The organism is Rhodoblastus acidophilus (assembly GCF_900187365.1).
Lineage (GTDB): Bacteria > Pseudomonadota > Alphaproteobacteria > Rhizobiales > Beijerinckiaceae > Rhodoblastus > Rhodoblastus acidophilus.
Genome location: NZ_FYDG01000001.1, coordinates 515227 through 572897, shown reverse-complemented (window position 1 = coordinate 572897; position 57671 = coordinate 515227). Strand labels below are relative to the sequence as shown.

Below are 57671 nucleotides of genomic sequence, written 5' to 3'. Positions count from 1 at the left end.
CCAGCCGCACATGGCCGTCGCGCCGCGCCATGGCGTCGAGTTCCGGCGTGGCCTTTTTGCAGAACGGGCAATTGTAATCGAGAAAGGCGACGATGGTGACATCGCCTTTGGGATCGCCGCCGACCGGCGCCTCGGGATCGTCGAGAATGGCCTTGACGTCGACCTGCGCGCGCGCCGCGCCGGCGCCGGTCAGCGCGAGCAGGCCGAGGCCGGTCAGATGAAGCATCAGACGACGGTGGATCATTCTCTTTCCTTTCGCTGGTCAGTCCTGCGTGACGGTCTTGAGCTTGCCGACGCCGAGCATGTTGAGCGCCGCCGATTCATAAAAAGGCTCGCTCTCGCCCTTGCGCATCTTGCGGATGAAATATTTCTCAAAGCCGATTTTCGCGGCGTGGACCCAGCGGCCCGAGGCTGACCAGTTGACATTGCGCGGCGGAATCTGCGGCTGGGCGATGAAGGCGACGCCGCTGTCGCCGAAATCGGCGAGGCAGACCGCGTTCCAGGTTCCCTGGAATTTGGCCTTGCCGCCGCGCAGGATCTCGCCGATGTTGCGGGCGGTGGCGCTCACCATGCTCTCGATCATGAAGCCGGTTTTCGGCACGCCGCACGGCACCGGCGTCGGGTCCATCGGCGGGATGGCGACGCAGACGCCTACCGCGAAGATTTCGGGATATTTCGCGTTCTGCTGGTGCTTGTCCACCAGCACGAAACCGCGCGGATTGACCAGCCCGTCAATGCCGCGCAGCGGCTTGATTCCGCGAAACGCCGGCAGGATCATCGCATAGCCGAACGGCAGTTCATGCGTCTTCCGCACCGCGCCGTCGTCGGCGACCTCCTCAACCGTCATCTTGCCGTCGTCCACTTTGGCGATGCGGGCGCTGGCGATCCATTTGATGTGTTTTTCGCGCAATTCGCTTTCGAGCAGCGTCTTGGTGTCGCCGACCCCGTCGAGTCCGAGATGGCCGACATAGGGTTCAGGCGTCACATAGGTCATCGGAACCTGATCGCGGATCTTGCGACGGCGCAGCTCGGTTTCGAGAATGAAGGTGAATTCGTAAGCCGGGCCGAAGCAGGAGGCGCCCGGCGCCGCCCCCACGATCACCGGCCTCGGGTTCTTGCAGAATTCCTCGAACCCGGCGCCGGCCTGCTCGGCATGGTCGATGTGGCAGACCGAATGGGTGAATCCCTCCGGCCCCAGCCCCGCCACCTCGTCGAAGGCGAGTTCCGGGCCGGTGGCGATGATCAAATAATCGTAGGCGAGCGAGGAGCCGTCCTCAAGATCGATCCGCTTGGCCTCGGGGTCAAGACCGGAGACCGGCACGGCCTTGAAATGGATGCCGCGCCGCGAGAAGGTCGGGGCGAGGTCGATCTCGACCGATTCCCGCGTGCGCCAGCCTACGGCCACCCAGGGGTTGGACGGCACAAAATGATAGATTGGGTCGCGCGTGACCACGGTCAGCCGGTCTTCCGGCCGCATCTGGTCCTTCATCTCATAAGCCATGATGACGCCGCCCAGCCCGGCGCCCATGATCACGATCTCAGCCATGTTTCCCTCCCAGCCGCGGCGGTTTCGCCGTCTTGCTGAGATCATCATATTCGAATTTATCTAGATGTACAGGAGGGCGCTGGCTTCCCGGCGACTTTGCGTTACGGCGCGGGCGAAATCAGCGCGCCGGATGTGGCGATGTAGGGATAGCGGCAGGAGCCGAAATCAACCGTCTCGCGCGAAACCGCGTAAATCTGGCGCAACAACTCCTGCAAATTGCCGCTGACCATGGTTTCCGACAGCGCGCCGCGGATCTCGCCATCCTCGATATAAAACGAGTTCTTCGCCACCCCGGCGAAATCGAGCGCGCTGTTGGGAATTCCACCGGAAAAACGCGCCAGCAGAACGCCACGCTTCACCCCCGCGACGATGTCGGACAGGGCCTTGTCGCCGCCCGGCACGACGAAATTCTGCGCGCCGGCGGTCTGGGGCCGCTCAAGTTTGCGCGCCATGAAGAAATCCACCAGGAATTCGTTCAGCACGCCGCCGCGGATCACGTCGAGATCCTGCGTCGGCGCGCCGTAGGAATCGAAATCGGCGCCGCCCGCGAAGGTCGCGCCGCGCGGGCGGTTGAGCAGCGAGAAGCAGGGAGGCGCCACCAACGCGCCGCGCTTGTCCTTGAACGGCGAGGTGCCCGCGAACAGCGCATGGCCCGAAAGCGCCCCGGCCAGCGGGCCGATCAGCGTGTCCGCCGCATCCGGGGTCAGGATCAGGTCGCCGACGAATTTTTGCGGCGCCGGTTTGGTGTCGAGCGAAAGCGCGGCCTCGTCGAGCAGCCGGCGCAGCGAACCCGACGCCAGCAGGTCGGCGCAAGGCTCGAAACGCTGCCATCCCGTGTGATTGAACGAAGTGGTCCGGCCAGCGTCGCGCGCCGCAAACATCAGCCCGAACGAATGGACGCCGCGCCGGGTGACATGGCGCAGGCCGCGCGAATTGGCGAAGCCGGTTTCGGCGTCGGTGAAGGCGTAGAGCGCGCCGTCGGTGACGATTTTTGGATGCTGCTCCGCGAGGGCCGCGCCGAATTCCGTCATGGCCGCCGACATGGCCGCCCGGTCTGGGCGCTCGGGGCCATAATCGGTCGCCAGCGAATCGAAACCTTCGGCGACGCCATTGGCCGGGTCGGGAACGCCGGCCTCGGCGGCGGCGAGGGCGGCGGCGACGGCTTCGTCGAGATCGGCGCCGCGCGCGCCGGTCAGGCTGGCCGAACCGCGCTTGCCCGCGCGAAACACGGTCAGGTCGATGCGCAGGCTGTCCACGCTGCGCGCCAAACTGGCGCGGCGGCTGGAATAATCGATCTCGAAATAGCTCGTGCGCGCGGCGGCGGCTTGCGCCTCGTCGGCCCCCGCTTTTTTCGCCCGCGCCACCGCCTCGGCGGCCAAATCCTGCGGCGCGCTCATGAGCGTCCCCCCACATGCACCCGGCATTTGATCGCGGGGCCGCCCATGCCCACGGTGATCGGCTGTTTCTTGCCGCACCAGCCCGACGGCGACCACGACAGCGTCGGGCCGACATGGGTCACGCTTTTCAGCATGTCGAAGGCGACCCCGGAAATGGTGGTGTCGCGGAGCGCGCGCCCGAGCTTGCCATTGCGGATTTCCCGGCCGCAATTGACGCCGAACATGAATTCCCCGGTCAGATCCGCCTGTCCGTTGGTGGCGCGGCGGAAATAATAGCCATGCTCGATGGCGCCGATCATGTCGTCGAGCGGATCGTCGCCCGGCAGGATGCAGGTGTTGCGCATGCGGATCAGCGGCTCGTCGGAAAAGGCGAAGGCGCGGGCGTTGCCGGCGGGTGCGGCGCCCAGCCGCTGCGCCGTGTCGCGATTGTGCATGAATGTCTTCAGCACGCCCTTCTCGATCAGCAGCGTATCGGCGCAGGGCGTGCCCTCGTCATCGACATGGATGGCGAAGCTCGACCGCCCGTCCGGCCCGCGCCCGCCGAAATCGCCCAGCGTAATCTTCTCGCTGGCGACGCGTTGGCCGAGCCGGTCGCCGGCGATCGAGCCGGCCAGCACCAGATCGGCTTCGCAGGTATGGCCGACGGCTTCATGGGCGAGAATGCCGGCGACATTGGAATCCAGCACGACGTCCTGCGGTCCCGCCTCGCAGAACGCCCCTTCGGCCTTGCGCCTGAGATCGTCATAAAGCGCGTCGATGCGCGCCAGCAAACTATCGACGTCGGCGAGATGGTCCTCGATTTCGCCGAAGCCGCCCATCGCGTCATAGAGATCGACGATGCCGTCCTTCGCCTCCAGCGCGAGGCTGACATGGAAGATCACGCGCGGGACGGCGGAAAAGGTCTCGGCTCCGCCGGAGGTCGCCAGCGCCTTTTCGCTGCAGAACAGCGTCAGGTTGAGGTCGCGGGTGACGAGATCGGGATATTTGGCGGCGATGGCGGCGTCGAGCGTGCGGAACAGCTCGACCCGCTCGGCGGCGGTGAATTTTCGGGCGTCAGTGCGGCGATAATCGAACAGGCCGCGTCCGGGCGCGGCGGGCGCCAGCGGCTGCGCCCCGGCGCGCGGCGCGAGTTCGGCGTTTTCGGCGGCGCGCCGCAAAGCCCGGTCGAGGGCGTCGGCGGAATCGTCGGGCAGGGCGGCGAAGCCAAAGGCGCCGTTGCGGAATACCCGCGCGGAAATCCCGCTGCTGCGCGCGCGCTGGTTGGCGAGCAGCACGCCCTGGCGCATGGTCATCGACACGGTTTCGTTGGCGTGCCAGCGCAGCGCAGTCTCCACGCCGGACGCCTGCGCCTTGGCCGCAAGTTGGGGAAGCATCGAGACCCTTTCAGCACGCGCCGACCGCGCGGGGCGGCGGTTCAGCGATAGGTCGATCATATGAATCTTCCGCAAACATGCCAGCCGGATTGACGCGCCCGCCTGGGACGCGCGAAAATCGGACGATCACGTTCGGGTTCGGGTTCGGGTTCAGTGCGTCGTTATCTCAAACAGGTTCAGCTTGGATTTTTCGCCTTGGCGGCGCTGGTGACGGCGGCCGCCGGCGTGGTGATTCTGTCGCCGGAACTGCCGGGACGGTCGGCAGCGCCGACACAGAAGCAGCCGGATCAGCCGCAGCCGGCGCGCGAAGCCGCGCCCGAGGCGAAACCCGCCGCCGAGGCGGCGCCGGCCTCGCCGCCGCTTGCGGTCAAGCCGGTGACCACCCAGCCGGTCGCGCTGGAGCCCTCGCCGCCGCCGGAATCGGATCTGGAAAGCGCCTGGGCCGAAAAATTGCGCGAGACGCCGGATTATCGCGGCTTTTTCGACCGCATGCGCGCGTCTTTCCCCGCCGAATGGACCCAGGCCCTGCGCGACGCCGCAGCCGACGACGGATTGCGCAAGCCCGAGGGCGTCGATCTGCTGATGAGCCTCGCGGTGCAGGCGGCGCGGGTCAAGAGCGGGCTGGTCGCCGCCCGCGCCGGCGCCCCGGCGCTCGACCGGCTGTTCGCCAGCCAGCTGGCGGTGGCGCGCCAGCTCGCCGCCGGCGATTCCGCCCTGTGCCTCGATTTTCTCAACGGCGCCGCCGCGCAAAGCTTGACCCAGTTCGCGGCGAGCCATCGGCCGCTGATGGCCAATCAGGCGCTCGCCGGGCTTGAGGCGATCGACGATGGCGGCCGCGCCGCCATTCAGCGCCAGCCCCCGACCCAGGCCGATTTCGACCTGCTGGAAAAGGCGTTGCGCGCCAAGGGCCTGTCCGCCGACGCCATCGCCCTGCTGCTCGACGGCAAGGCGCCGGCCACCCCCATTCCCGACGATCAGGCCTGCCGCAACGGCGTCGCTTATCTGGAGACGCTGGCCAACCTCGACGAGCCCGCGCGGATGCGGCTTTACGCGCTGGCCGTGCAGTTGATGGCGCGCGATTAGGTCTCCGGCGGGACCGATTCGCACACGGGTTTGCGGCGCCAATGACCGTAGCGCCAGGGGCGTAGCGGATCGGCGCCGGGCGAAACGGTTTTCGGGACCGGATCAAAGCCGGAATCGCCCCAGGGATGGCAGCGGCACAGGCGCGACAGGCCCATCCAGCCGCCCGCCCAAAGGCCATGGCGGTCGAGCGCCTCGTCCATATAGGCCGAGCAGGTCGGCAGATAGCGGCACTGCCGTCCGATCAGGCCGGACAAGGTCAGCTGATAGAAGCGAATCAGCCCGCGCGCCGCGAGGCGGGGCCAGCTTGCCGGCTTGAACACGAGATTTCCATTCCGCTGGACGTTCCGGCACTGTTGCAAGAAAACGACGCGTGCGACAATCCCTCCACGCGAGCCGGCCGGCGACTGTTCACTGCCGTGGTCCACTGTTACAACCGAAGGAATCAGGAGATTCCGTTTTGAAATTCGCTGCTCGAAATATCCTCTGCCTGTTGGCGACAGGCGCCGCATGCGCGGCCCAGGCGGCGGATTTGCCGTCCTCCAAGGCGCCGGTCACTCCCGCGCCAGCGCTTGAGGACTGGTTCGTCACCGTTTCCGGCCAGGTCAGCTTCGGTCCGTCCTATCCGGGCGCCCGCCGCTACGATTTCTCCGGCATCCCCGGAATCAGCCTGCGCCGCGTCGGCGAAAAGGCGCCGTTCAGCACGCCAGACGACGGATTCAACTTCTCTTTCTACAGCGACGACCTGTTCCGGTTTGGCGCGGTCGGCCGTCTGGTCGGCGACCGCTCCAGCCGCGACAACAATGCGCTCCGGGGCCTGCGCTACGTGCCCTACAGCCTGGAGCTCGGCGGCTTCGGCGAAATCACCCCGACGTCCTGGTCGCGGCTGCGCGTGGAATTGCGTCAGGCGGTGACCGGACATGACGGTCTGGTCGCCACGGTCGGCGGCGACGTCTGGCAGAGCTGGCGCGGCTTCACCCTGTCGGCCGGCCCGCGCTTCTATTTCGGCAACGACAAATACGCCAAGTCCTATTTCAGCGTGTCGCAGAACGACGCCGTGGCCAACAACGCGCTGGGCGGCAAGCTTTACCGTTACGACGCGACCGGCGGCCTGACGGCGCTGGGCGCCACCACGGCGCTGCGCTACGAAGTCAACAACGACTGGCGCGCCACCGCCTTCGCCAATTACCAGCGCCTGACCGGCAGCGTCGCCGACAGCCCGCTGGCGTATAGCCCCGGCAATGGCGACCGCAACCAGTGGACCTATGGTCTGGGAGTGGCTTACCGCTTCCGCACCACCGGACAGTTCATCCCCGGCTTGTTCTGAGCCGGCTGGAACGCCCGTTGAAAACCCGCCGGAAACGGCGGGTTTTTTGTTGGCTCGGCGCGAGCCGGCGACGGCGCTCGCGGGTTGCGCGCGCCGACGTCCGCGCGCGCAAGAGCGACGCGACGGGCGCGCCCGCGTTTCAACAGGATTGTCGCAAGGCTTGTGAGGGCTGGACGTCGCGCCGCTCTCAGTAGCGGCGCTTCAGATGGTCTTCCAGATAGACCAGCGCGGCCTGTCGGTCGGCGTCGTTGGCGGCATGGATCGCCTGCTCGTATTGCGCCCGGATCCAGTCCTGCGTCTTGCCGCCGGCGCCTTCGCGGGCGAGCGTCATCCACATCAGGCCGCGCGCGCGTTGCGCCGGAACGCCGTCGCCGGAAAACAGCAGCTGGCCGAGCAGCGCCTGCGATTCGACATGGTTCTTCTCGGCCGCGAGATTGAGCCAGCGCGCCGCCTGCATGTGATTCCTCGGCACGCCGGCCGCGCCGTCGAGATAGAGCCGAGCCAGTTGATACTGCGCGTTGGAATCGGAGAAATGCGTGGCGGCGTACATGAACAGGCGCTGGGCCGCCTCCGCGTCGGCTTGCAGCCGGTTGCCGGAAATGCCCTTCAGGTTGAACAGGCCGACCGCGACAAAGGCGCTGGCGACCACCGACTTCTCACGCCAGTTGGCGGTGTCCTCGTCATAATTGTCGACAATGCCCTGAAAATATTGGTAAGCTTTGTAATCGTCGCGGGGCACGCCGTCGCCGTCCGCATACATTCGGCCGAGCTTCCACTGCGCCAGCGCCTCTCCGCCGGCGGCGGCGTATTTCAGCGCCTCGACCGACGAGGCGGGGTTGCCCGAGCGATAGCTTTCAAGCGCCGATTGCAGCGCCTGATGGGGGTCCTTGAACATTTGCAAGGGCTTGGCGGCGGCGAGCGCGGATGTCTCGGGGCCGTCGAACGCCAGCCCGGCGGGCGATAGCGCGGCCGTGATAAAGGCGCCTGCAGCAGCAGCCAGAAAAACACGCCGATACGCGGCCATCGCCTGTTTCCTCTCGGGGTCGTCCGCCCCCCCTTGGGGGCCGGGCCCGTCACGTTAAAAACTAGCCTGAGCTAGCGTCCAGTTTATGGCTGAATCGCGGCGAAGCCCGCGCAATAACGAAGGGAAACGCGTTTGAACCCGTCTTGTTGCGCAGCAGACACAGATTCCTCGCGCCCGCCAAACGGGCGAAGCCGGCGCCTATTCCGCCGCCTGGGTCCACGGCGCGCCGTTCAGGGCGCAGAGCAGTGCGGGCAGGGCGTCGGCGGCGACGGGGCGGCTGAACAAAAAACCCTGCGCCTCGCTGCAGCCTTCGCGCTGCAACGCCTCGAACTGCCCCTCGGTTTCCACGCCCTCCGCCACCACGGTCATGTCGAGCCCGTCGCACATGCTGGCCACGGCCTTGATGATGGCGTTGCTCTTGCGCGACTGGTCGAGTTCGCAGGTGAAGCTGCGGTCGATCTTCACCTTGTCGAACGGAAACGCCTGCAGATAGCTCAACGACGAATAGCCCGTGCCGAAATCGTCCATGGCGATGCGCACCCCCAGCGCCTTCAAGCTCTGCAGGATGGCCAGCGTGGCCTCCTTGTCCTTGATCAACACGTTTTCCGTGATCTCGATCTCCAGCCGGCCGGGGCTCAGGCCGGTGTCGCACAGCGCGCCGGCGATCTGCGCCACCAGATGGCGCGACTGGAACTGCACCGGCGAGAAATTCACGGCGAGCCCGACGCCGGGCGGCCAGCGCGTGGCGTCGGCGCAGGCCCGCCGCAACACCCATTCGCCAAGCTCCACGATCAGTCCGATCTCCTCGGCGACCGGGATGAACAGATCGGGCGCGAGCAGCCCGCGCTCGGGATGGCGCCAGCGCAGCAGCGCCTCAAACGTCTTCACCCGGCGCGTTTCCACATCCATGATCGGCTGGTAGAACAATTCGAACTGCCCCTCGGCGAGGGCGCGGCGCATGTCCAGTTCGAGCAGGCGGCGCTCCTGCAGGCGGCGGTTCATCGCCGGCTCGAAATAGCGCCAGACGCCGCGCCCGTCCGCTTTGGCGCCATAGAGCGCCATGTCGGCGGCGCTGAGCAGGCTCTCGGCCTCGCCGCTGTCCTCCGGCGAGAGGGCGATGCCGATGCTGACGCCGACCACGATCTTCTGGCCGTCGATCTCGAACGGCGCCGACAGGATGTTGATGACGCGCCGGGCCAGCGACGAGGCCTCCTGCGGATCGAGCAGGCAGCACTGGATGATGGCGAATTCGTCGCCCCCGAGCCGGGCCAGCGTGTCGGTCTCGCGCAATTCGGCGCGCAGCCGGGCGGCGGCCGCCACCAGCAACCGGTCGCCGACCGGATGGCCCAGCGTGTCGTTGACCTCCTTGAAACGGTCGAGATCGAGGCAAAGCAGGGCGAAGCGGATTCCGCGCCGCGCCCGCGCCAGCGCCTCCTCCAGCCGCGTGCGGAACAGCGCGCGATTGGGCAGGCCGGTGAGGGCGTCGTGGTTGGCGGCGTGCGTCAGGCGTTGCTCCGCCTCGCGGCGTTCGGTCACGTCGATGCCGACCCCGATGGAGGTCGTCGCCTTGCCGTCCGGCCCGAAACTGTAGCGGGCGCGCAGTTCGATGTAGCGCAGCCGGCCGGTGCGCGGACACAGGGTGCGGTAATCCAGGCTGACGCCCGGCTCGTTGTTGTCAAAAGCCTTGCGCAGCCGCCGGGCGACGCGGTCGCGGTCTTCCGGCAGAATGGTTTCGAGCCAGTCCTCGGTCCGAATCGGCGCGTCGCCGTCGGGCAGGGCGAGAACCTTGCGGCCGGCGGCGTCGGCGTGGATCAGCCCCGAGGCGACGTCGCGGCGCAGGGTGGCGATGCGGCCGATCGCCTGGCCCATTCTCAGCAGGTCCGCCTGCTCGCGGACCTTGGCGTCGGCGCGGCGGGCCTCGGTCGTGTCGAGCAGAACGGCGACGCCGCGCAGGGGCGCGCCCGTCGCGTCGCGCGCGACCACGATGGCGTTGAGCCGCGCCCAGACGATCTCGCCGTCCGGCAGGACGTGGCGCACTTCGCCTTCCCAGCGGCCCTTTTCGGTCATGCTTCGGACGAATTCCGGCATGATATGCGCGACGTCTTCGGGGGGCTGCACATCGGCCGGCCCCAGGGTCAGAACCTCCGCCTCGCTGCGGCCGAGCATGGCGCACATGCGGGCGTTGACGCGCGTGAACTTGCCGGTGCGGAGGTCCGTCTCCGCGACGCCGGCCATTTCCGTCGCGAATAAACCCTCGATCATCACGGCGTCCGCGTGGCGCGCCGCGCGCCAATTCCTCAACCTGCGCCAGAGCTGCTTCATCGCGTCGCCACCATGCCAGACGACGTCCCGAGGAGGGCGCCGCAATCATGAGCTTCTGACATGAAGCGCGGAAGGCGCCGCAGCATTGCGGCCAGAGCGTTGAAGCGTAATTGTGAAAGGTGAATGCGGCGCCAACGGAAATAGTAAAGCTTGCGCTAAATCGCCTGATCGAAGCGCCGCTCCGGGTTCGAGGCGGGCGAGGCGCCGGCCCCGGAACAGGCCTGCTCCGCGTCCGGAATGGCGAGGCGGAACGCGGTCCCCGCGCCCGGTTGGCTCTCCAGCGTGATGCGCCACCCGTGCCGTTCGCAGATCGCGGCGCAGATGGCCAGACCGACGCCCGCGCCCTTGACCCCGTTCGTCCCGCGCAAGCGGACGAACGGCTCGAACACGCGCGCCTGGTCCTCCTCGGCGATTCCCACGCCATTGTCGGAAAAACGCAAGAGCACGCCGCCGCCCTCCGCGACGGCGGTGAGGGCGATTTCGGGCGCCGCGCCGGGGCGGCGATATTTGATCGCATTGGTGAGCAGATTGACGAACACCTGCTCGACCAGGGTCTCGTCGCCGCGCAGCGTCGGCAGCGTCCCGATCGTGATCGCGGCCCCGCTTTCCTCGATGGCGGCGGCGCAGGTCTTGACCACACGCTCCATCACCGCGTTGAGGTCGAACGGCGCCGTGGACAGCGGACGGTTGGCGGCCTCGGAGAATGTCAGCAGCTTGTTGATCAGGACGCGCAGACGCCCGGCCGACTGGCGCATCACCTCAAGGCAATAGGCCGCTTGGTCGCTGATGTCGCCCGCGCATTCCGTCGCGAGCAGATCGGAGAACTGCTGGATTTTGCGCAACGGCTCTTGCAGGTCATGGGCCGCGATATAGGCGTAGCGCTTGAGGCTGTCATTGGCGCGGGCGAGGTCGCGGTTGGCCGCCTCGGCCGCCTCCCATGCGGCATGGCGCTCCGTCACATCCAGCGAAATGCCCGACATGCGCAAGGGCGCGCCCATGGGGTCGCGCTCGACGCGGCCGAAAATCTCGATCCAGCGCAGGCCGCCGCCGGGGGCGGGCACCCGGTATTCGCTGTGGTAGTCAGCCGCGCCCGGTGCCAGCGCGGCGCGCACCGCCCGTTCCGCCTGGTCGCGATCGTCCTCCAGCAGGCTGGCCAGCCAATTGCCGAAGGAGGGCAGGTCGCGGGCGGGGTGGAGACCGTGCAGGGCGAAGAAATGCGGGTCCCAGGACGAGGTCATGGTCTGGCAGTCCCATTGCCATGTGGCGGCGCGCGCCCCCTCCAGCGCGAAACGCAGCCGCGCCTCGCTCACGCGCAGGGCGTGCTCGTTGCGCGTTTGCTCCGTGACGTCGCGCAGGATTTTCGAGGCGCCGATCACGCGGCCGTCGGCGTCGCGCAGCGGCGAAATGGTCAGCGCCACGTCGAGCGTCCGTCCGTCCTTGGTCATGCGCTGGGTGCGATAATGCGTGGCGCGCGCGCTGGCGCGCACTTGCGCCAGAATGGCGCTTTCCTCGGCGATCCGCAGCGGCGGGAACAGCAGCGTCACCGGCCGCCCGACAATGTCCTCGGCGCGATAGCCGAGGATGCGCTCCGCCGCGGGATTCCAGCTGGTGATGCGGCCGTCGAGCGTTTTGGTGATGATCGCGTCGTCGGAGGAATCCACAATGGCCGACTTCAGCTGCTCAAGCACATGCGCGCGGGTCGTTTGCGCCAGCGACACCGCCCAGACGCGCGCGAGCAGTTCCGTCAGCCCCACGGTCAGGGCCGAGTTCAAGACGAACAGGGCCAGCGCGGCCACGTCGCGGCCGCTCTGGACGGGCGCGACGGCGCTCAGCACGATCAGGGCCGAGGCCGCCGCCGCCGTCGTTCCCATCGCCGGCGGGCCGGCCAGGGCGGCAAGGCTGACGGCTGGAATGAAGGTGATGAATGGCGTTTGCCGCGAAACGCCGAAAAGCGCCAGATGCGCCGCCCAGCCGGCGCAGGCGGCGGCGAGGCCGGCGGCGATGCAGAACCAGGACGGCAGCTCGGCGCGCGAGCGGACGAGCGCGCGCGCGAGGCTCGCAGCCCAAGGCGCCAAGCCCGGCGTCGCCAAGCCGGGAGTCGCCAAGCCCGGAGTCGCAAGGTCTGGCGTCGCAAGGTCTGGCGCGTCGCTGGACGGTCCGTGGGGCGGCTGATGCGGCGTGTCGTCTCGCGGCGTCTGCGGGTCTTGCGCCGGATGAGGCTCCGTCGCCTCTGGCGTGTGGGGCGGAAGAGATTGCGCATTCATTGCCTTAACCCCTCCCGAATTCACGAGTTGGCGGCAGATGCTTGACCTAGCGTAAGTATAAGTGCGGAATTCCGTAGTCTAATTCTACATTAACCTAATTTAAAAATAATAACAATCATTGGGGATCTGCGGGTGGCTCCGCTCGATGCTTGTCGAAGCGGCGCGCTGTGGGAATTGAAGGAGATGCGCCCGCAGGCCAACGTCCTGATCGTCGATGACGACGAGGAGGACGTCTCTCTGCTGCCGGTGGGCCTGCTGCTGGGCGGTCGGGTTGTCGTTTGGCGCCGCCCGAGGCGTCGGCTGCTGAACCGGCCGTTCATTCTGCTCTTTGGACTCGACGCGCCGAACTGGCGCCGGCCGCCTGCGAGGCCAGCGCGTTCGATTATCTGTTCAAGGCCAGCCTCCGCGTCGAAGCGCTCGACGAGGCCGCGCTGCGGCTGTTGCGCGGCCCCGCCTTTGCCACCTGATGCGGCAGCGCCCTCAGCCCAGCAGTTTGAGCGCGGCCTGCATCTTCTCGACGCGCGCCACGGCGTCGGCCCGGCGCTCCTGGTTCTCCTCGACCACCTCTTCCGGCGCGCGGCGCAGGAAATCGGCGTTGCCGAGCTTGGCGTCGATCTTGCCGATCTCCTTGTGCTCGGCGGCGATGGCTTTTTGCAGCCGCGCGCGCTCGGCGGCGAAGTCGATCACGCCCGCCAGCGGCAGCGCCAGCACGGTGCCGCGCGACACCACCTGCACCGCCTGCGCCGGCGCCGCGTCGGCGAACGAAATCTCCGACAGCCGCGCCAGCCGCTTGAGCGTCTCCTCCCAGCGCCGCGCATGGGCCTGGTCGGTCTCGGAGGCGGCGACCAGAACCAGCGGAATCTGCGCGGCGGCGGGCACGTTCATTTCGGCGCGCACCGAGCGCACCTGCGACACCAGATCGACCACGCGGCCGATTTCGGCCTCGGCCTGGGCGTTCTCCAGCCCCTTGAGATCGGGCCAAAGCGTCAGCGCCAGCACGCTCTCGCGCGGGTTGCGCTCGCCGGCGATGGCCCACAGCTCCTCGGTGATGAAGGGCATGAACGGATGCAGCAGTTTCGCGCTCTGGTCGAGCACGAAGGCGATGGTCTCGCGCGTCTCCTGCTTGGCCGGGCCGTCCTCGCCCTGCAGCAGCGGCTTGGCCAGCTCAAGATGCCAGTCGCACAGAATGTTCCAGACGAAGCGATAGGCGGCCTGCGCGGCGTCGTTGAAGCGATAGGCGACGAGCGCCGCTTCGACCTCGGCCACGGCGCGCGCCGTCTCGCCGAGAATCCATTTGTTCAGCGTCTCGTTGACCCGCATCGCGTCGAAGCCCGGCCGCGCGAAGCACTGGTTCATCTCGGCGAAGCGCGCGGCGTTCCACAGCTTGGTCGCGAAATTGCGATAGCCCTCGACGCGGCTGGTGGCGAGCTTAATGTCGCGGCCCTGCGCCGCCATCGCCGCCAGCGTAAACCGCAGCGCGTCCGCGCCATAGCTGTCGATCAGTTGCAGGGGGTCGATGACGTTCCCCTTCGACTTCGACATTTTCGCGCCCTTCTCGTCGCGCACCAGCGCGTGGAGATAGACGGTCTTGAACGGGACCTTCTTCATGAAGTGCAGTCCGAACATCATCATCCGGGCGACCCAGAAGAAGATGATGTCGAAGCCGGTCACCAGCACATCGGTGGAATAGCGCTGCGCCAGATCGTTCGGCTCGTCCGGCCAACCCAGCGTGGACATCGGCCACAGGCCCGAGGAGAACCAGGTGTCGAGCACGTCCTCGTCGCGGGTGAGCAGGCCCGCCGACTTCTCGGCGTCGCTGGCGAGCGCGTCGGCCTCGGAATCGCTGTAAATCCCACGCTTGACCGCATCGGCGAGGGCGTCGGCCAGCGCTTCCTCCTCGGTCTCGGCGACATAGACCGAGCCCCAGGGCGCATACCACGCGGGGATCTGGTGCCCCCACCACAATTGCCGCGAAATGCACCAGGGCTGGATGTTCTCCAACCAGTCGAAATAGGTCTTTTCCCAGTTCTTCGGCACGAAAACCGTGTCGCCCTTGCGCACGGCGGCGAGGGCTTCCACGGCCAGGGCTTTGGCGTCGACATACCATTGGTCGGTGAGCCACGGCTCGATCACCACGCCGGAGCGGTCGCCGTGCGGCACCTGATGCTCATGCGACTCAACGGTCGCCACCAGGCCGCGCGCGTCCATGGCCGCCAGCACCGCCTTGCGCGCCTCCTCGCGGGTGAGGCCGTGCAGGCTCTCCAGCGTCTCCGCGAGATCGTCGTTCTCGATCACGCCCTGAAGGAACGCCTCGTTCTCGCGCACCAGAATCCGCGCTTCGGCGTCGAGAATGTTGATCAGCGGCAGGCCATGGCGGGCGCCGACCTCGAAATCGTTGAAATCGTGCGCCGGGGTGATCTTCACCGCGCCCGAACCCTTCTCTGGGTCGGAATATTCGTCGGCGACGATGGGAATCAGGCGCCCGACCAGCGGCAGCACCACCTTGCGGCCCTGCAGATGGGCGTAGCGCTCATCGTCGGGATGCACGGCGACGGCGGCGTCGCCCAGCAGCGTCTCCGGCCGGGTGGTCGCCACCACGATATATTCTTCGGTGGCGCGGCCGTTCTCGTCGGCCAGCGGATATTTGAAATGGTAGAGATGTCCCTTGACGGTCTGCGCCACCACCTCGATGTCGGAGACGGCGGTCAGCAGCTTCGGGTCCCAGTTGACGAGGCGCTTGTCCTTGTAGATCAGGCCGGCGCGATAAAGCTCGACAAACGCCTTGAGCACCGCCTTGGACGAGCCGGCGTCCATGGTGAAACGCTCGCGCGACCAGTCGCAGGAAGCGCCGAGGCGCTTGAGCTGGTTGACGATGGCGCCGCCGGATTCCGCCTTCCACGTCCAGACTTTCTCCAGGAATTTCTCGCGCCCGAGCGTACGGCGATCAGGCTCCTTGGCGGCGGCGAGACGGCGCTCCACCACCATTTGCGTGGCGATGCCGGCGTGATCGGTGCCAGGCTGCCACAGCACGTCGCGGCCGCGCATGCGCTCGAACCGGCACAGAATGTCCTGCAGCGTATTGTTGAGCGCATGGCCCATGTGCAGCGAGCCGGTGACGTTGGGCGGCGGAATCACGATTGTGAAGGTTTTCGCGCCGGCCCTGTCCGCGCGGCCGGCGCGGAAGGCGCCGACGCGCTCCCATTCCGCCGCGATGCGGCTTTCAACGGCGGCGGGATCGAATGTTTTTTCCATCATTTTGGCGGACCGGCTCGGATTTTGGCGTGGGCCGCACAAAAACCGACGGGGACGCGCAAGTCAACGGATTCATCGCCGCAAACGACGCGGTCACTCCGCGGGCATCACAACGCAAGCCTGCTCTTGCCGTTTTTCTTGCCGCGCGCGGTGGGCGCGCAGCAATCCGGCGACCACCCGTTCGCACCGAGCCCGGATCGCCCAGGGCGCGACGAAATCGAGAAACTCCATGCTCAGCGAGGCGCAGGCGAGATCCACCAGCAAGGCCTCGCCGGCGCTGTCCAGATAGCGGAAGGGCGCGATCGCTTCGACGATCATGGCGTCGATTCGGTCTCTTTCGCGGGCGATGTCGCACATGGGTCTGACTTTCATTTGTTGTTACTGAAGGGGTTCTTCGTCGCAAAGGCGCACGATCACGTCGACGCCGACGATGCGATAGCCGGGCGGCGCGACGACGCGCAGGTCGCGGGTCACGTCCTCGGGAATGTCTTCGAGGCGCTGGCGGCGGGTGTCAAAATAATGGGAGTGCGGCCCGGTGTCGGTGTCGTACCAGACCGTCGAGCCATAGACGGCGATTTCGCGAATCAGGCCGGCGCCGACGAATTGCCGGAGGGTGTTGTAAACCGTCGCCAGCGACAGCGGCATGTCGAGCGCCCGCGCCTCGCTGTGCAGTTGCTCGGCCGTCACATGGCGGTCGCCGGCCACGAACAGCAGGCCGGCCAGACTGATGCGCTGCCGGGTCGGGCGCAGGCCCGCCGTGTGCAAACGCTGCCGGATCATCCGCGCCAGCGGGCCGCCGCGCCAGTCATAGGCGATGCGCGCCCGGGATTTATCGCCGCCAAAAGTCTCCATCGCTTCCATCCGCGAAACAAGGTCTTGCGGAACTCAAGCTAACAGCGGCCGGGCGGGCGGCGAAATGAATAGCGAAAAATTTGAACGGTTCTAAAAACTGCCGCGAGACGCGGCGGGGCGCTTCACCCTTTGGGGCCGCGCGCCACGCGCTCGATCTCGGCCCGCACCAGACGCTCCACCACATTGGGCAGATTGTCGTCGAGCCAGGTCTTGATCATCGGGCGCAGGATTTCGCGCGTCAGGCGCTCGACCATCTCGGGGTCGCGCAGCAGCGCCGATTCGGCCAGGGCCTCAAAGGCGGCGCCGACCTTGGCTTCGCTCGGCCCCGACAGCATCGCCGGTTCGACCCAGTCGAGGCGGGCCGGCGGGGGCGCGGCGGACCGCGCCGGCGCGAGCGGGGACGGCGAAACGGGAGCCGACTTGGCGGCTTCGGCGGCGGACGCTTCCGAGATTCGCGCCACCAATCCGGGCGCCGCGACAGGAGCGCTTTCGGCCGGGACGACGCGAACCGGCGCGAGACCGATCGGCGGCGGCACGCTTGCGCGGAACGACAGCGGCGGCATGTTCATCCCGCCCGTCTCGAAGCTGACGGAGGGGGCGGCCGGTTGCGGCGCGGGATCGGGCGCGACGATGGGCGCAGCGGCCGGTTCGGGCCGCGCCTCCGCCTTCGGCGGCTCCACGGCGGGCGTGAACGACTCAAGCGGAAGGTCGCCGCCTTCGGCGAAATGGTCATCGAGCGACGGCCGCAAGTCGGGCGGCGGCGTGGCGGTCGTTGGCGCGAGGGGGCCGGGAACGTCGTCGAGCCGCAGCGCGAGTTCGCGCAGATTGGGAAGCGGCGGCGGCCGCAGCGGCGATTCGGAACGCCCCTGAAAACGAGCCGGCGCCGCCATGGCCGGGCTAGGCGCCGACCGCTCCGCGGCGACCGGAGGCGGGGAGGGCGCGGCGACCGGCTGTTGCGCCGGCTGTTCCGCCTGGGCGGGCGCAGCGGGGGGCGGTTCGGGCTGGAGGCTGGCGCGCCGGCTGAGCGGCAGGGCGTCATCGTCGGCGATGATTTTGCGGATGGAGGCGAGGATATCCTCCATCGACGGCTCATGGGCCTTTTGCTCGGCCTGCAGGCTAGTCTGACTGGCGTTCGTTGCGTTCATATGGATTCAGACGCTCGCAAGGCTTCGGACGTCAACGACTCGGAAGCGCCGGATCGCCAGCGCTTTCTGGGTTTCTCTGGCGGCGCGACGGAAACCGCGCGCCAAGCGACTCACGCGTGGAGCCGCGCGCCTAAAATGCGCCGCGCTTATTCGCGGCGCAAGTTGAAACCCGCGCTAGTCCTCAGAATTTGCAGAGCCGAAGCGTCAGCCGCCATCGGCCGTGGTCAGGCCGATGAAGCGGTTCTTGGTGCGATCGTAATGATCGGCGGGGTCATAGGCGGGCGTGTTCAGGCCAAGCGTATCGGCCGACAGACGTCCGATCTGGGCGAGCACCGTATAAGAGGCGACAACGCGGTCATGCTGCGCCGAGACCAGCTGAACGCGCGTGTTCAGCAGAGCTTGCTGGGCGTTCAACACGTCGAGCGTGGTGCGCTGGCCGACCTTGGCTTCCTCGCGCACGCCGTTCAGCGCGACCTCGGCCGCCTTGACCGCGGCTTCATAGGCGACGATCGCCGCCTTGGCCGCTTGCAGCTGGCCCCAACTGGTGGAAATGCCGCCGCGCACCGCGACCCGCTGCGAATCGACCGCCAGCCGCGCCTGACCGAGTTGCTCCTTGGCCTGCCGCACGGCGGCGTATTCCTGGCCGCCCTGGTAAAGCGGCACGTTGAGCGTGCCGACCACCGAGGCCGAATTGACATTGTAGCCGGGCTGCCCGCTGCTGTCGACGGAACGGCTCACGGCGCCTTGCACGCCGACGGTCGGCAGCAAGGCGCCCTCGGCCACCTTCACCGACGATTCAGCGGCGTCGACCTGATGCAGCGCGCCGGTGATGGCCGGGTGCTCTTCCAGTCCGACCGCGATCGCCGCCTGGACCGTTTTCGGCAGCAGGCGCTCGACCGGCTGGGCCGGGGCGAGGTTCTTCGGGTCGACGCCGATCTGCCGGCGGAACGAAGCGATGCTGCTTTCGAGACTTGATTGCGCGGCGGCGAAATCGGCGCGGCCCACGGCCAGAGCGGATTCCGCCTGCGCCACGTCGGTGCGCGTCACTTCGCCGACCTGGAAGCGGTCCTGCGTCTGCTGCAACTGGACCTGCAGAACCTTGATGTTGTTGCGGCGCAGGCCGAGCACGGCGGTGTCGCGCAGCACATCCATATACGCGGTGGAGCCGGCCTGAAGCGTGATCAATTCCTGCTGGCGCAGGGTCTCGCGCTGGGCCAGCACGGCCGATTCGGCTTGGCTGACGCCGTTGGCGGTCCGATTGCCGTCGAACAGGGTCTGTGTGACGGTGGCGCCGATCTGGGCGGGATAGGACGCCTGACTGAACTTGCCGCTGGAGCCGGGATAGCCGGACACTTCCTGCCACTGGCGGCCGGCCTGGCCCTGGACGCCCGCCTTGGGCAGCCAGCCCGACTTGGCGGCGGGCACGGTTTCGTCTCGCGCGCGCAAGGCCGCGCGCTGCTGGTTGATGTCGGGGTTGTTACGGTAGGCGCGCGCCAAGGCGCTGGACATGGTCTCCGCCGCCGCCGGACCGACATGCGTCAGCGCCACGAGGGCGACGCCCGCCAGCAAGCGCGAGAAAGAAACACGGTTCAACAGCCCACTCCCAATTCCAGGCAAACCCCGAACAAAACGGAGTCGCAGACTTGTTTTCGATTCACAATTGAGGCCGAACAACTAATTAATCGTCAACCATATGACGCACAGACGCAAGGGGCCGCGCGCGCGGCCGGCGGATTTCGACAGTCTGCGTCAAAAAAGCCACAACAGCGTAGGCGTCAGAACACAAAAGCCGGCGGCGGCGTCAGCGCCGCCACCGGCGCGGCCGAAGCCGAAAACAGAGGGCGCGGCGAGGTCGCGCCGTCGGTGCGGGTGAACAGCGTCGCCATGCCGGTGCGCGCGCCGGGGGCGTCGCCGAGGATGGTCACGAGACGGCCGCCTTCCGCCAACTGGCCGCACAGCGTTTCCAGACCGCCGGAGACCACGCCGTCGACCAGGATCAGGTCGAAGGGGGCGGCGGCGGGCGCGCCCTGTTTCGTCGGGCCGGCGACGCTTTTGGCGTTGGCGAGGCCGAGGCGCTCGAAATTGGCGTGCGCCTTGGCCGACAAAGCGGGATCTTCGTCGAGGCTCGTCACCCGGTCGACCAGCCCCGCGAGCAGGGCCGCCGCATAGCCGGAGGCGCCGCCGACGACCAGCGCGCGATCGGTTTCGCGCACATGGGCTTCCTTCAGCAGGCGGGCGAGAATCAGCGGCGCGGTGAGTTCACGCGCGCTCGTTCCGGTCGTCAGCACACGGGCGTCGGAATAGGCCAGCGAAACATAGGCGTCGTCGACGAAAATCTCGCGCGGCACCGTCCGCATCCGCTCCTGCACGGCGAGATCGCTGACGTCGAAGGTGCGAATCTGCCGTTCGACCATGGTTTCGCGCAGGGCGGCGAAAGGATCTGCGGAGAACGCGAGCGTTTCGGACATGGAGGTCCTCGGAGCGGCCGGCGGAACCCGGCGCAGGGAGTTGAACACGCGTACCTTATACGGGGGCTGCGCGCCGCTGTCCAGAATCGCCGCCCCGCGCGGCGCGCGCGATTGCGGCCGGGCCGCCCTGCCGTTAAGCTCATGCGCCCACGCGCCGGCCTTGCGCGAAAAGGCCACGGCCGGGCTTTCACCAAAACGTCGTAAAGACAGCACTATCTGGGGCTGCGCCGCGCGGGCCACGCGCGCCGGGCCGGGAGTGGACCTGATGAACGAATCTCCGACAGAACCCTTCGAACACGCCGAACATGCGCAGCATGTGGCCCATTCGGGCGACAGCTTCCTCTCGATCGTCTCCATTTCCATCGCCATTCTGGCGGTGCTGGCGGCCACCGTCGGCAGCCTGGAGACGCTGGAGACGGCCAAAGCCTTCGGCGAGAAGAACGCCGCGGTCTTGCTGCAGAGCAAGGCGTCCGACGGCTGGGCCTTTTACCAGGCCAAGAGCGTCAAGCAGAACCTCTACGCGCTGGCGGCGGAGCAGGGCGGCAAACCCGAATACGCCGACAAGGCGCGCCGCTACGACACCGAGCAGAAGGAAATCGAGAAGCAGGCGCGCGAATACGAAAGCCAGTCGCATGAGGCGCTGGAGGCCAGCGAGAAGCACGAGCACCGCCACCATATCCTCACGGTCGCCGTGACGCTGCTGCATGTCGCCATCGCCATCGCCACCATTTCCATCATCATCCGGGGGCGTCGCTGGCCCTGGCATGGCGCGCTCCTGCTCGGCGCGGCCGGAACTGTCGGGGCGATTTTCGCTTACATTTGAGCGGGTTAGATGCCGAAGCGCAAGCGGGGCCGTAAATTGAAGGTTTCGAGGCGCGTCGATTTACCCTAAGTCTCTCCCGGCAGGGCGTTCGTGCGCGCCTGCCGGGAGAGCGTAATGGATGAATTCCAGCTGCATCTGATCAAACCGTCGCATTACGACGATGACGGTTACGTGGTGCAATGGCTGCGCTCGGCGATCCCGTCGAATTCGCTGGCGGCGCTGAACGCCATCGCCCTGGACTCCGCTAGGCGCGCGGCGCTCGGCCCGGACGTCGCGATCGAGATTTTCGTTTACGACGAAACCAACCGGCGGATCGTTCCAGAGGACATCGCCGCGCAGATCGCCGCGGCGGGGCGCGGCCTGGTCTGCCTGACGGGGGTGCAGTCCAACCAGTTTCCCCGCGCGCTCGACCTCGCCCGCCGCTTCCGCGCCGCCGGCGCCGAGGTGGCGATCGGCGGTTTCCATGTGTCGGGCTGCCTCGCCATGCTGCCGGAGCTTCCCGCCGAACTGCGGGAGGCGCAGGCGCTGGGCTGCAGCCTCTACGCCGGCGAGATCGAGGGACGTTTCGACGCGCTGCTCCAGGACGCTTTTTCGGGGCAGCTCAAGCCCTTATACAATTTTCTTCAGGATTTGCCCTCAATCGAGGGCGCGCCGTTTCCGCTGCTGCCCGCGGCGGTGGTGGCTGGCACCAGCGGCGCGGTCACGTCGTTCGACGCCGGACGCGGCTGCCCGTTCCAATGCTCGTTCTGCACCATCATCAATGTGCAGGGCCGGAAATCGCGTCATCGCAGCGCCGACGACGTCGAGGCGATCATTCGCGCCAATCTCGCGCAGGGCGTGGATTCCTTCTTCATCACCGACGACAATTTCGCCCGCAACCGCAACTGGGAGGCGATTTTCGACCGGATGATCGCCCTGCGCGAGCGCGACGGGCTGCATTTCACCTTCATCATCCAGGTGGACACGCTGGCCCACCGCATCGAGAATTTCATTGAAAAGGCCGGCCGCGCCGGGGTGCGGCGCGTGTTCATTGGCCTTGAAAACATCAATCCCGACAATCTCATCGAGGTGAAGAAAAAGCAGAACCGCATCGCCGAATATCGCGACATGCTGCTCGCCTGGAAGCGGGCGGGCTGTTTCACCTACGCCGGCTATATCCTGGGCTTTCCCAACGATACGCCGGAGAGCATCCGCCGCGACATCTCCATCATCCAGCGCGAGTTGCCGCTGGACATTCTGGAATTCTTCTGTCTCACGCCGTTGCCGGGCTCGGAGGACCACCAGCGCCTCGCGGCCCAGGGCGTCTGGATGGATCCCGATCTCAACAAATACGATCTCGAACACGTGGTGACGCGGCATCCGCGCATGTCCCAGGCGCAATGGGAGGGGATCTATCAGGAGGCGTGGCGGCAGTATTATTCGTTCGCCCACATGAAGACGGTGATGCGCCGCGCCGCCGCCACCGGCGTGTCGGCGGGACATGCGATGTTCCTGCTGTTGTGGTTCTGGGGCTGCGTCAGGCTGGAAAAGCTGCATCCGTTGCAGGGCGGCTATCTGCGCCGCAAGCATCGCCGCGACCGCCGGCCGGGCCTGCCGCTGGAGAATCCGCTGCTTTTCTACGCGCGCCATGGCGCCGAACTGGCGTTCAATCACCTGCGCCTCGGGGTCATGGCGGCGCGGCTCGGGCTGTTCCGGCTGTGGCTCAAGCGCCACAAGGCCGAAGCCTCCGCTTATGTGGATCGGGCGCTGACCCCGCCGACGGACGGCGATCTCGACGAACTCGATCTGTTCCAGCACAATGAATCGTCGCGCGCGGCGGGCGAGAAGGCCAAGCGGGCGCGCAAGGCCGCCTCCGCTTAAAAGCGGGGGTCACACGGGTTCGAGCGTGGTTTCCGTCGGCGCGCGCAGCCTCCAGTTCAGGCCGTCGGCGCGATAGGCGACCTCGACCTCGCCGCGCACGGCGCGCTCGACCATTTCCACCATCACCTTTTGGCCAAAACCCCGGCGCGTCGGCGCCGTCACCTCCGGCCCGCCGCTTTCGCGCCATTGCATCTCGAAGGTCGGGGCTGTCTCGGCCGCCGCGACGCCCCATTCGATCCGCACCACGCCATCGTTATTGGACAGGGCGCCGTATTTGGCGGCGTTGGTGGCGAGTTCGTGGAGCGCCATGCCGATGGCCTGGGCGGCGGAGGCGCAAACCCGCAGCTTCGGTCCTTCGAGCCGGATGCGCCCGTCGAGCTGGTCGCGGAAGGCGGAAAGCTGGGCGCGGACGAGTTCGGCGACGTCGACGCCCATCCATTCGCTGTGGATCAGCAGATTCTGGCTGGCGGCCAACCCGGAGATGCGGTGTGACAGGTTGGAGGCGAATTTTGCGGGGTCGGCGTCGCGCGCCGACAGCACGGCGATCGACTGCACCACGCTGAGCAGGTTCTTGGAGCGATGGTTGACCTCGCCCATCAGGAAGCGGATGTGCTCCTCCGCCAGTTTGAAGGCGGTGATGTCGGTGCGGATCGCGATATATTGGCGCGGTTTGCCGGAGCCGTCGAGAAAGGGAACGATGGTGGTGTCCACCCAATAGATATCGCCGTCCTTGGTCCGGTTCTTGATCTCGCCGCGCCAGGTCCGGCCGCTGGCGATGGTCGTCCACAGGTTGTGAAAAAACGCGGGCGGATGGAACCCCGAGTTGACGATCGCGTGGGTTCGGCCGAGCAGTTCCTGGCGCTCATATTTGGAGACGGCGCAGAACCTGTCGTTGACATAGGTGATGACGCCGCGCGGATTGGTGGTGGCGACGATGGCGTGCTGGTCGAGCGCGGCCTTGAAATCGCCGAGATCCTTGAGCGCCGCGCGCTCGGCCTCCAGCGCGGCCGACAGATGCGCCGTCTTGGCCGCGACCTCCCGGTCGAGCGTGGCGTTGGTCGAAGCCAGCCGCTCCTGCACGCGGCGCAATTCGAAAAAGCGGCGCCGGGCGTCGACGAACAGGAAAATCGCCAGCGCGGCCACCACCGCGAAGGTGAGCAGGGTGGTGAACTGCAATTGCGCGCCGCGCCGGTCCGCCGCCATCCGGCTGACCTCGATCCGGGCTTCCTCCTTGTTCTGAACGGCGGCGACGGCGCCACGCAGCGCCTCCAGCGTGGCCTTGGCCGCATTGGCGCGGATGACTTCCTGCGCGCGCGCGCCCAGCCCCCCCTGCTGCAGCGCCATTTCCTCGCTCAATTCGCCGAGTTTGCGTTCCGTCAGATCCTGCACGCGGCGCACATCGCCGATCCGGCGCAGATCGTCGGCCGTCCAGGCGTCCAATCGCCGGGCCGCCGCGCGCAGATCGTCCGCCGCCTTGCGATAGCGTTCGAGATAGTCGGCGTCGCCGGTGAGCAGGTAACGGCGCGACTGCGCCGTGACATCCTGCAGCGAACTGAGCAGGCGCGCGAGATCCCCGATCATATTGGTCGCCAGCCGAATTTCCGCATGGCTGCGCTTTTGCGCCTCGACATCCGACAGCGACATGGCGACCAGCCCGGCCAGCGCGATCAGGCTGAGGATTGGTCCGCCGACCGGCAGGAAGCGGTTGATTCGCGACGCCCGCGCGCCCGCCAGCATGATTCCGAGCGCCAGCAGGAACAGCGCGGCGGCCGTATGAATCGCCATCGTGAACAAGGCTTTGCGCAGCAGCAGATCGGCCGGTCCATACAGGAAATAGCCGAGCGCCGCCGTCAGGGCCAGGATCATGACGACGATGGCCAGAGCCGAGCGCGCCGTCGCGGCGATCTTGCCGCCGGCGCCCATCAGAGGCAAAGCCAGGCCAAGGGCCGTCAGGCTCAGGCAAGTGGAGAGCGAAGGCCGGCTCGGGGAAACGGCGGAAGGGCCGAGGGAGAGCAGGGCGTCGAGGCCGAGGTCGCGGCCGGTGGCGTATTCGAACATGAAGGCGGCGCCCACCGCGCCCGCCGCCAGCCCCAATCCGACCTGGAGCGGCCGCAGCCGGGGCGATAGCGTCGCCGTCAGCAAAGACAGCCCCGCGAACACCAGGCCTATGGCCGTCCCTATCTTCATCGCCAGGCCGCCGGGCAGCACCGTCTTGAGCGGCTCCACCCCAAAAAACCAGCCGATCAGCGCGGCGACGGCGATCAGCAGCGCCAGCGCGCCATTGGCCCGCGCGATCAGGCGACGTTCGGCGCCGGCGCGCTCAGGGGCCCGGTTCGCTGGCGCGGGAGATCGACCGTCCGCCGTGGATTCATCATCCCTCTCCATCGCCAGCCACTCTTTCCGCAACGCGCGCCCGGAACGGACCCCGCGGTTCTTCTTAAGCTCAAGCAAAAAATAGCCCAGCTTTACAGATGTTTATGACGTTTTGCCCGCGACAGGATCCCCGAAATCCGCCCGACGTCAAGCGCCGCGCCGCGCCCCGGCTCCGACAAAAAACTGCATTAATCCTTGGTTACACTGATTTTCCTAAATGGAGAACGGATCAGACGCCGGCTCCGGGGTTTTTCGGGGGGATCGCGATGGAGGTTCTTTCGGGTTCGCGGCGGTGGCCGCTTGACGGGGCGCAGTTGGCGGCGCCCCTGGACTTTCCCCACGCCCTCGGCTCTCAGGCGCTCGGCGCCGGAACGTGGGCGCGGCTGGCGGCCGTCCTGCAGGCCGCCGATCTTCGCGCCGTCGCCCGCGTGGCGCGGACGGCGCGGCCGCCGCTGTTCAAGGCGCTGGCGATCGGCATCTCATGGCTGGGCAATGGCTGGTTTTATCCGCTGCTGCTGGCCGCGCTGGTGGCCGCCTGGGGCCTGTCCTGCCTGAAAATCGTCGTCTGCGCGGGGCTCAGCGCCGCCGCGCTGCATCTGATCTATCCCGTGATGAAGCGCGCGTTCCGCCGCCGCCGTCCGTTTCAGGCGGCGCCCGAACTGCCGAGCCTGCTCGCCACGCTGGACCCACATTCCTTTCCCAGCGGCCACACCATGACCATGGTCGGCGTGCTGACGCCGGTGGTCATGCTGTGGCCGGCGGCCCTGGCCTCAGCTCTGGTCGCGGCCGGAGGCATGGCCTGGTCGCGGGTAGCCACGGCGCATCACTATCCCAGCGACGTTCTCGCCGGCGCCGCGCTGGGGGCCGGCGTCGGCTATCCCATCACCCTCGCCATCCTGCGGATCTGGGGCTGAAACCCGCTCCGGCGGCGCGCGCGAAACCGGCGCCGTTCGAATCGGCCCGAAGGCGTCGCGAACGAACGGCGGCGTCTTCGGGCGCGAGGGCCGGCGTCAGCTCTTCAGCCTCTTGTTGCATTCGCTGTAATAGCCGCCGCCCTTCTGAATCCATTTCAAACCGCCGTTGCCGCCGGTCGGCTTGTTGGCGTTGTATTGGTCGAGGCAGGTCTTTTCCCGAGCCTTGCCGGGCTTTTCCTTGGCATAGGCCGGATTGACGGCGGTCGGGTAGATCGCAGGTCCGATCGCGGCAGGCGGCGCGGCCTCGGGCTTGGCCGGTTTGGCGGGCTTGGCCGTCTCAGCCGGTTTGGCTGGCGCTTCGGGTTTGGCGGGCGCCTGAGCCACGGGCGGTTCGGCGGCGGGCGCCGCAGCCGCAGGGGGCGGCGCGGGGGCAGGCTCAGGGGCGGTCGCGGCGGGCGTGGCCGGCGCCTCTGTCGCGCCGGGCGTCGCGTCCTTCTGCTTTCTGATCTCCGCCGAACATTCGGAATAATATTGCAGATAGGTTCGGCCGTTGAGTTTGTCGGCGGCCTTGTCGGCTTGGTATTTGGCGGCGCATTCCTTGGTCACGCTTTGGGCGCGCGCCGGACCCGCGCCGAGCGCGGCGAGGGCGACAGCGCCGAAAACAGCGGCGCTCGGGCGAAAACATTTCAGACGGATGGACATGGGAGCGTCTCCGAAAACCGGACCCGCGCCACGCGGCGCCGGCGCCCCTACCTTGGCGATTCCCAGGCCTCCGTCAATGCCGCGTGCGCCGAAGCATTGCCTTAACGTCAAGGCTGGGCGATATTGACCCGTATCTTGGTCGGCGCGTCGTCCCCTCGCAAAACCCGCCGACGGGGGCGGAGCGCCGGCGCGTTCGGGACTGACCAATGGCCGAAACCTCTAACGAACTTGACAATATCCGCAAGCTGATCGCCGCGCGCGTCGTTCACGACGCCGATTTCAACATTTTCCGTCACGCCAAATTCACGGCGCCGCCGGTTGTGCTCGATATCGGGGCCAATCGCGGCCAGTCGATCGTCTCATTCAACGTGACTCTAGACCAACCGATCATCCACGCCTTCGAGGTGAATCCGGCGCTGCATCCGGTGCTGGACTATGTCGCGTCGCAATTTCCCTCGACCACCATCCACAAATACGGTCTCGCCGAATATGACGGCGACGTCGTGTTCAAGATTCCGGTGGTGAATGGCGAGCTGCTGTCCGAGGGCGGCTCGGTCGAATCCATTTCGACGGACATGCCGTGGATGGTCGAGCGGTTTCGCCAGTCCGACCCGCAGTTCCACTATGAAAAACACATCGGCCAAGTGCGTCGCGCCGATCATCTGGGACTGCCGCACGCCGACATCGTCAAGCTCGACGTCGAGGGGGCGGAAATGTCCGTCCTGCGCGGCATCACCAGCGTGATCGCCGCCACCAAGCCGGTGTTCCTGGTCGAAAACAGCGACTGGGTGCGCGTCACCGAATTCCTGAAGGTTTACAGCTACATTCCCTATCGCGTCGAGGCCGAGAACGACAGGATCGTTCCGTTCCACGGCCCGGCCGTCAACACGCTCTACATGGCGCGCGGTTTCGAGCGCGGCCTGACGCCGGTCGAACGATAAAGAAAAGGCGGGGGAAAAATCCCCCGCCGTTCCGCCTCAAGAAATCTTGGCGGAAATGATCTTGTCGGGATCCTTCACCGGTTCGCCGCGCTTGATCTTGTCGACATTCTCCATGCCCTCGATCACTTCGCCCCAGACGGTGTACTGACGGTCCAGGAAACCAGCCTTGTCGAAGCAGATGAAGAACTGCGAATTGGCGGAATCGGGGTTCTGCGCCCGCGCCATCGAGGCGGTGCCGCGCACATGCGGCGCCGCGTTGAACTCCTGCTTCAGATTCGGATATTTCGATCCGCCCGTTCCCGTGCCGTGCGGGCAGCCGGTCTGGGCCATGAAGCCGTCGATCACGCGGTGAAAGACGATGCCGTCATAAAAACCTTCGTTCACCAGCTTCTTGATATGGGCGACGTGGTTGGGCGCCAGATCGGGGCGCATGCGGATCACCACCGCGCCCTTCGTGGTCTCCAGCGTCATCAGATTGCCTTCGTCGGACATATGCTTTCCTTTTCTGCCCTGGGGAGCCTCACTTAACGTCGGCCGCGACCTTCATGCTGACGATCTTGTCGGGATTGGCCGGCGGTTCACCGCGCTTGATCTTGTCCACGAATTCCATGCCGGAGATCACCTCGCCCCACACGGTATATTGCCCGTTGAGGAACGGCGCCGCCGCGAAGCAGATGAAGAATTGCGAATTTGCGGAATTGGGCGACATCGACCGGGCCATGCCCAAAGTCCCGCGCTTGAACGGCTCCTGCGAGAATTCGGCGGGAATGTTCGGCAAGTCGGAATGGCCCGTTCCGGTTCCGGTGGGATCGCCGGTTTGCGCCATAAACCCTTCGATGACGCGATGGAACACGATCCCGTCGTAAAAACCGCGCCGGGTCAATGTCTTGATCTGTTCGACATGCTTGGGCGCGAGATCGGGACGCAGCCGGATCACGATGCGGCCATCCTTGAGTTGCAGGTAGAGCAGGTTTTCCGGATCGTCCGCCGCGCGGGCCGGGCCGAGGGCGGCGAGGCCGCCGGCCAGCAGCGCGAGCCCGCCCGCAAAGCGGCGGCGGTCGAGAGGCAAATGAGTCATTGCGCTTCCTTTCGAGCGAATGCGCCGGCCTTGCGGCGCAGGGCAGCCACCACGGGCGGCGGCGCGAAGGCGGAAACATCCCCGCCCATCAGCGCCACCTGCCGCACCAGGGTGGCGGTGATGTGACGCACGTTCAATCCGGCGGGGAGAAACACGGTCTGGACCTCGGGCGCCATCACGCCGTTCATGCCGGCCATCGACATTTCATAGTCGAGGTCGGTCCCGTCGCGCAGGCCGCGAATGAACATGGCGGCGCCGTGTTCGCGCGCCGCCTCCACGGCGAGGCCGGCGAAGGTCGAGACCACGAGCTCGCAGTTTTTCGCCCGCGCGTCCTCGGCGCAAACCTCCTGCAACAGGCGGGCGCGTTCGTCGGCGGTGAAGAGCGGGGTTTTTCCGGGATGGATTCCAATGGCCACGACGAGCCGGTCGCACAGGCCCATGGCCGCCCGGATGACGTCGATATGTCCGTTGGTGACGGGGTCGAACGACCCCGTATAGAGGGCGACGCGGATCATGGCGCATGGTTAGCGGAGGCGGAGCGTCGGCGCAATGCCGGCGCGCGAGTTTCGCGCGCCGTTCACCATTTGTCAGTCGTTTCTTTCATCGCGCCGGCCATAAACGGCCCCGATCACCAAGCCGGAATAAAGGCTCGGCGCGCCATCGTCGCCAAGAAAAGCGGCGATGATCCTCCTCAATACGTTCATTTCAACCCTCCCGAATTCAAATGAACCAAGAAAGATTAAGTTACGTTTTTTGGAAAAACAATCAGCGTCATCCGCAAAGACCCGGATAAGCTTGAGCTGTGGCGGAAACACATCAGATGTTGCGTGACGTACGTCAGTTTGACGATCGAGCGAGCGCCGTGTTTTGGGGGAGTTGTCTCCGCCCGATCGTTGGCTGCGCGAGAGAACACGCATCCCAGCCGAATCCGCCCGAACGCAGGGAGGCTTGTTTTGGCGAGACAGGTAAAAACAAAATAAGTATTTGATAACAAAATAGTATTTGGCGGAAGGGGTGGGATTCGAACCCACGGTAGGCTTGCACCTACGGCGGTTTTCAAGACCGCTGCCTTAAACCACTCGGCCACCCTTCCATGCCGCGCGCGCAAACGCTGCGGACCCTCGCCTATAAAGGTCCAACGCGCCGCCGCGCAAGGGCCTTGATGGGAAAACTTCGGCGTCGCCGCCGGGGATTACGCGGTCTCCGGGCGGGGGACGCGGCGGCGGCCCCAGTTGGCGCGCTTGCGCTCCACCCACAGGCCGAAACGGTCGAGATACAGGTAAATCACCGGCGTGGTGTAAAGCGTCAGCAATTGCGACACCAGCAGCCCGCCCACGATCGACACGCCGAGCGGCTGGCGCACCTCGCCGCCCTCGCCAAAGCCGATCGCCAGCGGCACGGCTCCGAGCACGGCGGCGAATGTGGTCATCATGATCGGGCGGAAGCGCATCAGACAGGCCTGATGGATGGCCTCGAACGGCGACAGGCCCCGCTCGCGCCGCGCCTCGATGGCGAAATCCACCATCATGATCGCGTTCTTCTTCACGATGCCGATCAGCAGCACGACCGCGATGGCCGAAATGACCGTGAACTTGATGCCGAACGCCATCTGGCCGAGCAGGGCGCCGAGGCCGGCCGACGGCAGGGTCGAGAGAATGGTGATCGGGTGAATCGCGCTCTCGTAGAGCACGCCGAGCACGATATAAATCGACAGGATCGCGATCAGCAGCAGCAGCGGCATGTTGGCGAAGCTTTCCGCGAACATGGCGTTGCCGCCGTTGGTCACCTCGTGCACCGCCGAGGGCAGGCCGATTTCCGCCGAGGCCGCGCGGATTTCCGCCGACGCGCCGGATTCGCTGTCGCCGACGTCGAGATTGTAGCTGATCGTCGTGGTGACGAAGCCGCCTTGGTGGTTGACTGAAAGCGGCGTGTTGCCGCGCTCGTAATGGGCGATGGCCGAGAGCGGGATCATCGTCTCCTTGGCGGTGGAGACGGCGGCGCCGGACGAGGCCGAACTGCGGCCCGAGGCGGCGAGGGCGTTGGTGGCCGCGTTGCGGGCGGAATCGAGGCTCGCCGACCCGGCCGTCGTGGTCGCGCTCCCCGATTTGGTCACCGCTCCCGAAGGCAGGTTCGTGGTCTTCGAACCATTGGCGCCGCCGCCGGAGGTCGAAATATAGATTTCGTCCAGCATCGACGGCCGCTGCGTATAGCGCGGGTCGATCTCCATCACGACGTGATATTGATTGATGGCGGCGAAGATCACCGACACCTGACGCTGGCCGAAGGCGTCATAAAGCGTGTTGTCGATCATGGCCGGGGTGATGCCGAACCGGGACGCGGCGTCGCGGTCGATCACCAAATCGGTTTGCAGCGCCTGGGTCTGCTGGTCGGAGGTGACGTCTTTCAGCCGGCCGCGTTTCTGCAATTGGTCGATCAGCTTGCGCGACCATTGCTGCAGCAGGGCGGTGTCGTCGGAGCCGAGCGTGTACTGGAATTGCGAGGAGGAGCTGCGCGGACCGCGCGAAAGATCCTGCGCCGGGAAGAAGAACAGTCGCCCGCCCGGCACGTGGCTGAGCTTGGGCCGCAGACGTGCGATCACCTGTTCGGCGGTGGCGTGGCGCACGCCGAGCGGCTTGAGCGCCGCGAACACCGTCGCCGTATTGGTCGAGCCGAAACCGCCGCCGCTGCCGGCGCCGGTGAAGCCGACCACGGTCTCGATATCCGGGTCCTCCTTCACGACGCGGATCAATTCCTCCAGCTTCTTGCTCATCGCGCCGAAGGACGTGCTCTGGTCCGCCTCCAGCTTGCCGATCAGGCGGCCGGTGTCCTGCTGCGGAAACAGGTCCTTATCGATATGGGCGAACAGCTGGAAATTGGCGACGATCACCGCTGCCAGACTGAGCAGGATCAGCACGGGATGGCGCAGGGCCACCACCAGCGTGCGCCCATAAACCGCCTGCGTGCGGTCGAAGGCGCTCTGCAGCGCGCGCGCGAAGGCGCCCTCGCCGCTGCGGTCGCGCCGGCGCAGCAGCAGCGCGCACAGCATCGGCGTGGTGGTCAGCGAAATCAGCAGCGAGATCGAAATGGCCACGGTCAGCGTCGCCGAGAATTCGCGGAAGAACGCGCCGATGATGCCGGGCATGAACAGAATCGGCGCGAACACAGCGATCAGCGACGCGGTGATGGAGAGCACGGTGAAGCCGACTTCCCGCGCGCCGATCAGCGCCGCCTGGCGCGGCGGCATGCCCTCGTCGAGATGGCGCTCGATGTTTTCCAGCACCACAATGGCGTCGTCGACGACGAAGCCGGTGGCGATGGTCAGCGCCATCAGCGACAGCAGGTTCAAACTGTAGCCGAGCAGATACATGACGCCGAACGTGCCGATGATCGACACGGGCACGGCGATGCTGGGGATCACCGTGGCGCGCCCGTTCTGCAGGAACAGGAAGACGACGAAGGTCACCAGCAGCACGGAAATCACCAGGGAGATTTCCGTGTCGCGCAGCGAGGCGCGAATGGTGATGGAGCGGTCCATCGCCGCGCGGAACACCACGTCGCCGGACAGCGCGGCTTCCAGGCGCGGCAGCTCGGCCTTGACCGCATCGACGGTGGAAATGATGTTGGCGCCCGGCTCTGCCGTGAGAATGGCGAGAATTGACGGCTCGCCATTGGCGAAGCCGGCGTTGCGCAGATCCTCGACCGAATCCTCCACCGTCGCCACATCGGACAGCCGGATGGCGGAGCCATTGCGGTAGGCGATCACCAGCGGGCGGTAGTCCTCGGCGTGCGAGGCCTGATCGTTGGTGTAAATCTGATAGGCGCGCTCGCCCTGTTCGATCACCCCCTTGGGCGCGTTGGCGTTGGCCGAGGCCAGCGCCGCGCGCACGTCCTCCAGCCCGACGCCATATTTGAACAGGGCCTGCGGGTTCAGCTCGACGCGCACGGCGGGCAGGGTGGAGCCGCCGATCAGCACCTGCCCAATGCCCGGAATTTGCGAAATGCGCTGCTGCAGCACATTCGAGGCCATGTCGTAGAGCTGGCCGCGCGTCAGCGTTTTCGACGTGAGGCTGAGAATCAGGATCGGCGCGTCGGCGGGATTGAATTTGCGATAGGTGGGGTTGGAGCGCAGGCTGGTCGGCAGGTCGGCGCGCGCCGCGTTGATGGCGGCCTGCACGTCGCGCGAGGCGCCGTCGGGGTCGCGGCTGATCTTGAACTGCAGCGTGACGCGGGTCTGCCCCAGGCTTGACTGCGAGACGATGTCGGTGACGTCGGCGATCTGGCCGAGGTGGCGCTCCAGCGGCGAGGCCACGCTGTTGGCCACCGTATCCGGGCTGGCGCCGGGCAGGGACGCGTTGACGGTGATGGTGGGGATGTTGAACTGCGGCAGCGGCGCCACCGGCAGCAGGTAAAAGGCGATCATCCCCGCCAACGCAATGCCGAAGGTGAGCAGGATGGTCGCGACGGGGCGGCGGATGAACGGGGCGGAGATGTTCATGGACCCGCGGCCCTCACGCCGTCGGCTCCGGCACGGCGTCTTCCGCATCGCGCGGCCCGCCGAGCCGGCGCGCCAGCCGGTCGAAATAAAGGTAGATCACCGGCGTGGTGAACAGGGTCAGCACCTGGCTCACCACCAGGCCGCCGACGATGGCGTAGCCAAGCGGCTGGCGCAATTCGTGGCCGACGCCGGTTCCCAGCATCAGCGGCAGCGCGCCAAGAATCGCGGCCAGCGTGGTCATCAGGATCGGGCGGAAGCGCAGCAAACACGCCTGCCGGATCGCCTGAATCGGCGGCAGGCCTTCCTCGCGTTCGGCCTCAAGCGCGAAGTCGATCATCATGATCGCGTTCTTTTTCACGATGCCGATCAGCAGGATGATGCCGATCACCGCGATAATGTCGAGATCGTAGCCGAACAGCAGCAGGATCCCAAGCGCGCCGACGCTCGCCGTGGGCAGGGTCGACAGGATCGTCACCGGATGCACGAAGCTCTCATAGAGCACGCCAAGAACGATATACATGGTGGCGATCGCCGCCGCGATCAACAGCAACTGGTTGGTCAGGTTCGATTTGAAGGCGCTGGCCGCGCCCTGCCACGCCACCAGGAAGGAGTCGGGCAGTTCGATCTCCTTGGCCGCGCGATCGACCGCCGCCACGGCCTCGCCGAGCGAGACGCCCTTGGCGAGGTTGAAGGAGATGGTGGTGGCGGGGAACTGCGCCAAATGCGTCACCACCAGCGGCCCGTTGCGCTTTTTCAGCGTCACCAGCGCGGACAGCGGCGTCTGCCGGTTGGTCGATGAGGCGTTGGACGGCAGATAGACCTTGTCGAGCCCCTGCAGCGAGCCGCGCACGGACTCGTCGCCTTCGAGAATCACCCGATATTGGTTGGACTGGCTGTAAACGGTCGAAACGATGCGCTGGCCGAACAGGTCATAAAGCGCATTGTCGATGCTGGCTGTGGTGACGCCGAAGCGCGCGGCGGTGTCGCGGTCGATCACCAGATCGAGCGCCGCGCCGCCCTGTTGCAGATCGTTGGCGACATCGGCCAGTTCTGGCGCCTGCCGCAGCCGCTCGGTGAGCTTGGGCGCCCATTCGGTGAACAGCTTGGAATTGGCGTTCTCGAGCACGAATTTGTACTGCGCGCGGGTGACGCTGGCGTCGATGGTCAAATCCTGCGCCGGCTGCATGTAAAGCCGGGCGTCCGGCAGGTCGGCGACGGCCTTGGTCAGCCGGCGAATGATCTCCGCGATCGTATCGCTGCGCTCCGCCTGCGGTTTGAGATTGATCAGGAACCGGCCGGAATTGAGCGTGAGATTGTCGCTGTCGACGCCCACGAACGAGGACAGCGACACGACGTCCTTGTCCTTGAGGACGATCTCGGCCAATTGGCCCTGCAGCCGGACCATTTCGGGGAAGGAGACGTCCTGCGGCCCCTCCGACATGGCCTGGATCACGCCGGTGTCCTGCGCCGGGAAGAAGCCCTTGGGAATGGCGATATAGAGAATCGCCGTGACGCCCAGCGTGGCGATCGCCACCATCAGCGTGACGAACTGGTGGCGCAGCACCACGTCCAGCAACCGCGCGTAGCCGGCGATCATCTTGTCGATGACCCTTTCGGCCGCAAGGTCGAAGCGGCTGCGCTCGGCGTCGGGCTTGTGCCGGATCAGCCGGGCGCACAGCATCGGCACCAGCGTCAGCGACACGATGGCGGAGATCACGATGGTGACCGTCAGCGTGAGCGCGAATTCGTGGAACAGCCGGCCCACCACCTCCTGCATGAACAGCAGCGGGATCAGCACGGCGATCAGCGAAACCGTCAGCGAAATGATGGTGAAGCCGATCTGCGCCGACCCCTTCAGCGCCGCTTCGGTCGGATTGTCGCCTTTTTCCACGTAGCGGGCGATGTTCTCGATCATCACGATGGCGTCGTCGACCACGAAGCCGGTCGAGATAGTCAGCGCCATCAGCGACAGATTGTCGAGGCTGAAGCCCAGCAGATACATGATCCCGAACGTGCCGATCAGCGACAGCGGCACCGACAGCGACGGAATCAGCGTCGCCGGCAGCGTGCGCAGGAACAGGAAGATGACGGCGACCACCAGCGCCACCGACAGCGCCAGTTCGAACTCCACATCCGTCACCGAAGCGCGAATGGTGGCGGTGCGGTCGGTGAGCACGGCCACGTCCATGCCCGCCGGCAGGTCGGCCAGCAGTTTCGGCAGCAATTGCCGCACCGAATCGACGGTGGCGATGACATTGGCGCCGGGCTGGCGCTGGACGTTAAGCAGGATGGCCGGCGTCCGGTCCGCCCAGGCCGCCAGCCGGGTGTTTTCCGGCGCGTTGACCACGGTGGCGATGTCCTTGACGCGCACCGGGCCGCCATTGCGATAGGCCACCACCACTTCGGCATATTGCGCGGCGTCGGAGATCTGGTCGTTGGCCATGATCGTCGAGCTTTGCGTCGGCCCGTCGAAACTGCCCTTGGGCGTGTTGACGTTGGCGTTGGCGAGTATGGTCCTGATGTCGTCGACGGCGATCCCGTAGGACGCCAGCGCCGCCGGATTGAGTTTGACCCGCACGGCGGGGCGCTGTCCCCCGGCGATGCTGACGAGCCCGACGCCGGACTGCTGCGAAATCTTCTGCGCCAGCCGCGTCTCGCTGATGTCGCGCAACTGGGTCAGCGGCAGGTTTTTCGAGGTGACCGCCAGCGTCAGCACCGGCGCGTCGGCCGGGTTGACTTTGGCGTAGATCGGCGGCGCCGGCAGGTCGGACGGCAGCAGGCTGTTGGCCGCGTTGATGGCCGCCTGCACCTCCTGCTCGGCCACGTCCAGCGAAAGGGAAAGCCCGAATTGCAGGGTGATGATCGAGGCGCCGGCCGAACTGGCCGAGGTCATTTCGGCGAGGCCGGGCATCTGGCCCAATTGCCGCTCCAGCGGCGCCGTCACCGCCGAGGTCATCACCTCCGGGCTGGCGCCGGGATAAAAGGTCTGGACCTGGATGGTCGGATAATCGACCGCGGGCAGGGTGGACAGCGGCAGGAAGCGAAAGGCCGAGAGGCCCGCCAGAATGATGGCGATCATCAGCAGCGTGGTCGCCACCGGCCGCCGGATGAAGGGCTCGGAGACGTTCATCCGCTTCCCTTACTGGCTTTTGGCGGGCGGCGTCGCGGCGCCGTCCTGCACTTTGCGCTCGCGTTTGCCATGGGGCGCGCCGGTCGGCGCGCCGGGCGCCGCGTTTGGCGCCGCATCCGGGGCCGGCGCGCCATCGCCCGAGACCACGCGCACCTGCCCGCCCTCGCGCAGGCGGTCGGCGCCGTCCACCACGATGCGGTCGCCCTCGTTGAGGCCGCTCAGGATTTGCGCCATGTCGCCGTCCATCTGCCCCAGCTTGACGACGTGGACCGATACGGTCCCCTCCGGTGACACCACCCAGGCGTAATCGCCGGGAGCGCCGTGCTGGATGCCGGAAATCGGCGCCGTGAGCGCCTGGGGAATCGTGCTGGCGAGCAGCCGGACGTTGACGAACTGATTGGCGAACAGGCCTTCGTCGGCATTGTCGAAAATGCCGCGCAGCTTGACCATGCCGGTGGTGGCGTCGACCTGATTGTCGATGGCGCGGGTCTCGCCTTTCGCCAGCAGTTTGGTGTTGGAGCGATCGTAAACCTCGGTCGAGAGCGCCTGTCCCGCCCGCAATTGCGGCGCGACCCGCCGCAGCGAATCCTCGGGAATCGAATAGAGCACCGACATCGGCTGCATCTGCGTCACCACTACGAGGCCGGTGCTCGACGAGGTCGAGCCGCCCGCCGTGACATAATTGCCGGGGTCGATCTGGCGCAGGCCGACGCGGCCCTCCACCGGCGACACGATGCGGCAATAGGCGATGTTCAGCGCCTGGGCGTCGATCAGCGCCTGGTCGGCCGCCACCGTGCCCTCATATTGCTTCACGACGAATTTCTGATTCTCGGCGGTCTGGCTGGCGATGGAATTCTGCTTGAGCAAGCGTTGATAGCGCTCCTCGTCGCTGCGCGCCTGGGCGAGCAGGCCCTGATCATGGGCGAGCTGACCCTCGTATTGCGCTTTTTGCGCGCGATAGGGCCGGTCGTCGATCTGGGCGAGGAAGTCGCCCTTCTTCACCTTCTGGCCCTCGACGAACCCCACATCCTGCAGCACGCCGGAAATCTGGCTGACTACGGTGACGGTGGCGAGCGGCGTCGCCGTGCCGAGCGCGTTGAGCGTGACATGGACGTCGCGCCGGCCGACCGCCGCGACGCCGACGGCCGGCGCGACGCCGCGCTCGGCTTTCTGCGAGGTCGCGCCGGGCGCGGGGGCGGGCGGGTTGGCGTGGGATCCCAGCCAGGCGCGCAGGCCGAAGACCAGCGCCGCCAGCAGCGCCAGCCCGACCAGAATCACGCGAAGCCGGCCGCCCTTGCGGACGACGGGCGGCGCCTTCGCGGGCGCGCCGACGCGGGCGTCCGGTTGAGCCTTGCGCTCGGCCGCGAGCTTTTCGTCGAAACCTTCGGTCGTCATATGGTCAATCCCGTTTCGCCAGCCGCATCACCGGGCCGGGCGCGCTATTGCGGCGGAACCGGAAGCGATCGGGCGACCGCCTCGGTGAGCGGCGGCGGCTGCTCCGCGAGAAGCTCGGAGGCGTCGAACCCGCCGCCGAGATATTGAATGAGATACACGGTGGCGTTGAACAAAGCTTGCCGCGTGCTCAACACCGCTTCCTCGTCGGCGAGCAGGGTCGCCTGCGCCACCACCACCGTGGTGAAGGCCACGGTGCCGGCGCGGTATTGATTCAGATAGACTTTGACCGCCTCGGCGGCGCGGTCGCGCGCCTGTTCCTGAATCTTCAGCTCGCGCGCCAGCAGGCGCAGCGCGGAGAGCTGATCCTCGACCTCCTGGAAGGCGGTCAGCACGGTCTGGCGGTAATTGGCCACCGCCTGCCGGTACGCCGCCTGGGCGGCGTCGGTCTGGGCCGCGCGCAACCCGCCGTCGAACAGCGGATCGGTCGCTTGGCCGCCGATCGACCAGATCAGATGGGCGGCGGTGAGCGGGAAGACGTTGGCGCCCTGGAAGCCGCCGGAGGCGCTGAAGGTGATTTGCGGATAATAAGCTGCGATGGCCACGCCTACCAACGCATTCTGCGCCTGCATGGTTCGCTCGGCGCTGGCGACGTCCGGGCGGCGTTCGAGCAGGGTGGAGGGCAGGGCGGCCGGAGCCGCAGGCGGCGTATGCGGCAGCGCGCCGGCCTTGATGGTGAGATCGGCGGGCGGGCGGCCGATCAGCGCGGCGATCGCGTGCTCATATTGGGCGCGCGTGATGGCGGCGGCCTCGAATTGCGCCTGCGTGGTCAGCACCTGGGTTTCGGCGGTGATCAGGTCGGCCTGCGACACGGTCCCGCTGTTGTACTGGTTGCGGGTGATGCGCAGCGTTTCCTGATAGGCCGCGATGGTGCGCGACAGCAGCGCGCGCAGCATGTCCTGGGTGCGCAGGTTGAAATAGGCGATGGCGAGCTGCGCCTGGGCCGAGAGCTTGGCGTTTTCCAGCAAGGCGAGATCGGCCTGGGCCGTGGCCTCGTTGCTTTCGATCTGGCGGCGCACCTTGCCCCAGACGTCGAGCGTCCAGCTGACGGTCCCCTGCGGATAGGACACGCCGGAGGCCACGGTCCGCCCGACGCCGGTGAGGGCCTTGCCCTCGCCGCTGCGCTGGCCGCTCCAGGTCGCGGACACGCCGGGAAACAGGCTCGCCTGCGATTCGCGCACCAGCGCCTTGGTCTGCTCGTAGGCGGCGAGTTCGGCCGCGACATTCTGGTTGGTGACTTCAACTTGCGAGGCGAGGGCGTCCAGCTGGGAATCGCGGAAAATCGCCCACCAGCGCCCCTTTTCCATGCCGTCGCGCGGTTGGGCCTGTTTCCAGCCCTTCAGTTCCTTGAACTGCGTCGAGATCGGCGCTTCCGGCCGCTGGTAGTCCGGCCCGACCGTGCAGGCCGACAGACCCGTCACAACCGCCAATGCCGCGAGGCTGCGCGCCGCGCGGCGCGCGCTCTTGGCCATTTGGTCGGTTCGGCCGGTCTCGTCGTTTGGCGCGCGCGCGGCCATGCGAATTCCCCTTCCGTCCGTCGGCGCGGACCATGAATGTTCCTAGCCCGAGGCGTGCCCAAAAGCGAATCCGCGCCGGAAGCGCTCGTCACGGCGCGATTCATAACACCTTATTCTAAGTCTCACATGAACGGAAAATTAACAAAAATCCAGTTTGCAACCCGTGGGCGCGGCGGCTTGACGTCGGGCGAGCCGATGGACTAGAGCCGGTTCGCACTCGCCCGGGACGTCTCCTGTCGGCGTTTCCGTCGATCGGACAAGGAGGGCTTGGCGCCATGGCCACAAGAGCGCGTCAGATTCGCTATTTCTTCGAATTTGCCGGCTTTCGCGTGATGGCGTTGTTCTTCGGGGCGCTGCCGGTCGAGCTGGCTTCGCGGCTGGGCGGCGCCATCGTGGCGCTGATGGGGCCGAAATCGAAGAAACGCCATCCCCGGCTGTTGCGCAACCTGAAGTCGGCCATGCCGGAGCTGGACGACGCCGCGGCCGAGCGGCTCGCCATCGAAGTCTGGCGCAATCTCGGCTATGTGCTTGGGGAATTCTTCCATCTCGACGAGATCGCCCGCGATCGGGTCGAGGTCGAGACGCCGGAGTTGCTGCGCGAGGTCGTCGCGGCGGGCAAGGGCGCGGTGCTGTGCGGCGCGCACCAGGCCAATTGGGAGGGCGGCAGCGCCGTGCTCACCACTTTCGGCTTCAAGCCGCTCGGCGTCTATCACCCGATGAGCAATCCGCTGGTCAACGCCGACGTGATGGCGCGGCGCATGAAATATTATCCGGGCGGCCTGATGGCGAAGCGCGACCCGGAAACGCCGGTGGCGATGATCCGCTACGCTCGCCAGAACGGCAGCATCGCCTTTCTGGTCGATCAGCAGGTGCATATGGGCCTGCAGACGCCGTTTTTCGGCCGTCCCGCGCAGACCACGCCGTTTCCCGCCATGGTGGCGCGGCAATGCGGCATTCCGCTGCTGCTGATCACCGGCGAACGGCTGCCGGGCGTGCGGTTCCGGGTGCGCGCCAAGGCGATCGAGGTGCCGCACACCGCCGACCGCAACGCCGACATTTTCGCCGCCACCGCCGCCATGCAGGCGGAGCTGGAGGGCGCGATCCGGCAACATCCGGAACAATGGATGTGGACTCACGACCGCTGGAAGTGAGTCGCCCGCCTCACAGGCGCGGGCGCGACGCGAACGTGTGGTAAAGCCGAACCTGCGCGCGGTAGAGCGGACGCGACAGTTCGCGCCAGAGCTTTTCCTGCTTGGTTTTGCTGGGGCGCTGAATCGTCGAGCCGCCCAGCGCGCCGGAATTCTCGTAAACGCCGGACGGCGTGAATGTGAGCAGTTCCACGCCGGTCACCCAGCTCATCTGCAAAAACGTGTCGATCGGCCGGTCGAAGCGGTCGGTGACGGCGAGCAGGCGGCGCGCGGCGGCGTTGGAGACGAATTGCGCCAGCGCCCGCAGCGGCGGCGCGCTCGGATGATGCAACGACACGCGTTGATTCGGCGCGGGCCAGGGCCGCTTCATCGCCGGCGCCAGCACATAGTCCCATTGCGCGCGGGAGGCCTTGGCGAAGGCGCAAGTGCGCGCGAACAGCATCGGCTCGATTCCGGCGTCGTCCTCGAACACGACGGCATAGTCGAGCCCGTCTTCGACAATGCGCCGCCAAGCCGAGCGATGCGACAGGAACGCGCCGATCTCGGCGCGGTTGAGATCGAAATAAAAGCGCGGCGCATGAAGCTGGCGCGCGTAGACTCTAGCGATCTCGGACTCGTTCAGCGCCGAGCCGTCCACCGCCGGCAGGATCTCGGCCGGCATCGGCAGGCCGGCGCATAACGCCTCCGCCTGCGGCCGCCTCTGGCGCGCCCGTTCGAGATGCAGAATGAACGCCTTGCAGTCCGACAAGAGCACGCCCCTATAATTCCAATGGTTTTAGCCCCGGGGCTCCGTTCTGTCACGGGCATCGACTAAAGCTTGACAATCAACCTTTTCGACACCAAAGCTGGCGTAAAGTCAAACCAGATTACGGGGCCTGTCGAACCGAGAGGCGCTCGGAGTTTACGTTCGCCTTCGTTCGGATGGCGCGCGTTTCCATTCTGGTGTATGAACGGCGTCGCGCCTGAGCTTGTCCACAAAAAAACGAAATCTTGGGCCAGGTTTCACGGCAAACGGCGTTTGGAGTAACGTTTTGGCTTGGCCAGTTTACGTCATTTCGCTGCAACGTGCGACGCAACGCCGCGCGGAATGCTCGCGCGCGCTCTACTCGCTCGGCATGCCCTTCGCGTTTTTCGACGCGATCGACGGGACCTGTCTCGGCGAGGCCGCAGTGACCGCCGCCTATGATTCGCAGCGCAACGCCCGCAACTACAAGCGTCCGCTTTCGCTTCCAGAAATCGGCTGCTACCTTAGCCATCATGCGCTTTGGACGCGCATCGTCGAGCAAAATCTCGAGGGCGCGGTCATTCTGGAAGACGATTTCGAGGCGGACGCGACCTTCCGGCAGGTGCTGGACCAGATCCAGTCTGCGCCCCCGGCGGGCGCGTTGATCAAGCTGTTCTCCCGCAAGCCGGTGATGGGCGTCACGGTGGCGTCGCTCGGCGACGAGCGGCGGCTGGTGGCCCCGAATCGGGTCCCGGGTTTGACCCTCGGCTACGCGCTCGACCGCACCGCGGCGGAAATGCTGCTTGCCAACGCGCTGCCGTTCAGCCGCCCGCTCGACATGGACATCAAGCATTGGTGGGAGTTCGGCCTGCCGGTGCTGGTGGTCGATCCGCCGCCTTTGCGCGTCGGCGCGCTCGGCGCGCGCAGCTGCATCGGCCCGTCGCGGATTGCGGCGGCGGCCCAGGCGAATGCAGGCGCGATGAGCCGGTTCATGGCCAATCTCCGGTACCAGCTCGACTATAATCTGCAATTGTTTCACGCGCGCGCCGACAATCGCCGCGCGGTCCGCCGGCTTCGCGAGCAATTGACGGGCCACGGCTGATGTCGGTGGTTTCAGGCCGCAAGAACCTCGTCGTGGTGCGCGCGGGGAAGAACTCCCTGCATCCGCGCTGGCTCGCCGGCGCCACGCCGCGCAGCTTCGATCTGATCGTCAGCCGCTATGACGCGGCCGCCGCGTTCGACCATGGTCCCGACGTGCGCGTGGTCCTGCGCCCGGGCGGCAAGTGGGACGGACTTCACGCCATCCTGAGCGAACCCGGCCTGCTCGACGGCTACGATTACATCCTGCTGCCCGACGACGACCTCGACATGACCGCCGCCGACATCGAGGCGATCTTCGCGGCCATGCGCCGCCATGACCTCGACGTGGCGCAGCCCGCGTTGAGCTGGGACAGCTATTTCTCGCATTTTTCCGTGCTGGCTTGCCCGGGCTTCGGGCTGCGCTACGTCAATTTCGTCGAGATCATGGCGCCCTGCCTGCGCCGCGACGTGCTCGAGAAAATCCTTCCGGAATTCGCTCATACGATGAGCGGGTTCGGCCTCGATTACGTCTGGTGCCGGCTGTCGGAAGACCCGCGCCGCCGCGCCGCCATTCTCGACAGCATCCCCGTCCGCCACACCCGCCCGATTGGCCGGGTTTTGCGCGGCCATATGGCCAAGCAAGGCGTGGTCGCCGAGGATGAGGAGGCGGTTTTGCGCGCGCGGTTCGGGGTGACAGGGCGTCATCGCCCGCTGTTCTATGCCGCCATCGACGCCAGCGGCCGCCGCATCGAAGGGCGCGGCGCGCTGGCGCTGCGCATGGCGCTGGCCTATGCCAAGGTCTATCGCAAGCTTGGCATGCAGGAACCGCCGCTGCGCAACATCATGACCATCCTGCGGCGGCAGTTGACTCGCCGTCCGCAATTGACTCCTTTGCGCCGGATCGCCGAACCCGCCGCACAAGAGTAGCCATGTCCCGCCTCCCCGTCGCCGCCACCGTGATCTGCAAGAACGAGGAGGCGTGCATCGGCGCCTGTCTCGCCAGCTTGGCCGATTGCGCGCAAATTGTCGTGGTCGATTCCGGTTCGACCGACCGCACCCTGGCCATTGTCGAGGATTTTTCCGCACGCGGCTGGCCGATTGAATTGCACCGGCGCGACTGGCCCGGTTACGCCAAACAGAAACAGTTTGCGCTGGAGCAGGCGCGCGAAGCCTGGATTCTCAGCATCGACGCCGACGAATGGCTCGACGACGTTTTACGCGCAGATCTCCCGCGGCTGCTGGCGGCCCCGGAGGAGGTCGGCGGCTGGCGGTTGCCGCGCGTGCTGACGCTCTATGGCGAGACCGAGCCGCCGCCGCCGTCCGTCAAGCCCGATCACATCCTGCGGTTGGTGCGGCGGGGGCGGGCGCATTTCGACGCGACCGTGCTGGTGCATGAGGGATTGGTGGTCGAGGGCGGCATACGCGACGCCAACACGGGCCTGCTGCGGCATGAGCGCGGGTTGCGGCTCGACGCGCAACTGCCCAAGGAAATCCTCTACGCCCGGCTCAAGGCCGAGCAGCGCATCGCCGCCGGCAAGAAGCCGAGCGTTCTGAAGCTGGTGTTCAACCCGCCGCTGTATTTTTTCCGGATTTTTGTGACCCGCCGGGTGTTTTTGTGCGGCGCTCCCGGCTTCATCCACGCCATGACCGGCGCGATCTATTCCTTCATCGCCGAGGCGTTGCATTTCCAGATGGCGCGAGAGAAGCCGAAGGCATAGTCCCCAGCCGAGCGACCGGATGAGGGGGCTTCCCTCAATTGCAAACGGGTGATCGGCGGCTGACGCCTCCCGATCCGTCCCGACGTTTGGCGCCGGGACTCCTTCTCCCGCAACGGGAGAGCAAGCTCTTCCCATCGTGTCGGAAAAACAAAGGCCGCTTTCGCGGCCTTTGCAAAGTCTCGTTTACTCCGCCGCCGGCAGGGCCGGGGGCTGCGCCGTTCCGGCGGAATCTTCCGCCTTCTGCTGCAGGATGAGATCGTCGCGGGTGTTGGCGATGTTGCGCAGTTTCGCCATGGCCGCGCCCGTGCCCGCCGGGATGAGCCGGCCGACGATGACGTTTTCCTTCAGGCCTTCCAGCGTATCCACCTTGCCGTTGACAGCGGCTTCGGTGAGGACGCGGGTGGTCTCCTGGAACGAGGCCGCCGAGATGAACGACCGGGTCTGCAGCGAGGCCTTGGTGATGCCGAGCAGCACGGGGGTTCCCGTCGCCGGCTTGCCGCCCTCGTCGATGACCTTCTCGTTGATCTCGTCCATCTCGATCTTGTCGACCTGCTCGCCGGGCAGGTAGTCGGTGTCGCCGGGATCGACGATATCGACCTTCTGCAGCATCTGGCGAACAATCACCTCGATGTGCTTGTCATTGATGCTCACGCCCTGCAGACGATAGACTTCCTGGATTTCGTTGACGAGGTAAGCCGCAAGCTCCTCCACGCCCTTGATCGCCAGAATGTCATGCGGCGCGGGGTTGCCGTCGACGATGTAATCGCCCTTTTCGACGATGTCGCCATCCTGCAGATGGATGTGCTTGCCCTTCGGGATCAGATACTCGACGTTATCAGCGCCTTCCTCGTTCGGAATGATCGAGAGACGTTGCTTGTTCTTGTAGTCCTTGCCGAACTGCACGGTTCCCGAGATTTCCGCGATGATCGCGTGATCCTTCGGACGGCGCGCCTCGAACAGTTCCGCGACGCGCGGCAGACCGCCGGTGATGTCGCGGGTTTTCGCCGAGTCCAGCGCGATACGGGCGATGATGTCGCCCGCCTTGACCTCCGCGCCCGGGTCGAAGCTGAGGATCGAGTCGACCGGAAGCAGGTAACGGGCGTCGCCGCCGCGCAACAGCTTCAGGAGCTTGCCGTCCTTGCCCTTGATCACCAGCGCCGGCTTGAGGCTGGACGAACGCACGTTCATGCGCCAATCCATGACCATGCGCTTGGCGATGCCGGTGGCCTCGTCAACCGATTCCGACAAGGACATGCCTTCGACCAGATCCTCGAAGCCGATGACGCCATCGACTTCGGTCATGATCGGACGGGTATAGGCGTCCCATTCGGCGATGCGCTGGCCGCGCTTGATCTTGTCGCCCTCGTCCACCTTCAGGCGCGAACCGTATTGGACGCGATGGGTGGCCTTTTCCGTTCCATCCGGGCCGACCACGACCACGGCGACGTTGCGCGCCATGACCATGAGATCGCCCTCGGAGTTGCGGGCGAGATGCCGGTTGCGGATGCGCACTTCGCCGTCGAAGCTCGATTCAATGAACGAGCTGTCGGCGATCTGCGCCGCGCCGCCGATGTGGAACGTGCGCATGGTGAGCTGCGTGCCCGGCTCGCCGATCGACTGCGCCGCGATGACGCCCACCGCTTCGCCCATGTTGACCGGCGTGCCGCGCGCGAGATCGCGGCCATAGCACTTGGCGCAGACGCCATTGGTGGCCTCGCAGGTCAGCACCGAGCGGATGGTGACTTCCTGAATGCCGGCGGCCGTGATCGGCTCGATGTGCCATTCCTGGATCATCTCGCCGGTCTTGACGATGACGTGGCCTTCCTGATCGACCAGATCCTCCGCCGCGGTGCGGCCGAGAATGCGGATCGACAGCGGCGCCACCACCTGGCCGGCGTCGACGATCGCCCGCATGCGGATGCCGCGCGTCGAGCCGCAATCCACCTTGGTGATGATCGAATCCTGCGCCACGTCCACGAGACGGCGGGTGAGGTAACCGGAGTTCGCGGTCTTCAACGCCGTATCCGCGAGGCCTTTTCGCGCGCCGTGGGTGGAGTTGAAGTATTCGAGAACGGTCAGGCCTTCTTTAAAGTTCGAGATGATCGGGCTTTCGATGATCTCGCCCGACGGCTTGGCCATCAGGCCGCGCATAGCCGCGAGCTGACGCATCTGTTCGCGCGAGCCGCGCGCGCCGGAATGCGCCATCATGTAGATGGAGTTGATCGGCCTGTCGCGGCCGAGCTCGTCCTTCTTCACCGAGGAAATGCCGTTCATCATTTCGTCGGCGAGCTGCGCGGAGCACTTGCCCCAGGCGTCGACGACCTTGTTGTACTTCTCGCCCTGGGTGATCAGGCCGTCGAGGTACTGCTGCTCATATTCCTTGGCGAGGTTGCGGGTTTCCTCGACGATGCGCTTCTTCGCCTCGGGCACGACCATGTCGTCCTTGCCGAAGGAGATGCCGGCCTTGCAGGCCTCGCGGAAGCCGAGCGACATGATCTTGTCGCAGAAAATGACCGTCTCCTTCTGCCCGCAGTTGCGGTAGACGGTGTCGATCATTCCGGAAATTTCCTTCTTGGTCATCAGCTTGTTGGCGACGTCGAAGGAGATCTTGATGTGCCTGGGCAGCAGTTGCGACAGGATCATGCGGCCGGGCGTGGTGTCGAAGATTTTCGACACGCGCTCGCCGTTTTCGTTCCAGGTCCAGCCGCGGCCCCTGACCTTGGAATGCAGCGTGACGCTTTTCGAGAACAGCGCATGCTCGATCTCGGACATTTCGGCGAAGCACATGCCCTGGCCCGGCTCGCCGTCGCGCATCAGCGTGAGGTAGTAGAGGCCCAGCACAATGTCTTGCGACGGCACGATGATCGGCAGGCCGTTGGCCGGGTGCAGGATGTTGTTGGTCGACATCATCAGCACGCGGGCTTCAAGCTGCGCCTCCAGCGACAGCGGCACGTGGACCGCCATCTGGTCGCCGTCGAAGTCGGCGTTGAACGCCGAACAGACGAGAGGATGCAGCTGGATCGCCTTGCCCTCGATCAGCGTCGGCTCGAACGCCTGGATGCCCAGGCGGTGCAGCGTCGGCGCGCGGTTGAGCATGACCGGATGTTCGCGGATCACCTCGTCGAGGATGTCCCAAACCTCGGGCTTTTCCTTTTCAACCAGCTTCTTCGCCTGCTTGACGGTGGCCGACAGGCCCTTGGCGTCGAGACGCGAATAGATGAAGGGCTTGAACAGCTCCAAGGCCATCTTTTTGGGCAGGCCGCACTGATGCAGCTTGAGTTCAGGGCCCACCACGATCACGGAGCGGCCGGAATAGTCGACGCGCTTGCCGAGCAGGTTCTGACGGAAGCGGCCCTGCTTGCCCTTGAGCATGTCGGCGAGCGACTTCAGCGGACGCTTGTTGGCGCCGGTGATGACGCGGCCGCGGCGGCCGTTGTCGAACAGCGCGTCCACCGCTTCCTGCAGCATGCGCTTTTCGTTGCGGATGATGATGTCGGGCGCGCGCAGTTCGATCAGCCGCTTCAGACGGTTGTTGCGGTTGATGACGCGGCGGTACAGGTCATTGAGGTCGGACGTCGCGAAACGGCCGCCATCGAGCGGAACCAGCGGGCGCAGGTCCGGCGGAATGACGGGCACTTCGGTCAGAATCATCCATTCCGGCTTGTTGCCGGAATTGATGAAGGCCTCGATGATCTTCAGCCGCTTGGCCAGCTTCTTCGGCTTCAGCTCGGTGGTGGCCTCGGCGATCTCCACCTTCAACTGGGCGGCGATCTGCTCCAGATCCATATTGCGCAGGATCTCGCGGATCGCTTCCGCGCCGATCATGGCGGTGAACGAATCCTGGCCGAACTCGTCCTGGGCGATGAGGTATTCCTCTTCGCTCAGCAACTGACGGTTCTTCAGCGAGGTCAGGCCGTTGTCGATGACGATGTAGGACTCGAAGTACAGGATGCGCTCGAGATCCTTGAGCGTCATGTCGAGCAGCAGGCCGATGCGCGACGGCAGCGACTTCAGGAACCAGATATGCGCGACCGGGGCCGCGAGAGAGATATGGCCCATGCGGTCGCGGCGGACGCGCGACAGCGTGACTTCAACGCCGCACTTTTCGCAGATGACGCCCTTGTATTTCATGCGCTTGTACTTGCCGCACAAGCATTCGTAATCCTTGATCGGGCCGAAGATGCGGGCGCAGAACAGGCCGTCGCGCTCCGGCTTGAAGGTGCGGTAGTTGATCGTTTCCGGCTTCTTGATCTCGCCGAACGACCAGGACAGGATTTTTTCCGGGCTGGCGATCGAAATCTGGATCTGGTCGAAAGCCTGCGGCTGAACGACCGGGTTGAAGAGATTCATGACCTCTTGGTTCATGCTGTTCTCCTGCGATCCCCTTGGGGATGCTCGCTTTAATTTCAGGGGCGTCCGCGCGCGGCCGCGGACGCCATGGGGGCGGGGAGGCGCGGCGCCTCCCCGAAATTACTCGGCGGCTTCGGCCGGCGGCAGTTCGTCTTCGGGCGACGGCGGATTGGACTGGGCCAGTTCGACATTGAGGCCGAGCGAGCGCATTTCCTTGACCAGCACGTTGAAGCTTTCCGGAATGCCCGATTCGAACGTGTCGTCGCCGCGCACGATGCTTTCATAGACCTTGGTGCGGCCCGCGACGTCGTCCGACTTCACGGTGAGCATTTCCTGCAAGGTATAGGCGGCGCCATAGGCTTCCAGCGCCCACACTTCCATTTCGCCGAAGCGCTGGCCGCCGAACTGCGCCTTGCCGCCCAGCGGCTGCTGGGTGACGAGCGAGTAGGGGCCGATGGAGCGGGCGTGAATCTTGTCGTCGACCAAGTGATGAAGCTTGAGCATGTAGATCACGCCCACGGTCACTTTTCTGTCGAAAGCCTCGCCGGTGCGGCCGTCATAGAGAACGGTCTGGCCGGACGCGTCCATGCCGGCCTTTTCCAGCATGTTCACGATGTCAGGCTCGCGGGCGCCGTCGAACACCGGGGTGGCGATCGGCACGCCGCGCGTCAGGTTCTGCGCGACTTCCACCAATTCGCCGTCCTCGAGCGCGTCGAGATCGTCGATCTTCGCCCCCGTGCCATAGAGATCCTTCAGCTTGTCGCGCAAGGGCGCGGCGTCCATGGACCGCTGGTAGGCGTTGACGGCGTCGGCCACCTGCTTGCCGAGATTGCGGCAGGCCCAGCCGAGATGGGTCTCGAGAATCTGACCGACGTTCATGCGCGACGGCACGCCGAGCGGGTTCAGCACGATGTCTACGGGGGTGCCGTCGGCGAGGAAGGGCATGTCCTCCTGCGCGAGAATGCGCGAGACCACGCCCTTGTTGCCGTGGCGGCCCGCCATCTTGTCGCCGGGCTGAATCTTGCGCTTCACCGCGACGAAGACCTTGACCATCTTCATCACGCCCGGCGACAGCTCGTCGCCACGCTGCAGCTTCTCGACCTTGTCGAGGAAGCGGCTTTCCAGCCCCTTCTTCGCTTCGTCGTACTGTTTCCGCATCGCCTCGATTTCGCCCATCGTGGCGTCGTCGTTGATGGCGAACACCCACCATTGCGAGCGCGGATATTCGTCCAGCAATTCGCGGGTCAGCGTCTGCTCTTTCTTGAACCCCTTCGGGCCGGAAAGCGCGACCTTGCCGATCAGCATGTCGGCGAGGCGGGCGTAGACGTTGCGGTCGAGGATGGCCTGCTCGTCATCGCGGTCCTTGGCGAGACGCTCGATCTCCTCGCGCTCGATCGCCTGGGCGCGTTCGTCCTTGTCGACGCCGTGGCGGTTGAACACGCGCACTTCGACGATGGTGCCGGTCACGCCCGGAGGCACGCGCAGCGAAGTGTCGCGCACGTCTGACGCCTTTTCGCCGAAGATCGCGCGAAGCAGCTTTTCTTCGGGGGTCATCGGGCTTTCGCCCTTGGGCGTGATCTTGCCGACGAGAATGTCGCCCGCCTGCACTTCGGCGCCGATATAGACGATGCCGGCTTCGTCGAGATTCTTCAGCGCCTCTTCCGAGACGTTGGGAATATCGCGGGTGATTTCCTCTGGGCCGAGCTTGGTGTCGCGCGCCATCACCTCGAACTCGTCGATGTGAATGGAGGTGAAGATATCCTCCTTCACGATCTTCTCGTTGAGAAGGATGGAGTCCTCGAAATTGTAGCCGTTCCAGGGCATGAACGCGACGACCACGTTGCGGCCGAGCGCGAGATCGCCCATGTCGGTGGACGGGCCGTCGGCGATGATGTCGCCCTTGCCGACCACGTCGCCCACGCGCACCAGCGGACGCTGGTTGATGCAGGTGGACTGGTTGGAGCGCTGGAACTTCATCAGGCGGTAGATGTCGACGCCCGGCTTGCCGGCGTCGAGTTCTTCCGTGGCGCGAATGACGACGCGGGTCGCGTCGATCTGGTCGACCACGCCGGCGCGCCGGGCGGCGATGGCGGCGCCGGAATCGCGGGCCACCACGCCTTCCATGCCGGTGCCGACCAGCGGCGCGTCGGCCCGCACCAGCGGCACGGCCTGACGCTGCATGTTCGAACCCATCAGCGCGCGATTCGCGTCATCGTTTTCGAGGAACGGGATCAGCGCCGCGGCGACGGACACCAGCTGCTTGGGCGACACGTCCATGAAATCGACGGTGTCGCGGGTGTGCATCACGACTTCGCCGGCCTGACGGCAGACCACCAGATCCTCAACGAGATTGCCCTGCTCGTCGAGTTGGGCGTTGGCCTGGGCGACCGAATATTTGCCCTCTTCCATCGCCGAGAGATAGACGACCTCGTCGGTGACGTTGCCTTCCTTGACGCGGCGGTAGGGCGCTTCGATGAAGCCGTATTTGTTGACGCGGGCGAAGGTCGCCAGCGAGTTGATCAGGCCGATATTCGGACCTTCCGGCGTCTCAATGGGGCAGATGCGGCCGTAATGGGTCGGATGCACGTCGCGCACCTCGAAGCCGGCGCGCTCGCGGGTCAGACCGCCCGGGCCCAGCGCCGACAGGCGGCGCTTATGGGTGATTTCCGACAGCGGGTTGGTCTGATCCATGAACTGCGACAGCTGCGACGAGCCGAAGAATTCGCGCACGGCCGCCGCAGCGGGTTTCGCGTTGATCAGGTCCTGCGGCATGACCGTGTCGATATCGACCGAGGACATGCGCTCCTTGATGGCGCGCTCCATGCGCAGCAGGCCGAGGCGATACTGATTTTCCATCAGTTCGCCGACCGAGCGCACGCGGCGGTTGCCGAGATGGTCGATGTCGTCGATTTCGCCACGGCCGTCGCGCAGGTCCACCAGCGCCTTGACCACGGCGAGAATGTCCTCGCGGCGCAGAACGCGCGTGGTGTCGGGGCAGTCGAGGTCCATGCGCATGTTCATCTTGACGCGGCCGACCGCGGAAAGATCGTAACGCTCGGCGTCGAAGAACAGCGAATGGAACATGGCCTCCGCCGAATCGATGGTCGGCGGCTCGCCCGGACGCATCACGCGATAGATGTCGAACAGAGCTTCCTCGCGCGAGGAGTTCTTGTCGATCGCCAGCGTGTTGCGGATGTAGGGACCGATGTTGATGTGGTCGATGTCGAGCAGCGGCAGTTCGTCGAAGCCGAGGGAGATCAGGGTTTCGAGCGACTTGGCGGTGATCTCGTCGCCGGCCTCGGCGAAGATTTCGCCGGTCTGCGGGTTGAACAGATCCTCGGCGATATAGTGGCCGTAGAGATCCTCGTCCACCGCGCGGATGAACTTCACCTTCTCGGCGAGCTGGCGCGCAGCGCGGGCCGACAGCTTCTTGCCGGCCTCGACCACGACGTCGCCGGTGTCGGCGTCGATGATGTCCATCGCCGCCTTCACGCCCTTGAGGCGGTCGGCTTCGAACGGCAGGCGCCAGCCGTCCTTCTCGCGCTTGTAGGCGAGCTTGCGATAGAACGAGTTGAGGATTTCCTCGCCGTCGAGGCCGAGGGCGAACAGCAGCGAGGTCGCCGGAATCTTGCGGCGGCGGTCGATGCGGGCGTACACGATGTCCTTGGCGTCGAATTCGATGTCGAGCCAGGAGCCGCGATAGGGGATGATGCGGGCCGCGAACAGCAGCTTTCCGGAGGAGTGGCTCTTGCCCTTGTCATGGTCGAAGAACACGCCCGGCGAGCGGTGCATCTGCGAGACGATGACGCGCTCGGTGCCGTTGACGATGAAGGTGCCGTTCATGGTCATGAACGGCATGTCGCCCATATAGACGTCCTGCTCCTTGATGTCCTTGACCGATTTGGCGCCGGTGTCCGGGTCCACATCGAACACGATCAGGCGCAGCGTCACCTTGAGCGGGGCGGCGAAGGTCATGCCGCGCTGGCGGCACTCGTCCACGTCATATTTGGGCGCTTCGAACTCGTATTTGACGAACTCGAGCAGGGAGGCGCCGGAGAAGTCGGAAATCGGGAACACCGATTTGAACACGGCCTGCAATCCCTCGTCGGCGCGGCCGCCTTTCGGCTCCTCCACCATGAGGAATTGATCGTAGGAAGCCTTCTGCACTTCGATCAGATTGGGCATGACCGCGACTTCGCGGATATGACCGAAGAATTTGCGGATACGCTTCCGGCCGGTGAACGTTTGCGCCATGTCGCTCCTCGCACCTCATTGCTGGCGGGTCCGAATTGACCTCCGCCCCTCCCGGAATGGTCGGCAAGGACCGGCCGGGGTCGCGCGGCGCCGCTGAAAAGCCCGGGGCCGCGCAAAATCCTGGAAGTTTTTTCCCGAGGTCTTCCCCCTCGCGCGCCCAGGGTTTTCAGCCCCCTGGGACGGCTCGACGGCCCCGGGGAGACCCCCGGGACCGCCTTTACGCAACAGGGAGAAAAACCCCCAAATTACTTGAGCTCGACCTTGGCGCCGACCTTCTCGAGGGCTTCCTTGATCTTCTTGGCGTCGTCCTTGCCAACGCCTTCCTTGACGGGCTTCGGAGCGCCTTCGACCAGGTCCTTGGCTTCCTTGAGGCCCAGGCCGGTGATGGCGCGGACTTCCTTGATGACTTCGATCTTCTTGTCGCCGGCGGCGGCGAGAACGACCGTGAACTCGGTCTGCTCTTCGGCCGGGGCGGCGGCGGCGCCAGCCGGAGCGGCGGCGACGGCGACGGCGGCGGCGGCGGAGACGCCCCACTTCTCTTCGAGCATCTTCGCCAGATCAGCCGCTTCCAGAACGGTCAGGGCGGAGAGGTCGGAGACGATCTGTTCGAGGTTAGCCATTTTCTTAGTTCCGTTGTTTGAAGTTTGGTTCGGTTAAAGGTTTGCTTCGCCAGCCACGCCTCACGCGGCGGCTTCGTCCTTCGCGGCATAGGCCCCGACCACGCGCGCCAGCTTGCTGGCGGGGGCGGTCGTGAGCTGCGCGAGCTTGGTCGCCGGGGCCTGGATGAGGCCAACCAGCTTGCCGCGCAGTTCGTCCAGGGACGGCAGGGTCGCAAGCGACTTCACGCCATCCACATTAAGGGCCGTGGTCCCCATGGCGCCGCCGAGGATGACGAACTTGTCGTGATCCTTGGCGAAAGCCGCAGCGACCTTGGGCGCCGCCACCGGATCGACCGAATGGGCGATCAGGGTCGGGCCCTTGAGAAGGGCGCCGATGGAGGCGACGTCAGTGCCGTCGAGGGCGATCTTGGCGAGGCGGTTTTTCGCCACCTGCACGTTCGCACCAGCATCGCGAGCCTGCTTGCGCAGTTTCTGCAGCTGGGCGACGGTCAGGCCGGAATATTTCGCCACCACGACCACGCCCGTCTTCTCGAAGACGTCATGGAGCGTGGCGACGGCTTGTTTTTTTTCCGCTCTGTCCACAGTGCTCTCACTTCAATTGACGGAATCATCGCTGACTCCGCCGGTTGCCGACATGCCGCGAAGCACTTACACTCAAGCGTCGCGGCGCCGATGCGCCTGTCCCCACTCGGATCGCGCCGGAGCGCCTCCTGTGGATCAGAGGGTTCGAACCAAACTCATGTCCGGCGGTTATCCCGCCAGGAAATCCGGTCTTTCCCCGTCTATGCTGGCCTCGCGCAATGGTTTGCGCGACGATTAAGCTCTTCCCTTACGGCAAGAGCGCCGGCAGTCTCGGACAGGACGGGGCTGAAGGCGGGAGCCAAAGCTCAAACTTTCAGCCCATCCACCGCCAGCAGCGCCTGTTGACGCTACGAGCGGAAGCTTCAATGTTCCCGATTGGGCCCAAGGGAAGCGGCAAAACCTTAGGCGCCGATCCAGACCCTGCGGCCCGGGGCGCCCAAAAATCTTGTTCGCGGCTTTCATCCGACCAAAGCGGAATGGCCCTTTGCGACCTGAACGGGAAACCGAGGATCGCTACATCCCCGAAACACATCTTGTAAACGTGTTCGTCCCGCCTGCCAAGAGGGGCGGAACGAATTTTTGCAAATTGTCAAGCGCTCCGACGCAAATTCACGTCAAGCGCTATTTAGTGCTGCGTGAGCGAAATGGAAGACGGATCAACCTTTACGCCCGGTCCCATGGTCGAGGAAATCGCCATGCGCTGCAGATACGAGCCCTTCGCGCCGGCCGGTTTGGCCTTGGCCACGGCGTCGACGAAAGCGGTGATGTTTTCGGCCAGCTTCTCGTCGCCGAACGAGGCCTTGCCGACCGAGCCCTGCACGATGCCGGCCTTTTCGACGCGAAACTCGACAGCGCCGCCCTTGGAGGCGACGACCGCGGCCGCGACATCCATGGTCACCGTGCCGACCTTCGGGTTCGGCATCAGGCCGCGCGGGCCGAGCACCTTGCCGAGACGGCCGACCAGCGGCATCATGTCCGGGGTGGCGATGCAGCGATCGAAGTCGATCGTGCCGCCCTGAACGATGGACACCAGTTCTTCCGCGCCGACCACGTCCGCGCCGGCGGCCTTGGCTTCGTCAGCCTTGGCGCCGCGGGCGAACACGGCGACCCGAAGGGTGCGGCCGGTGCCGTTGGGCAGGTTGACCACGCCGCGCACCATCTGGTCCGCGTGCTTGGGGTCCACGCCCAGGTTCAAGGCGATTTCGATGGTCTCGTCGAACTTGGCCGAAGCGCGTTCGCGAACCAGCTTGATGGCTTCGGCGATGGGATAGAGCTTGGTGCGCTCGATGCCCTCGCGAGCCTTGGCAATACGCTTACCGCTCATGGCTTACCCCACAACTTCCAGGCCGATGGACTTGGCGGATCCTTCGATCATCGCCATGGCGGACTCGACGGAATGCGAGTTCAGGTCCGCCGCCTTCTTCTCCGCGATTTCGCGGATCTGGGCGCGGGTGACCTTGCCGACAAAGCCGCGACCCGTGGTCTTGGAGCCGGACTTGATGCCCGCCGCCTTCTTGAGGAAGAAGGTGACCGGCGGCTGCTTCATCTCGAAAGTGAAGGAGCGGTCGGCATAGGCGGTGATGATGACGGGGATCGGGGTCCCCTTTTCCATCTGCGCGGTCTTGGCGTTGAACGCCTTGCAGAATTCCATGATGTTCAGGCCGCGCTGACCGAGCGCGGGACCGATCGGCGGCGACGGATTGGCCGCGCCGGCCGGAACCTGAAGCTTCACGTAACCCGTGATCTTCTTTGCCATAATGGCTGCTCCCTAAGGACGATTTGTCGCGACGTCTTGAAGACGCCGAAACAAAAATGCGCGGCGACGGGTGTCCCCGGTCCGCGCGGGTTGCAGGTTGCGGTGCGGTTCATGACCCGGCTGGCGACCGGAAAACCTCCCGCATATGTCGCCTCCGCTGAGGAGGCTTGGCGTCTCTATAGGGAAATATGAGACTTGACAAGTAGAAAAGACGTCTGCGCCCGGAAAAGGTCGATGCGGCGCGCCCGATCGGTCAGGCCGCGATCGCGATCGGCTGGCTCTTTTCGAGAATATATCGAGACGATCCTGGGCGGGCCGTCGGCGCGCCGGAGAATGTTTCGGCGTATGTTTCCGGCGCGGCTTGCGTAGCCGTGAAGCGCGTCGCAACGCGCCTCACGGCGTGCAGCGCGCTGCACCGGTCTCCTGACGCGTCAGTAAGGCCCCCCACCCAGTCCTGAGTCCGGGGTGGCCGGGGTCAAACCCGGCCCGCGCGGCGCGATCAATGCTTGTCGCGCATTTTCAGGGCGGAGAGCGTGGGGGAGTCGAAACATTCGCCGCCGGCGAGTTGAGCCCATTCGGTCAGGGCCGAGGCAAGCAATTCGGTGGCCTCGCTGCCGGTAAACCGCCGCGCCTTGACCAGCATGCGCATTTGCAACGCCAGATAATGGGCGTTGACGACCGTTTCCAGCAAGGCGCTGCTATCTTCGCCAGAATCCGGACCGTCCATTGTGTCCAATCTCCTGGTCTGGTCGTGCAATTCCTCCCCGACCTTCATGCTCAACTCCCCAAAAAAGTGCCATTTGCCCCAGACCATGCTATGGCGAAATGCTCGGATTAAATGTTAAGTTTCGACCAATCATCGCAATGGCGGAGCATTTCGGCTGCATTCCGTTTCGCAATTTGACGTGTGGACTCTATGAACGCTAAGGCAATTGACGTTCCAGCTATAATACAAGCCTGCCCGGTATTTGGGCGACTGAGCGAACAGGAACGACGCGAACTCTGCGGAAAAGCAAGAGTTGAACATTATCATGAGAGGACATTGTTGACCGATCGTGAGGATCGACCTGAGTATTTACGCTATGTTGCTCATGGCAGCCTGGATTATGTGCTGTCGACTGCTGATGGCGGTTTTTCCTACCTGCCAATTCTGCCTGGGAAGTGGATGAGCTGGATCGGCGTGTTCGGGACAGCGCCGATGATGTGCGACCTGTGGAGTTCCGCAAATGCGACTCTGGTGGCCATTCCGGCGCGCGACGTGCAGCGTTTGGTGGGACGCAATGCCTCGGCGCTGCTCGCCGTGGTCGATATGGTCGGGGAGTGGACCCGTCTTTTGACCGGTTGGGCCTTGTCCTTCGCCGCCTACGGGCCCGAAAAGCGCCTGGTCTACCTGTTGCTTCTGGCGTCGTCCGACGCCGTGGCGCTGGCGAAGGAAGGGCAGGCGGCGCCGGTCACCCAGACGCATATCTCGCAATTCGGCTTCGGCTCGCGCCAAAGGGTGAGTCGTCTGCTGCGCAGTCTGGCCGACAAGGGGCTGATCGAAATGAAATATGGCGGCGTGATGATCCCGTCGCGCGCGCGCCTGGAAGCCTATTTGTCGGAAGACAAGGCGCACGGCGGCGCCTCGCGCGGCTGACGGGCGGCGGCGCGGTAAAAAAACGGGCGTTCTGGCGAACGCCCGCTTTCGGGAATGCGAAACCGCCGGAGCGCGCGATTCAGTGCGCCGGCGCCCTGGCCGCCGCCCGATGCGCGACGATGGCGTCGGCCGACTTGCCGATCATTTCGGCCCAATGGTCGAATTTCTGGGTGAAGGAGCCGACACCCGCCGTGGCGGAGCGCAGCTCGACGATGAAGCCCTCCATGTCGGCGCCGGGGATCAGGGCGTTCAGCACGTCCCATCCCTCCCAGTCCGGGCGCGCGTCATAGCCGAGAATCTGGCCGCGTCGCGCCGAAACGATCGCCGTGATCTTCGACAGGCACTCGCTCGGGGCGGTGATCTCCACCGCCAGCACGGGCTCGAGCAGCACTGGCGCGGCCTTGCCGAGCGCTTCGGCCACGCCGAGGCGCGCCGCCGTGCGGAACGCCATGTCGGAGGAGTCCACGG

Annotated in this window: 45 protein-coding genes and 1 tRNA gene (2 of these 46 only partly in view); 12 read left to right on the top strand and 34 right to left on the bottom strand. The window is 65.8% G+C overall.

Going from position 1 to position 57671, the window contains the following annotated elements:
• The 4 genes from CFB24_RS02390 to CFB24_RS02375 form a co-directional block, all read right to left on the bottom strand.
• Positions 1–244, bottom strand: the beginning of a protein-coding gene (locus CFB24_RS02390; protein ID WP_088518954.1) for a DsbA family protein. Its footprint begins 374 nt before the window's first position; only the first 244 of its 618 coding nucleotides appear in the window; the start codon lies at positions 242–244; the stop codon falls past the left edge of the window.
• 18 nt (positions 245–262) lie between these two features.
• Positions 263–1546 (bottom strand): NAD(P)/FAD-dependent oxidoreductase, encoded by a 1284-nt coding sequence (locus CFB24_RS02385; RefSeq protein ID WP_088519493.1) that lies wholly within the window; start codon positions 1544–1546, stop codon positions 263–265.
• A gap of 101 nt (positions 1547–1647) precedes the next feature.
• A complete protein-coding gene (locus CFB24_RS02380) occupies positions 1648–2943 on the bottom strand; it encodes a TldD/PmbA family protein (RefSeq protein WP_158255152.1) in 1296 nt (431 codons plus the stop codon).
• On the bottom strand, positions 2940–4316 hold the full coding sequence (locus CFB24_RS02375) for a TldD/PmbA family protein (RefSeq protein ID WP_158255153.1): 1377 nt from the start codon (positions 4314–4316) through the stop codon (positions 2940–2942). The genes CFB24_RS02380 and CFB24_RS02375 overlap by 4 nt, the downstream gene beginning before the upstream one ends.
• Positions 4317–4469: 153 nt before the next feature.
• On the opposite strand from CFB24_RS02375, the gene CFB24_RS02370 reads away from it, so the two are divergent.
• Entirely contained in the window at positions 4470–5399 is a 930-nt protein-coding gene (locus tag CFB24_RS02370; RefSeq protein ID WP_088518951.1) for a hypothetical protein, read from the top strand.
• Here the strand turns inward: CFB24_RS02370 and yidD are convergent.
• Complete coding sequence (gene yidD / locus CFB24_RS23545) at positions 5396–5719, bottom strand: membrane protein insertion efficiency factor YidD (protein ID WP_244593124.1); 324 nt, start codon at positions 5717–5719, stop codon at positions 5396–5398. The genes CFB24_RS02370 and yidD overlap by 4 nt on opposite strands.
• Before the next feature lie 137 nt (positions 5720–5856).
• Between yidD and CFB24_RS02360 the strand changes: the two genes are divergently transcribed.
• On the top strand, positions 5857–6723 hold the full coding sequence (locus tag CFB24_RS02360) for a MipA/OmpV family protein (protein ID WP_244593125.1): 867 nt from the start codon (positions 5857–5859) through the stop codon (positions 6721–6723).
• A 187-nt stretch (positions 6724–6910) separates the two neighbouring features.
• Here the strand turns inward: CFB24_RS02360 and CFB24_RS02355 are convergent, their stop codons facing one another.
• The 3 genes from CFB24_RS02355 to CFB24_RS02345 all read right to left on the bottom strand — a co-directional run bounded on the left by CFB24_RS02355 (position 6911) and on the right by CFB24_RS02345 (position 12333).
• Positions 6911–7747 carry a tetratricopeptide repeat protein gene (locus tag CFB24_RS02355; RefSeq protein ID WP_088518949.1) on the bottom strand — a complete coding sequence of 279 codons (837 nt, stop codon included), beginning with the start codon at positions 7745–7747 and terminating at the stop codon, positions 6911–6913.
• Between the two features lie 198 nt (positions 7748–7945).
• Complete coding sequence (locus CFB24_RS02350; RefSeq protein WP_158255155.1) at positions 7946–10009, bottom strand: putative bifunctional diguanylate cyclase/phosphodiesterase; 2064 nt, start codon at positions 10007–10009, stop codon at positions 7946–7948.
• Between the two features lie 215 nt (positions 10010–10224).
• Positions 10225–12333, bottom strand: coding sequence for a PAS domain S-box protein (locus CFB24_RS02345; protein ID WP_088518947.1), 2109 nt, complete (start codon positions 12331–12333; stop codon positions 10225–10227).
• Between the two features lie 278 nt (positions 12334–12611).
• On the opposite strand from CFB24_RS02345, the gene CFB24_RS02340 reads away from it, so the two are divergent.
• Entirely contained in the window at positions 12612–12800 is a 189-nt protein-coding gene (locus CFB24_RS02340) for a hypothetical protein (RefSeq protein ID WP_088518946.1), read from the top strand.
• Positions 12801–12813: 13 nt separating this feature from the next.
• On the opposite strand, the gene CFB24_RS02335 is transcribed toward CFB24_RS02340, so the two are convergent.
• From CFB24_RS02335 to CFB24_RS02310, 6 genes are all read right to left on the bottom strand, one after another.
• The gene (locus tag CFB24_RS02335; RefSeq protein ID WP_088518945.1) at positions 12814–15588 is read right to left on the bottom strand and encodes a valine--tRNA ligase; all 2775 of its coding nucleotides are present in this window, start codon (positions 15586–15588) and stop codon (positions 12814–12816) included.
• A 90-nt stretch (positions 15589–15678) separates the two neighbouring features.
• Positions 15679–15957 carry a hypothetical protein gene (locus CFB24_RS02330; protein ID WP_141098320.1) on the bottom strand — a complete coding sequence of 93 codons (279 nt, stop codon included), beginning with the start codon at positions 15955–15957 and terminating at the stop codon, positions 15679–15681.
• A 6-nt stretch (positions 15958–15963) separates the two neighbouring features.
• Entirely contained in the window at positions 15964–16437 is a 474-nt protein-coding gene (gene irrA, locus CFB24_RS02325) for an iron response transcriptional regulator IrrA (protein WP_244593126.1), read from the bottom strand.
• A gap of 122 nt (positions 16438–16559) precedes the next feature.
• On the bottom strand, positions 16560–17582 hold the full coding sequence (locus CFB24_RS02320) for a PopZ family protein (RefSeq protein WP_088518943.1): 1023 nt from the start codon (positions 17580–17582) through the stop codon (positions 16560–16562).
• Positions 17583–17786: 204 nt separating this feature from the next.
• Positions 17787–19175, bottom strand: a complete 1389-nt coding sequence (locus CFB24_RS02315; RefSeq protein WP_244593127.1) for a TolC family outer membrane protein — start codon at positions 19173–19175, stop codon at positions 17787–17789.
• 182 nt (positions 19176–19357) lie between these two features.
• Positions 19358–20050 (bottom strand): protein-L-isoaspartate O-methyltransferase family protein, encoded by a 693-nt coding sequence (locus tag CFB24_RS02310; protein WP_158255156.1) that lies wholly within the window; start codon positions 20048–20050, stop codon positions 19358–19360.
• A gap of 265 nt (positions 20051–20315) precedes the next feature.
• Between CFB24_RS02310 and CFB24_RS02305 the strand changes: the two genes are divergently transcribed.
• Positions 20316–20873 (top strand): DUF4337 family protein, encoded by a 558-nt coding sequence (locus tag CFB24_RS02305; protein ID WP_088519489.1) that lies wholly within the window; start codon positions 20316–20318, stop codon positions 20871–20873.
• Positions 20874–20987: 114 nt separating this feature from the next.
• Positions 20988–22733: a B12-binding domain-containing radical SAM protein gene (locus CFB24_RS02300; protein WP_088518941.1), complete on the top strand. Its 1746-nt coding sequence runs from the start codon at positions 20988–20990 to the stop codon at positions 22731–22733.
• Positions 22734–22742: 9 nt separating this feature from the next.
• Here the strand turns inward: CFB24_RS02300 and CFB24_RS02295 are convergent, their stop codons facing one another.
• Positions 22743–25118, bottom strand: coding sequence for an HWE histidine kinase domain-containing protein (locus CFB24_RS02295; protein WP_088518940.1), 2376 nt, complete (start codon positions 25116–25118; stop codon positions 22743–22745).
• Between the two features lie 302 nt (positions 25119–25420).
• Here CFB24_RS02295 and CFB24_RS02290 point away from each other — a divergent pair, with 302 nt between their 5' ends.
• A complete protein-coding gene (locus tag CFB24_RS02290) occupies positions 25421–26020 on the top strand; it encodes a phosphatase PAP2 family protein (RefSeq protein WP_158255157.1) in 600 nt (199 codons plus the stop codon).
• Positions 26021–26116: 96 nt separating this feature from the next.
• Here CFB24_RS02290 and CFB24_RS02285 read toward each other — a convergent pair whose 3' ends face one another.
• Positions 26117–26722 (bottom strand): hypothetical protein, encoded by a 606-nt coding sequence (locus tag CFB24_RS02285; protein WP_088518938.1) that lies wholly within the window; start codon positions 26720–26722, stop codon positions 26117–26119.
• 206 nt (positions 26723–26928) lie between these two features.
• Between CFB24_RS02285 and CFB24_RS02280 the strand changes: the two genes are divergently transcribed.
• Complete coding sequence (locus CFB24_RS02280) at positions 26929–27663, top strand: FkbM family methyltransferase (RefSeq protein ID WP_088518937.1); 735 nt, start codon at positions 26929–26931, stop codon at positions 27661–27663.
• Between the two features lie 36 nt (positions 27664–27699).
• Here CFB24_RS02280 and CFB24_RS02275 read toward each other — a convergent pair whose 3' ends face one another.
• The 9 genes from CFB24_RS02275 to CFB24_RS02240 all read right to left on the bottom strand — a co-directional run bounded on the left by CFB24_RS02275 (position 27700) and on the right by CFB24_RS02240 (position 39335).
• The gene (locus tag CFB24_RS02275; protein ID WP_088518936.1) at positions 27700–28155 is read right to left on the bottom strand and encodes a peptidylprolyl isomerase; all 456 of its coding nucleotides are present in this window, start codon (positions 28153–28155) and stop codon (positions 27700–27702) included.
• A gap of 28 nt (positions 28156–28183) precedes the next feature.
• Positions 28184–28741: a peptidylprolyl isomerase gene (locus CFB24_RS02270; protein ID WP_088518935.1), complete on the bottom strand. Its 558-nt coding sequence runs from the start codon at positions 28739–28741 to the stop codon at positions 28184–28186.
• Positions 28738–29256: a pantetheine-phosphate adenylyltransferase gene (gene coaD, locus CFB24_RS02265; RefSeq protein ID WP_088518934.1), complete on the bottom strand. Its 519-nt coding sequence runs from the start codon at positions 29254–29256 to the stop codon at positions 28738–28740. Before coaD ends, CFB24_RS02270 begins: the two co-directional genes overlap by 4 nt.
• Before the next feature lie 72 nt (positions 29257–29328).
• Positions 29329–29772: a hypothetical protein gene (locus tag CFB24_RS22395; protein WP_141098318.1), complete on the bottom strand. Its 444-nt coding sequence runs from the start codon at positions 29770–29772 to the stop codon at positions 29329–29331.
• Positions 29745–29834, bottom strand: a tRNA-Ser gene (locus CFB24_RS02260). Before CFB24_RS02260 ends, CFB24_RS22395 begins: the two co-directional genes overlap by 28 nt.
• A gap of 99 nt (positions 29835–29933) precedes the next feature.
• A complete protein-coding gene (locus tag CFB24_RS02255) occupies positions 29934–33236 on the bottom strand; it encodes an efflux RND transporter permease subunit (protein WP_088518933.1) in 3303 nt (1100 codons plus the stop codon).
• A gap of 13 nt (positions 33237–33249) precedes the next feature.
• Positions 33250–36366 (bottom strand): multidrug efflux RND transporter permease subunit, encoded by a 3117-nt coding sequence (locus CFB24_RS02250; protein WP_088518932.1) that lies wholly within the window; start codon positions 36364–36366, stop codon positions 33250–33252.
• Positions 36367–36375: 9 nt separating this feature from the next.
• Complete coding sequence (locus CFB24_RS02245; protein ID WP_088518931.1) at positions 36376–37761, bottom strand: efflux RND transporter periplasmic adaptor subunit; 1386 nt, start codon at positions 37759–37761, stop codon at positions 36376–36378.
• 44 nt (positions 37762–37805) lie between these two features.
• Positions 37806–39335: an efflux transporter outer membrane subunit gene (locus CFB24_RS02240; protein WP_244593325.1), complete on the bottom strand. Its 1530-nt coding sequence runs from the start codon at positions 39333–39335 to the stop codon at positions 37806–37808.
• Between the two features lie 275 nt (positions 39336–39610).
• On the opposite strand from CFB24_RS02240, the gene CFB24_RS02235 reads away from it, so the two are divergent.
• Positions 39611–40486: a lysophospholipid acyltransferase family protein gene (locus tag CFB24_RS02235; protein ID WP_088518930.1), complete on the top strand. Its 876-nt coding sequence runs from the start codon at positions 39611–39613 to the stop codon at positions 40484–40486.
• Between the two features lie 10 nt (positions 40487–40496).
• Here the strand turns inward: CFB24_RS02235 and CFB24_RS02230 are convergent, their stop codons facing one another.
• Entirely contained in the window at positions 40497–41231 is a 735-nt protein-coding gene (locus tag CFB24_RS02230; protein WP_158255332.1) for a glycosyltransferase family 25 protein, read from the bottom strand.
• Between the two features lie 283 nt (positions 41232–41514).
• Between CFB24_RS02230 and CFB24_RS02225 the strand changes: the two genes are divergently transcribed.
• From CFB24_RS02225 to CFB24_RS02215, 3 genes are read left to right on the top strand one after another with little or no spacing between them, the layout of a single operon-like run.
• Positions 41515–42309 (top strand): glycosyltransferase family 25 protein, encoded by a 795-nt coding sequence (locus tag CFB24_RS02225; protein WP_158255333.1) that lies wholly within the window; start codon positions 41515–41517, stop codon positions 42307–42309.
• Positions 42309–43214, top strand: a complete 906-nt coding sequence (locus tag CFB24_RS02220; protein WP_088518927.1) for a DUF707 domain-containing protein — start codon at positions 42309–42311, stop codon at positions 43212–43214. Before CFB24_RS02225 ends, CFB24_RS02220 begins: the two co-directional genes overlap by 1 nt.
• 2 nt (positions 43215–43216) lie before the next feature.
• Complete coding sequence (locus tag CFB24_RS02215; RefSeq protein ID WP_088518926.1) at positions 43217–44005, top strand: glycosyltransferase family 2 protein; 789 nt, start codon at positions 43217–43219, stop codon at positions 44003–44005.
• A gap of 183 nt (positions 44006–44188) precedes the next feature.
• Here the strand turns inward: CFB24_RS02215 and rpoC are convergent, their stop codons facing one another.
• The 7 genes from rpoC to CFB24_RS02180 form a co-directional block, all read right to left on the bottom strand.
• On the bottom strand, positions 44189–48370 hold the full coding sequence (rpoC, locus tag CFB24_RS02210) for a DNA-directed RNA polymerase subunit beta' (RefSeq protein ID WP_088518925.1): 4182 nt from the start codon (positions 48368–48370) through the stop codon (positions 44189–44191).
• 105 nt (positions 48371–48475) lie between these two features.
• On the bottom strand, positions 48476–52609 hold the full coding sequence (gene rpoB, locus CFB24_RS02205) for a DNA-directed RNA polymerase subunit beta (RefSeq protein ID WP_088518924.1): 4134 nt from the start codon (positions 52607–52609) through the stop codon (positions 48476–48478).
• Between the two features lie 245 nt (positions 52610–52854).
• Positions 52855–53229 (bottom strand): 50S ribosomal protein L7/L12, encoded by a 375-nt coding sequence (gene rplL, locus CFB24_RS02200; protein WP_088518923.1) that lies wholly within the window; start codon positions 53227–53229, stop codon positions 52855–52857.
• Between the two features lie 60 nt (positions 53230–53289).
• Positions 53290–53811, bottom strand: coding sequence for a 50S ribosomal protein L10 (rplJ, locus tag CFB24_RS02195; protein ID WP_088518922.1), 522 nt, complete (start codon positions 53809–53811; stop codon positions 53290–53292).
• A 625-nt stretch (positions 53812–54436) separates the two neighbouring features.
• Positions 54437–55135 (bottom strand): 50S ribosomal protein L1, encoded by a 699-nt coding sequence (gene rplA / locus CFB24_RS02190; protein WP_088518921.1) that lies wholly within the window; start codon positions 55133–55135, stop codon positions 54437–54439.
• A 3-nt stretch (positions 55136–55138) separates the two neighbouring features.
• Positions 55139–55567 carry a 50S ribosomal protein L11 gene (rplK, locus tag CFB24_RS02185; protein ID WP_088518920.1) on the bottom strand — a complete coding sequence of 143 codons (429 nt, stop codon included), beginning with the start codon at positions 55565–55567 and terminating at the stop codon, positions 55139–55141.
• 499 nt (positions 55568–56066) lie between these two features.
• Positions 56067–56342, bottom strand: coding sequence for a hypothetical protein (locus CFB24_RS02180; protein ID WP_141098317.1), 276 nt, complete (start codon positions 56340–56342; stop codon positions 56067–56069).
• Positions 56343–56612: 270 nt separating this feature from the next.
• Here CFB24_RS02180 and CFB24_RS02175 point away from each other — a divergent pair, with 270 nt between their 5' ends.
• Positions 56613–57203 (top strand): Crp/Fnr family transcriptional regulator, encoded by a 591-nt coding sequence (locus tag CFB24_RS02175; RefSeq protein ID WP_158255334.1) that lies wholly within the window; start codon positions 56613–56615, stop codon positions 57201–57203.
• 79 nt (positions 57204–57282) lie between these two features.
• Here the strand turns inward: CFB24_RS02175 and CFB24_RS02170 are convergent, their stop codons facing one another.
• Positions 57283–57671 carry the end of an elongation factor G gene (locus tag CFB24_RS02170; RefSeq protein ID WP_088518917.1) on the bottom strand. Its footprint extends 1684 nt past the window's final position, so 389 of the gene's 2073 nt are visible here — the last part of the coding sequence; its start codon lies off the right edge, out of view — the gene reads right to left on this strand; its stop codon occupies positions 57283–57285.

Coding starts and splice junctions, on each gene's coding strand:
- CFB24_RS02295 (WP_088518940.1), bottom strand. CDS start 25,118: ATGGAGAGGGATGATGAATCCACGGCGGACGGTCGATCTCCCGCGCCA.
- rplK (WP_088518920.1), bottom strand. CDS start 55,567: ATGGCAAAGAAGATCACGGGTTACGTGAAGCTTCAGGTTCCGGCCGGC.
- CFB24_RS02250 (WP_088518932.1), bottom strand. CDS start 36,366: ATGAACGTCTCCGAGCCCTTCATCCGGCGGCCGGTGGCGACCACGCTG.
- CFB24_RS02320 (WP_088518943.1), bottom strand. CDS start 17,582: ATGAACGCAACGAACGCCAGTCAGACTAGCCTGCAGGCCGAGCAAAAG.
- rpoC (WP_088518925.1), bottom strand. CDS start 48,370: ATGAACCAAGAGGTCATGAATCTCTTCAACCCGGTCGTTCAGCCGCAG.
- CFB24_RS02270 (WP_088518935.1), bottom strand. CDS start 28,741: ATGACTCATTTGCCTCTCGACCGCCGCCGCTTTGCGGGCGGGCTCGCG.
- CFB24_RS02235 (WP_088518930.1), top strand. CDS start 39,611: ATGGCCACAAGAGCGCGTCAGATTCGCTATTTCTTCGAATTTGCCGGC.
- CFB24_RS02380 (WP_158255152.1), bottom strand. CDS start 2,943: ATGAGCGCGCCGCAGGATTTGGCCGCCGAGGCGGTGGCGCGGGCGAAA.
- rpoB (WP_088518924.1), bottom strand. CDS start 52,609: ATGGCGCAAACGTTCACCGGCCGGAAGCGTATCCGCAAATTCTTCGGT.
- CFB24_RS02345 (WP_088518947.1), bottom strand. CDS start 12,333: ATGAATGCGCAATCTCTTCCGCCCCACACGCCAGAGGCGACGGAGCCT.
- CFB24_RS02305 (WP_088519489.1), top strand. CDS start 20,316: ATGAACGAATCTCCGACAGAACCCTTCGAACACGCCGAACATGCGCAG.
- CFB24_RS02180 (WP_141098317.1), bottom strand. CDS start 56,342: ATGAAGGTCGGGGAGGAATTGCACGACCAGACCAGGAGATTGGACACA.
- CFB24_RS02245 (WP_088518931.1), bottom strand. CDS start 37,761: ATGACGACCGAAGGTTTCGACGAAAAGCTCGCGGCCGAGCGCAAGGCT.
- CFB24_RS02375 (WP_158255153.1), bottom strand. CDS start 4,316: ATGCTTCCCCAACTTGCGGCCAAGGCGCAGGCGTCCGGCGTGGAGACT.
- rplL (WP_088518923.1), bottom strand. CDS start 53,229: ATGGCTAACCTCGAACAGATCGTCTCCGACCTCTCCGCCCTGACCGTT.
- CFB24_RS02350 (WP_158255155.1), bottom strand. CDS start 10,009: ATGATCGAGGGTTTATTCGCGACGGAAATGGCCGGCGTCGCGGAGACG.
- CFB24_RS02335 (WP_088518945.1), bottom strand. CDS start 15,588: ATGATGGAAAAAACATTCGATCCCGCCGCCGTTGAAAGCCGCATCGCG.
- CFB24_RS02285 (WP_088518938.1), bottom strand. CDS start 26,722: ATGTCCATCCGTCTGAAATGTTTTCGCCCGAGCGCCGCTGTTTTCGGC.
- CFB24_RS02215 (WP_088518926.1), top strand. CDS start 43,217: ATGTCCCGCCTCCCCGTCGCCGCCACCGTGATCTGCAAGAACGAGGAG.
- CFB24_RS02300 (WP_088518941.1), top strand. CDS start 20,988: ATGGATGAATTCCAGCTGCATCTGATCAAACCGTCGCATTACGACGAT.
- CFB24_RS02255 (WP_088518933.1), bottom strand. CDS start 33,236: ATGAACATCTCCGCCCCGTTCATCCGCCGCCCCGTCGCGACCATCCTG.
- CFB24_RS02330 (WP_141098320.1), bottom strand. CDS start 15,957: ATGAAAGTCAGACCCATGTGCGACATCGCCCGCGAAAGAGACCGAATC.
- CFB24_RS02275 (WP_088518936.1), bottom strand. CDS start 28,155: ATGTCCGACGAAGGCAATCTGATGACGCTGGAGACCACGAAGGGCGCG.
- CFB24_RS02385 (WP_088519493.1), bottom strand. CDS start 1,546: ATGGCTGAGATCGTGATCATGGGCGCCGGGCTGGGCGGCGTCATCATG.
- coaD (WP_088518934.1), bottom strand. CDS start 29,256: ATGATCCGCGTCGCCCTCTATACGGGGTCGTTCGACCCCGTCACCAAC.
- CFB24_RS02220 (WP_088518927.1), top strand. CDS start 42,309: ATGTCGGTGGTTTCAGGCCGCAAGAACCTCGTCGTGGTGCGCGCGGGG.
- CFB24_RS02280 (WP_088518937.1), top strand. CDS start 26,929: ATGGCCGAAACCTCTAACGAACTTGACAATATCCGCAAGCTGATCGCC.
- CFB24_RS02240 (WP_244593325.1), bottom strand. CDS start 39,335: ATGGCCGCGCGCGCGCCAAACGACGAGACCGGCCGAACCGACCAAATG.
- CFB24_RS02355 (WP_088518949.1), bottom strand. CDS start 7,747: ATGGCCGCGTATCGGCGTGTTTTTCTGGCTGCTGCTGCAGGCGCCTTT.
- irrA (WP_244593126.1), bottom strand. CDS start 16,437: ATGGAGACTTTTGGCGGCGATAAATCCCGGGCGCGCATCGCCTATGAC.
- rplA (WP_088518921.1), bottom strand. CDS start 55,135: ATGAGCGGTAAGCGTATTGCCAAGGCTCGCGAGGGCATCGAGCGCACC.
- CFB24_RS02310 (WP_158255156.1), bottom strand. CDS start 20,050: ATGTCCGAAACGCTCGCGTTCTCCGCAGATCCTTTCGCCGCCCTGCGC.